This window comes from Pectobacterium sp. CHL-2024, from assembly GCF_044751765.1.
Lineage (GTDB): Bacteria > Pseudomonadota > Gammaproteobacteria > Enterobacterales > Enterobacteriaceae > Pectobacterium > Pectobacterium brasiliense.
Genome location: NZ_JBIXKO010000015.1, coordinates 1 through 57,671, shown reverse-complemented (window position 1 = coordinate 57,671; position 57,671 = coordinate 1). Strand labels below are relative to the sequence as shown.

The following is a 57,671-nucleotide window of genomic DNA, read 5'->3' as shown; positions in this document are numbered from 1 at the left end:
TTTTTCCGGCATAAATGGCCGGCACTTCGACATTCCCCAGCGCGCTGAGGTCGCCGAGCAGGTGATAGCGCTGGAAAATAAAGCCGAAATGCTCGCGGCGCAGTTCTGCGAGCTGGTCGTTATCCAGTTCGCCAACGGCGCGTCCTGCCACCTGATAATCACCAGAGGACGGTTTATCCAGACAGCCGAGAATATTCATCAGCGTCGATTTTCCTGACCCGGATGCCCCGACGATCGCCACCATTTCTCCCTGATTGATGGTCAGGTTGATGTCTTTGAGGACGGTGACGTCCTGTTCGCCGTTGGAAAAGCGGCGGGTAATACCGGTCAGCTTAAGTAAGGATGTGGACATACGTTACATCCCCATCGGTGGGCCAGGATGCGTAGACGCGACATCGCCGGACGATGGGCTAACAACGACCTGTTCCCCCACGCTGAGCCCCGAACGAATCTGGGTGCGCACGTTATCGTTAAGGCCAAGCGTCACCAGACGCGATTCAACCTTCTTGTTCGCATTCACGACCTGCACGTACCACATGCCGTCACGCGAGGTTAATGCTGTCGCGGGAACGACAATGGCGTTTTTCACTGAAGACAGCAGAATATACACCTGCGCCGTCATGGAAATGCGCAAGACGCCGTCAGGGTTTTTCACATCAAACAGGCCGTTGTAATAGATCGCAGTGCTGGATGATGAACTGGAACTGCTGCTCGAACTGGATGAGGTTGTGGTCGAGTCCGTGTTGATGGAGTCTGGCGCGGGTTCAATCGAGCTCAGCGTGGCTTCGTAACGGTTATTCGGTTCGCCCAGAATACTGAACCACACGGGCATGCCGGTTTTCACCTTGACGACGTCGGCCTCTGAGATTTTCACTTTGATGGTCATGGTGTCCAGATTGGCGACTTTGGCGATGGTCGGTGTCGTCTGAATCGCGTTGACCGTTTGCCCCGCTTCAACCGGGATGGCCACCACGGTACCGTCCATCGGCGAACGAATTTGGGTGTATCCCAGATTAACCTTGGCGGTGTTGACGGTAATCTGTGCCTGAATGATTTGGGCGTCCAGCGCGTCGATATTGGCTCTGGTAGCATCCAACGTTGCTTTTGCGCTGTCGTAGTCGGCCTGTGCCCCAACGCCACGTTTCATCAACATTTGCTGACGCTGCCAGCTTAATTCGTTATTACGCAATTCCGCCAGTTTGGCCGCTCGCTGTGCCTGAATGTTTTTTAACGCGGCCTCACCGTTTTTTAGCGTGTCCTGCTGAGTGAGGTCATCAATCTCGGCGATCAATTGCCCCTTTTTCACCTTATCGCCCAGTTCGACGTGCAGCGCTTTGATTTGCCCCGAGGCCTGTGCACCGACGCTGACCTGCTTCTGTGCCTCAATTTTACCGTCAGCGAGCACGGTCTGTTCGAGATCCGCAATCTCGGCGGCGGTGGTAAGCGCATTGGGCGCTGGCGATGGCTTGTTGAAAAACAGATGAAGAACTACAGCAGCAGCGATAAGGCCAAGCGCGATCGTCGTACGGCGTCGTGTAAAAAATCGTGATTGCATCAGGGGGAGTCGTCCTTAATGAATGCATCTGTATCCGTCATACTTCAAGTTGCATGTGCGTTGGCTGCGCTTAGTCACCCGAATCACTTACCTGAGTAAGCTCATCGGGATGAAATGAGAGACATCCTGTCTCTCACCGAAGGCCAGCCGTTGGCTGGTCAAATTCGTTCCCGACGAATTTGTCCCTCGCTTGCCGCCTGCCTGAAACTCGAATTATTTAGGGTATCAACGGGAATAAATAACGCAGGTGAGTAATTTACCCCGAGTCCGTAAAGGTAGCGGTAATCTTTGCTGAAAGAAATGGTAAGGATTAAGTAAATCTGGCTGCGAATATTCACGCCAGGCCTGAGAATACATCATCTATACCCATCATACTTCAAGCTGCTTGTGCGTTTCCTTCCCGCAACTCGAATACGTAGGGTATACCCGATTAATGAGGACAGGATATGAATATTTTACTGGTCGATGACGACGTAGAGCTGGGCGATATGCTCTGTGAGTATCTGAATGCGGAAGGGTTTTCAACCTCGCGGGTGCTGACGGGCAAAGAGGGCGTCGATGGCGCGATATCAGGGGATTACACCGCGATGATTCTGGATGTCATGCTGCCTGATATGAGCGGGATTGACGTGCTGCGCCAGATCAGAAAAACCCAGCAGTTGCCCGTCATTATGCTGACGGCGAGAGGCGACAACATCGACAGAGTTATCGGTCTGGAAATGGGGGCGGATGACTATATGCCTAAACCTTGTTACCCGCGCGAGCTGGTGGCGAGACTACGGGCAGTACTACGTCGATATGACGATCAGCCGAGCACAAAGCGCGACGAGAGCCTGGCCGCCAGCGGCGATCTGGTGTTGAACCCTGCCACGCGCATCAGCGAATGGCGTGGGAAGCCGTTTGATCTGACGGCGTCAGAGTTTAATTTGCTGGAGCTGCTGTTGCGTTCCCCGGAGCGGGTGGTGTCAAAAGATGAGTTATCCGAAAAATGCCTGGGCCGTCGCCGTGAAGCGTATGACCGCAGCGTGGACGTGCACATCAGCAATATTCGTCAAAAGCTCGGTGCCTTGCCGGGCAACACCATGACGATTGAAACCGTGCGCAGCGTGGGATACCGGATTCGCTGATGATGATTCGTGGACGACTTTTCTGGAAGATACTGCTCGGGTTCTGGCTGACGTTCCTCGTCATGTCTCAGCTGCTGTGGCTGGCTTTTTCTTTTTACGGCGAGCGACATAAGCCGTTGGAAGAAATCGTGGTGTCGCGCATTGCGACGATGCAAACGGAGATGGTGGCGGCGGCGCTGCAACATGGCGGCTTGGGTGAACTGAACGATGTGATGTCGCTGCTGCCGCAGCAAGAGCAGCAATACATTTCCGTCACGGAATCGCCACTGCCGCTGTCCGATCAGGAGTTGGTTTCTGGCTCGCAGAACGCGTTGCTCGATGAGGCTTTTGCGCCGGATAAACGTGGCATGCCGCGTGCCACGCACATTATCAAGCAGGTCAACGGCCCAGCCGGAAAGTGGTATCAGATTCGTTATGACGCCGAGCTGCTGCGCAGTGAATTTCGTCCCCCTCGGCCAGTCGAATTTCTCAACGTGCCCGTGCCGTTTATCATCATTGCGGGGTTTGGTGGCCTGTTGTTCAGCTCGGTGTTGGCATGGAGCCTGGCTCGTCCGCTAAGTCAGATTCGTGCGGGGTTTGATCAGGTTGCGCAGGGCGATCTGAACGTGCGTCTGCTACCGGTGATGCATAAACGTCATGATGAAATCAGCGATGTCGCGCGTGATTTTGATTCGATGGTTGAACGACTGGACAGTCTGGCCAGCGCGCGTGAACAGCTGCTCCATGATGTCTCCCATGAACTACGCTCCCCGCTGGCGCGTTTGCAGCTTGCTATCGGGTTGATACGACAGAATCCCGACAATATAGAGAGTTCCTTGCAGCGTATTGAGCGTGAAGCTTTGCTAATGGATAAGATGATTGGCGAGCTGCTGACGCTATCGCGCACGGAGCATTCTGGTATTGAGGAAGCCTATTTCGATTTACTGGGGCTGGTGACGGCCGTGGTCAACGATGCGCGCTACGAAGCGCAAGTCACCGGTGTTGAAATCCTGCTGTCGGCCGATGAGGACGAAGACTACACGATTAAAGGCAATGCGGAGCTGATGCGCAGGGCGGTCGACAATGTGATGCGCAACGCGCTACGTTTTTCTGCTCCCACGCAGCAGCTTTCCGTGTCGCTCATTGGCAATGAACATGAGTGGACGATTCAGGTCGCCGATCAGGGACCCGGCGTGGAGAAAAGTAAGCTCTCCAGCATCTTCGATCCTTTCATTCGTGTTGATTCGCCGCTGTCTGGTAAAGGCTATGGGCTGGGGCTAGCGATTACCCGTAAAGTCGTACTGGCGCACGGCGGGCATATTGAGGCGGATAATGGTGAGCAGTGCGGGTTAGTGATTCGCCTGTGCGTGCCGCGCTGGAAAGCCTGAAACGAAAACGGCACCATCCGGGTGCCGTCTCGTGCAAACGTAGTAAACCATCCGTAGAAGGCGGCTTACTTTTTGATACGGATAACCGGCGTTTCGCCGACAACAACCGTACCACTCAGTTTGGTCAATTCCTTGATTTCATCCATGTTGGAAATAACCACTGGTGTCAGAGTAGACTTCGCTTTTTCTTCCAGCAGAGCCAGGTCAAACTCGATAACGAGATCGCCTTTCTTCACGCGCTGGCCTTCTTCAGCGATGCGCTTGAAGCCTTCGCCTTTCAATTCAACGGTATCAATACCAAAGTGCACAAACAGCTCAATGCCGCTGTCAGACTCGATGGAAAACGCATGGTTGGTTTCAAAAATCTTACCGATGGTGCCGTCTACCGGTGCGACAATCTTGTTGCCAGTTGGTTTGATGGCAATACCGTCACCGACGATTTTCTCTGCAAATACGACATCAGGAACGTCTTCAATATTGACGATTTCACCGGACAGCGGGGCAATGATTTCGATGCTGCCAGTGTCTTTTTTGTCGTCAGAAACCAGAGACTTCAATTTATCGAACAAACCCATGATTCTCTCCTAAGCATTAATATTGGGCCAGCGTATACCCTAATCTTTCAAGTTGGTGTGGCATTGGTTTTCTTCGCTACCCCGACTACGACTCTATCGCCTGTCGGGGTGCTGATTGCCACCTTGAAACCTATTAGGTAAAGCAGAATCAGCAGAGCGTTTTTTCTTTAATAAAGCGGCTCACCAGATTGCTTAACTCTTGTGCTGTCGGTTGAGCGAGTGCTTGTTCCGCCAGCGCCTTCGCATCTTCGTAATTCGCATTACGGATGATTTTCTTGATGCTCGGGATAGAGATCGCACTCATGCTGAATTCGTCCAGACCCATTCCCAATAACAGTAGTGTAGCACGTTCGTCACCGGCGAGCTCACCACACATCCCTGTCCACTTGCCTTCGGCATGAGACGCGTCGATGACCTGTTTGATCAGAGTCAGGACAGCAGGGGACATCGGGTTATAGAGATGAGAAATCAGCTCATTACCGCGATCAACTGCCAGAGTATACTGGGTTAAGTCATTTGTCCCAATACTAAAGAAGTCGACTTCTTTGGCTAAATGTGGCGCGATAGCGGCGGCGGCAGGTGTTTCAACCATCACGCCGACTTCAATGCTTTCGTCGAAGGCTTTACCTTCTTCTCTCAGCTGTGCTTTCAGCATCTCCAGTTCGGCTTTCAGCTCACGTACTTCCTCTACGGAAATAATCATCGGGAACATGATACGCAGCTTGCCAAATTTTGATGCGCGCAGAATGGCACGCAGCTGAGCATGCAGGATTTCTTTACGATCCAGACAGATACGGATAGCACGCCAGCCAAGGAACGGGTTCTCTTCCTTCGGCAGGTTCATGTATGGCAGATCTTTGTCGCCACCGATATCCATGGTACGGACGATAACGGCCTGAGCGCCAACGGCTTCGGCAACCGCCTTATACGCCTGGAACTGCTCTTCTTCGGTAGGCAGCGAGTCACGATCCATGAACAGGAATTCGGTACGATACAGGCCGACACCTTCTGCGCCGTTACGCTCAGCACCCGCGACATCACGCACGGTACCGATGTTGGCACAGACTTCAACCTGATGACCGTCCAGCGTGATGGCCGGCAGATCTTTCAGCTTAGCCAGCTCATACTTTTCAGCGTGATATTGCTGCTGAACCGCTTTTAATTCTTCAATTTTATCCGCAGTCGGATTTTGATAGATCTGGTTGTTTACGGCATCCAGGATCAGATAGTCGCCGTTTTTAACCTGCTGGGTCACGTTGGTCGTACCGACGATCGCAGGCAGTTCCAGCGAACGGGCCATAATGGACGTGTGAGACGTGCGGCCACCGAGGTCGGTGATGAAGCCCAGCACTTTGTCCAGATTCAACTGCGCGGTTTCTGACGGTGTCAGGTCCGTTGCAACCAGAATGACTTCATCCTGAATATCGCCCAGATCGACGATAGGCATATTGAGAATATTTCTGAGCAAACGCTTCCCGATATCACGCATGTCTGCGGCGCGTTCTTTCAGATATTCATCATCAAGCTCTTCCAGTGCTTTAGCCTGGTTTTCGATGACGGAAAACGCAGCGGCGTCGGCGGAAGCATGTTCATCTTTAATCAGGGCTATGATTTCCTGCTCGAACTCTTCATCTTCCAGCAACATGATGTGGCCTTCGAAGATGGCTTCTTTCTCTGCGCCCAGCGTCTCGCCCGCTTTCTTCTTGATAGCTTCCAACTGTGCGGATGCTTTGGAACGGCCAGTCAGAAAACGTTCAATTTCCTGCTCTACCTGATCCGCAGAGATTTTTTTCCGGTTGATGAGAATTTCATCTTCTTTCAGTAACAGTGCCTTACCAAAAGCAATACCCGGTGATACTAATATGCCTGAAATCATAACCCTACCTTACTCGATTCTGGTGTTCACTAAAAAACTCGTCGGTTACTCGAGCTCAGCCATCAGCTTGACCAGGTGTTCAACCGCTTTTTGTTCGTCTTCGCCTTCCGCAGCGATAGTAACCACAGTTCCTTGTGTTAAGCCGAGTGTTTGTAATTTGAACAGGCTCTTGGCGCTAGCGCTCTTGCCGTTGGACGTCACGGTGATTTCTGAGGTGAAGCCTTTAGCTTCTTTGACGAACTGAGCAGCAGGACGAGTGTGCAGGCCATTTGGTGCGGTGATAGTCACTTCTTGCTGGAACATGCTTTTTTCCCCAACTTATGGATTAGATTAATGTTGTGGAACTAAAGTCTAGTTGATTCACTGAACTTTAGCCTGTTTGGTTAGCTCCTGATTTATGTTACAGGGGCGGGCCACGATGCGACAAGAAAACCGTCAAACGTATTTCCTGAATAAAATACCATCAAACACCGCAGCTTCCGCTACCCATTATCTTAACCTCAGTCGCAAAACGGCGATGTGGGCTATCGTGCGCAGGGGAAAAGCATGTGACGGGGCGTGGTATTTGTCGGATATTAATTTCACGCATCAAAATAATTGTTCGGTTAAATACTAAACCTGATGTAGAAAAGCAATCCACATGTGGTAGAAAGTTTGAACTGTGCCACAAAAAAGCACCTAAATAGGTGCTTTTTTAACACATTGGTCACTTGTTGTTCGAGTGTGACCGGGAGGTTATTGTTGCAGTTCCTGCTCGGTGAACAGGTCGGCAAAGAGTGCTGTGCTGAGGTAGCGTTCGCCGGAAGAAGGCAGAATAACGACGATAGTTTTATCTTCAAATTCTTTTTCTTTGAGCAAGTTCAGCGCTGCGGCAACGGCGGCACCGGAAGAAATACCCGCCAGAATGCCTTCTTCTTCCATCAAACGGCGCGCGGTGCTGATCGCTTCTTCGTTCGTCACTTTCTCTACGCGGTCAATCAGTTTCAGATCCAGGTTACCCGGAATGAAACCCGCGCCGATGCCCTGAATCTTGTGCGGGCCTGGCTTCAGTTCTTCGCCTGCCAGCGCCTGAGTGATGACGGGTGAATCGGTAGGTTCAACCGCCACGCTGGTGATGGCTTTGCCTTTGGTGTTCTTAATGTAGCGGCTGACACCGGTCAGCGTACCGCCCGTACCGACGCCAGAGATAAAGACATCAACCTGACCATCGGTATCTTCCCAGATTTCAGGGCCGGTGGTTTTCTCGTGAATTTCCGGGTTAGCAGGGTTGCTGAACTGCTGTAGCAGCAGATAACGCTGCGGATCGCTGGCAACAATCTCTTCTGCCTTGGCGATGGCACCTTTCATGCCTTTCGCGCCTTCGGTCAGCACCAGGTTAGCACCCAGCGCTTTCAGCAGCTTGCGGCGCTCGATGCTCATGGTTTCCGGCATGGTGAGCGTGAGTTTGTAACCGCGAGCTGCGGCGACATAGGCCAGGGCAATCCCTGTGTTTCCGCTGGTCGGTTCAACCAGCTCAACACTTGGTTTGAGAACGCCGCGTTTTTCTGCATCCCAAATCAGGTTGGAGCCGATACGGCATTTTACGCTGAAGCTGGGGTTGCGGGATTCCACTTTAGCCAGAATGCGTCCGTTGCCGATACGGTTCAGGCGAACCAGCGGCGTATGGCCGATTGTGAAAGAATTGTCTTCGTAGATCTTGCTCATAGCCTGTCCTTATAACTGTATGAAATTTTTGCGAACGTAGAGAGAATACTCGTTCACACTTTTCAGTGAAGTAAAGAATTGCTATATCGTTATGTTCTTAAGAAATATCTTTTCATTACAATAGAAAGCACTGGCCGTTATCAGCCAGTGCTTGCTGTCTTTTTATGGCGCTTTTTTCGGCAGGGTTGCTGATAGGGAGCGATAGCGATCCACCCACAGCTGCGTTGCACCGCATACCGCAACGGGCATGATGACCAGATTCAAAAAAGGCACCAGCGTAAACAGGCTGACCAGGGCGCCAAACTGCATATTGGCGACTTTATGGCGACGTAATGCCTGACGCATCGTGGCAAAGCCCACTTTGTGGTTATCAAAAGGATAATCGCAGTATTGAATCGCCAGCATCCACGCGCTGAACAGGAACCACAGTATCGGCGCGACAGTTTGTCCAATGCCGGGGATGAAATAGAGCAGCAGTAGCACAATCGCGCGTGGCAGGTAATACGCCAGTTTTTGGACTTCACGCTTCATGATGCGTGGGACGTCTTTGGCGATGCCGAGTATGCCGCTGTCTGGCAACACTTGGCCGGTGAGTTTTGCTTCCAACTGCTCCGCCAATAAGCCGTTAAACGGTGCGGCGATAAAATTGGCGATCGTGCTGAATAGGTAGCTGAATACCAGCAAAATGGAGAGCACGGCAAGTGGCCAAATGAGGTAGCTGAGCCATTGTAGCCAGCTTGGAATGTGGCTCATGATCTGCGGAATCCAGTCATTCAACTGGGTGAAAAGCCACCAGAAAGCCCCGCCCATCAGTACGGTGTTCATCAGTAAGGGCAGAATAACGAAACGTCGGATGCCCGGCAGTGAGATCAGGCGCCATCCGGCAAGAAAATAGTGTATGCCGCTACGAACCTGGCCGGTGGTGTTACCGTAAGGCGATTTTTCGGAGGATGATGATTTTTCTGGAAACATGGTGCCGATAGACTCAGTCATTTGTTTGTTGAGGCATCATATCGGGATGATCTTATGCTGACTAGCCCGCATTTGGATGAAAAAACAGCAAAAAAGTGCGTTGTGTCTATCTTTATTGTCATAAAGTACCGTGCAGGCTTGCACTTGTGTACTCAGGCAAATAGAGTTAGTAGTATAGGTATTTGCCGTGGTGGCAATGTTTTGTTGGAACAATTGGGATAGCAATGATGCAGGACTTGCGTCTGATATTAATCGTTGTTGGCGCGATCGCTATAATAGCGCTTTTACTGCACGGCTTGTGGACTAGCCGTAAAGAACGCTCGTCCCTTTTTCGTGACCGCCCAGCTAAACGTGTAAAGAAAGCGCGTGATGAAACGCCGCTTGACGATCTGGATGAAGGCGTTGGCGAAGTTCGCGTGAAGGGTGCCCGCCCGCAGCAGAGTGAGCCTTCATTTGGCAGCGCTTCACTTGATAACTCATCATTTGATAACGCGTCATTTGATAATCCTCCATTTAATAACCCTTCACTTAATAACAACAGTGCACGTGAAGACGTTAGTTCAGAGGCGAAATCGCCGTTCGAGCATTTGTCTCCTGTGTCCTCTTACGATCCTCTGCTGGATGAAGCTACGCCGGTAGATTCTCCACGTGCGCAGGTACGTGGCGATACTCACCCGCAGGTTGTCGCCCCTAGAGAAACCCCGATTTCTGAACCGAACGGTAACGCTCAGCGTGAGTCGTTTGCGTATGATGCATCAGCATCGGCTCCACAGCAGCCTGTTGCACATTCGCTGCATGAAAAAGTTCAGCCCGCGCCTGCACAGCCTCAGCAACCTGTTGAGCCAGTTGAACCCGCAGCGGCAAAAGAAGCGGTTCTGGTGTTGCACGTTGTGGCGCATCAGGGCGGTGTCATTGGCGGCGAACTGCTGCTGCAAAGCCTGCTTCAGGCCGGTTTCCAGTTTGGTGAAATGAACATTTTCCATCGCCATGTGAATCCTGCTGGCGCAGGGCCGGTGTTGTTCAGTCTGGCCAATATGGTTAAGCCCGGTTCGTTTAATGTCGATGCCATGTCCGAGTTCTCGACGCCCGGCGTGTCCATTTTCATGATGGTGCCGTCTTATGGCGATGCCAGCCAAAACTTTAAACTGATGTTACAGTCTGCACAGCGCATTGCTGACGATGTTGGCGGTGTGGTGCAGGATGATGAACGTCGTATGATGACGCCGCAGAAGGTTGAATCCTACAAAGCCCGCATTCGCGATGTGCTGAAAGCTAACGCGTGAAAGCATAACGTGTGTGAATGCAGTGGGTGAGAAAGAAGCCTCCGTTAAGGGAGGCTTTTTTTATTCTTCGATCGTGGCGTGGTGTAGAAAGGCAAGAAAAGGGTGAAATGCTGTGAGTGAAGCAAAAGGATTAAAACAAGAGCTTGGGCTGATTCAGGGCGTGGGGTTGCTGTCTACTTCTCTGCTGGGGACTGGGGTGTTTGCGGTTCCCGCGCTGGTCGCACAGTTGGCACAGCAAGACAGCCTATGGGCGTGGCCGATCTTGATCCTGCTTGTTTTTCCTATCGCCATTGGCTTTGCCGCGCTGGGGCAACATTTTCCTAACGCGGGCGGGGCCGCGCACTTTGTTAACCTCGCTTTTGGGCCACGTATGGCACGGGTGACCGGCTGGCTATTCTTGTCCGTTATTCCGCTGGGGTTGCCTGCTGCCTTGCAGATTGCTGCCGGATTCTGGCAGGCGGCATTTGGCTGGAGCGATCTGGGGCTGCTCTGCGTACAGCTGCTGACACTGGGCGGTATCTGGCTGCTTGGCTTGCGCAGTGCGGGATCCAGCGCCAATATTCAGATCGTCATTGCAATGCTGGTGGTGGGGTTGGTTGCCGCAATCTGGTGGCAGGGCGATATCACGCCTGCGCATATTCCCTGGCCGTCGGTGAGCGAGCTGTCATGGTCTAACACCTTCGGCGCATTGGCTGTAATGTTCTGGTGCTTCGTTGGCCTTGAGGCTTTTGCCCATATGGCGACGGAATTTCGGGCACCGGAGCGCGATTTTCCACGGGCTTTACTGATCGGCATGCTGGTCGCGGGTGCGGTTTATTGGGGATGCACGGTGGCCGTGCTGCATTTTAAGGCTTACGGTGAAGGGATTGCCGCAACCGCCTCACTGCCGGGTATTGTCGTGCAGCTGTTTGGCGAACACGCGCTGTGGATTGCCTGCTTTGTTGGGTATCTGGCCTGCTTTGCCAGTGTGAATATCTACACGCAAGGCTTCGCCCGTTTAGTCTGGTCGCAGGCATCGAAAGGCAGTGCATTAGCGAAGCTGTCTGCAGGGCAGGCACCGGTGAATGCCCTGTCGGTTGTGGTGGCCTGCTGTCTGGTGTGTTGTCTGTTGATTTACTGGCTCAGGCTGCCGCTGGATATGCTGATTGTGTATGCGAACGGCATCTTTGTGCTGATTTATCTGCTGTGTATGCTGGCCGGATGGCGTTTGCTGAAAGGACGCGCCAAAGTGATGGCGGCAATCGGGGGCCTGCTCTGCTGTGCGCTGTTGCTGATGATTGGCTGGAAATCGCTGTATGCGCTAATCATGCTGGCCGTACTGTGGCTGTTCCTGCCGCGTAAACAGGTCGAACTGATTTCCCACTGAGTCGTTTATTCTGAATTCCGTGACGTGAAATCTGGGTTTCGGGTAGATGGGATAGGAAATTGAGCAACGCCCTGATGAGGGCGCTGCATCGCGATGATGACGGGGGGATTAGTCGTTTTCCGGCGCTGCGGCAGGCTTTTCTTCCGCAGACAGTTTCGCTTCCAGCTCGGTCATGCGCTGTTCCAGACGGGCAATCTTCTCGCGCGTGCGGAGCAGAACCTGCGTCTGAATATCGAACTCTTCACGGTTCACCAAATCCAATCGGGTCAGCTGTGCCTGCAAGACCTGACGAATCTTTTTCTCCACATCATCACCCAATTCCCGGATACCTTTTGGCATAGATTCATGCACTTGACGGGCGATTTGCTCAATCTTCTTTGGGTCAATCATGTCGCTTTCCTGATTAGGTTATGTAAGTTATTACTATAGCAAGTGTAATGGGTATAAATAAAATCTGACATCTGCTTTGCACATATTCAGCATGGTTTTACTGTAATTCAGAATAGTTTTACTGTAATCCAGCATACGTTTTGCCCTATTTCCTGTGGCGGATCAATTGCCCTATCGAGGTATTAGCGTTATAGTAAACCCGCTTATTCTCAGGGCGGGGTGTAATTCCCCACCGGCGGTAAACCAGTACACACACTGGAAGCCCGCGAGCGCTCTCGCTGTTTTCTCTGATATTAATTATCGATTTTGCAGCGTGGGGTCAGCAGATCCGGTGTAATTCCGGGGCCGACGGTTAAAGTCCGGATGGGAGAGAGTAACGGTATCTGTCGGGCTATATGCCTGCTCGCGTTATTTTTGTTAACTATTGCTATGCAACCAGTAGTAGTGGTTACTCCTCAAGCTCGCCCTGATTCTGGTAATCCATAATAACATTGAGGTTTTTTACCATGAATCAGACATTACTTTCTGAATTTGGCAATCCTACCGAACGCGTAGAACGCGCACTTGATGCATTGCGTCATGGCCGCGGCGTGCTGGTGTTGGATGATGAAGATCGTGAAAACGAAGGTGACATGATCTTTTCCGCTGAAAATATGACTGTTGAACAAATGGCGCTGACGATTCGTCACGGCAGTGGCATTGTGTGCCTGTGCCTGACGGAAGAGCGTCGCCAGCAGCTGGAATTGCCGATGATGGTGGAAAAGAACTCCAGCCATTACCAAACGGCATTCACCGTGACGATCGAAGCCGCCGAAGGCGTGACGACGGGCGTTTCGGCTGCCGACCGCCTGACCACCATTCGTGCCGCGATTGCGGATAACGCCAAGCCGAGCGATCTGAATCGCCCTGGTCACGTATTCCCGCTGCGCGCCCAACCGGGTGGCGTGTTAACGCGCGGTGGTCACACTGAAGCGACGGTTGACCTGATGACGCTGGCGGGCCTGAAGCCGTCTGGTGTTCTGTGTGAACTGACGAACGATGATGGTTCAATGGCGCATGCGCCGGAAGTGATCGCGTTTGCCAAACAGCACGATATGCCGGTACTGACGATTGAAGATCTGGTGGCTTACCGCATCGCGGCAGAGCGCAAAGCCAGCTGATTCACGCAGCGCATAGAGAAATAAGAAGGGCCGAGTAATCGGCCCTTTTGTATTTTATGGGGTTAGGTTTTTTAACGGCTAGCTGGTGCTTACGGCTTTCTTGCCAGCAGCGTGGCGAAGCGCAGCTTGATGCGATTACCCTGCGCATCGGTCTTGTGTAGCTCACCCATATCCTCGTTGTATTTGAGGATCTCCCAATCGGCGTAATAGTTCTTCAGCTCGTTTTCTTTAAAGGTGAACGAGAAAGGCATCGGGCATGGACAATCTTCCGTCGACATCGCGGCGATAATCAGGTTATAGCCGCCGTTAACGGTGCTGTCCTGCATATTGCTGATGATGTGCGGAATACGATCGCGTTCCAGAAACATCAGCACGACGGTCGACAGAATAAAGTCGTACTGCTCTTTGATTTCCGCCAGGTTGATGTTGTAAACGCCCGCCCGGATGTTTTCCAGTGCTTCACTCTTGATGATGTTATTCAGTGAATCAATGCTTTGCTCATGCTTATCGCAGGCCGTGACGTCAAACCCGCGCAGGTTCAGGTACAGCGAGTTACGCCCGCCGCCGCAGCCTAAATCCAGCGTTTTGCCCGGTTTGATATGCTGCACGGCGTTGATCACTTCGGAATGGGTACGCGTCAGACCGTATTTTTTATGATAGAAATCTTCCGCCGAGCAGAAAAAGCTGAGCTGACATTCGAGATCGTCAGAGAACGAGACGATGCGGTGCCACGCCTGTGGTTCAACAAACGGCGGCTGGTTCTGTTCGGAGAACTGGAACGTCTCCAGCGTCTCGCCGTCTTCGGTCAGCATGGAGAAGGTCATTTCCCCTTTCAACACGGTCAGTTTTGCCCAGGTGCCTTCCTGCGTGTTGTGCTTTTCCTGAAACGCGGCAGGCAGCGTCTGGCTGTTCCACTGCGGCATCTTCTTATAACAAATGAGATCTTGCATCGTTACCTCGGTCTGTAAATTCTAAAAGCGATAGCCGTATTCTATTAATCCGCACGCAGGCTGACCAGAAAATATGTATTTTAAATGCATTATTTATTTTGCTGTCTCAGGCCGTAGTTTAACTCACCGTGGAAAGCTGTCGCAGCAGTGGAAATGCTTCTTTCATCCGCTCACCACCGACCACAAAGGCACGTAGCACCTGCTGACCATCCAGCGCTTTCGCCACCATCCCCTGTTCATTCCATTCCTGCTGCCAGTGCAAATCACCGCTGGTAGTATCGCCTGCCATCTGTAAGGGAAATAGCGGCGTCTTGATTTTAACCAGCATCGGCGGCAGCGTTAGCATCTCGTTGGCACCCAGCAGGTTTTTCGCCAGCGTAATCGCGCTGAGCTGAATCGGCTGCAGGAAGGGCAGGAGCTTACCGCCAATCTCTGCGCAGTCTCCCAACGCATAAATCAGTGGATCGGTGGTTTGTAACTGCGCATTGGTCTGGATACCTTTCTGCACCGTTAACCCCACGGCTTTTGCCAGTTGCGTGTTGGCCTGCAAACCGATAGCGGAGAGAACCTCATCTACTTCGACAGCCCGGCCATCGGTAAATGTGGCCTGTACGCCGGTTTCGGTTTTTTCCAACTGTTGCAGGGTTGTGTTCAGCAGCAGAGAAACGCCCTGCTGCGTCAGCGTGAATTGCAGGCGCGCGCTGACTTCGGGCGGCATCAACGCGGGCAGAATGCTGCTGGCGCAGTCAACCAGCGTGACCCGTTTTCCGGCGCGACCCAAATCCATCGCCAGCTCAGTACCGATGAGTCCGGCGCCGAGCACCAGTACGCGTTCAGCCTGCCAGAGCCGGCTTTCGTGGGTGCGATATTCCTGCTGACTATTGAGCGTCAACATATGTTCGCGTCCCGGAATCGGCGGCACCATCGCGCTGGCACCGGTCGCGAACACCAGCTTGTGGTAATCATAGCGGTCCGCGCCGCAGATGACCTGTTGCGCATGGCGATCAATGGCGGTGACGCGCGTATTGGCCAGCAGCGCAATACGGTTTTCTTCAGCAAACGCGGTTGCCGACATCTTGGTCAGATCGTCGGCGTGCTGTTGCAGGCTCATCACATGGCTCAGATCCGGCTTGTTATACTCATCGCCGCTGTCGGCAGTAATCAGGCGGATAGGGCAGTGTGCATCCAGCTTGCGTAGCTGTCGGATGAGCTGGCGGGCGGCAAAGCCCGCGCCAATAATCACGATATCTTTCATCATCCTCTCCTTAGCGAATCGGATTGAAAACGTCTTTGCCCAACCCACATTCCGGGCAGAGGAAGCTGTCTGGTACGTCCGACCACATAGTGCCAGGGGTGACATCCTGCATCGGCTCGCCAAGTGCCGGATCGTAGATCCACTGACAGACGCTGCATTGCATACAGCCGTTTTCTGACTGTGCCGCCGGCTGTGTGGTTGACTGTGGCGCGGTGACTTCATTGCATCCGCAGGCGCTTTCGGCTGGGGCGCTCACATTCTGCGGGGCGGTGGTGGCTTGCGGTGCCGCAGCGGTCTGTTTCACGGGCGAGATGACGCGACGGGCAGGCGTGTCATCCAGCGGATGCAGTGCCCACTGACGCGCGATTTCGCGACCGTGTTCGCGACAAATCTCCAGCGCGGAACCGTCAGGACGCCATTTGGTTTTCAGCGCCAGCGTGGTTTCAAAACCGGCATCCATCAGACGGGTTTGAACGCGGTCTACCGCGCCGCCGTTCCAGCCGTAGCTGCCGAACGCCGAGGCTTTCTTGTTTTGGAAACGCAGACCGGTGATCTCTTCCAGCATGGCTGCGACCTTCGGCATCATCACGTTATTCATGGTGGATGAACCGACTAACACGCCTTTCGAGCGGAAGACCTGTGTCAGGATCTCGTTCTTGTCGTGACGGGCGACGTTGTAAATTTTTACCGCTACGCCGGGATCGACATCGTTGATACCTTGCGCAATGGCGTCGGCCATCATGCGGGTGTTATTGGACATGGTGTCGTAAAACAGCGTGATGCGATCTTCCTGATAGCTGTCTGCCCACTTCAGATACAGGTGAATGATCTGGGCAGGATCGTCGCGCCATACCACGCCGTGCGAGGTTGCAACCATCGACAGTGGCAGGTTGAAGCCCAGCACTTCGTGGATCTTGGCGGTCACCAAGCGGCTGAACGGCGTCAGAATATTGGCGAAATAGCGTTGGCACTGCTCGAACAGTTCAGTCTGATCCACTTCATCATTGAACAGGTGCTCATCGCAATAGTGCTGACCGAACGCATCGTTACTGAACAGCACGGCGTCCTCGGTCATGTAGGTCATCATACTGTCCGGCCAGTGCAGCATCGGCGTTTCGATAAAGATCAGCTGCTTACCGTTGCCGATATCCAGCGTGTCGCCGGTTTTGACCGTGTGGAAATTCCACTCAGGATGGTGATGGTGACCGGTAATGGAATCGATCGCATTGTGGGTGCAGTAAATTGGCGTGTTGGGAATACGCGCCATCAGTTCGCTCAGCGCCCCGGCGTGATCCTCCTCGGCGTGGTTGATCACGATGTAGTCAATTGTGTTCAGATCCACTTCCGCCATCAGGTTTTGCACAAACTCACGGCTGAATTTGTGATCGACGGTATCGATCAGCACGGTTTTTTCTTCACGGATCAGGTAGCTGTTGTAGCTGCTGCCTTGCAGCGTCTTGTATTCAGTGCCGTGAAAATCACGGACTTCCCAGTCGCGTTGTCCAACCCAGTGGATATTGTTCTTTACGTGAATCGTCATGTTCTGAAACCTCAATAGTCGTATACGGGAATATGCTGTAGAGATTGCAGGAAGCGTGCCAATTTTTAATATATTGATTTATAAGGTTTTAATGAATAATGATTGTCAAAATGACATACTTTATCTATTGTCTTAATGACACAGGTTCTGTCATTAGGACACACTATGACGCTCTCTATTAACGCCCTTGCCCGTATCGCTATCGAACTGCAAATGGGGCTATCGAATCAGGATCGTTTCCAGCGCTTAATCAACAGCCTGCGCCAGCTGCTGCGCTGTGATGCCTCGGCGCTGTTGCGTTACGAGAATCAGCTATTCCGTCCGCTGGCGATCGACGGTCTGGCACCGGACGTATTGGGGCGACGCTTTCGCCTGTCCGATCACCCCCGTCTGGAGGCGATTGCCCGCGCGGGCGACGTGGTGCGTTTTCCGGCGGATAGCCAGCTTCCCGATCCCTATGACGGCCTGATCCCCAGTCAGGAGGATCTTAAGGTGCATGCCTGCGTCGGCCTGCCGCTGTTTGCCAATCAGAACCTGATCGGGGCACTGACCGTGGACGGCATGGATCCCTGTCAGTTCGATCATTTTAGCGATGAAGAACTGCGGCTGGTGGGGGCGATGGCGGCGGCGGCGCTGAGTAACGCGCTGCTGATGGAGCGTCTTGAGCGGCAGTTGCCCGCGCCGGTCCGTGCTGAAAGCCCGGCGGCGGAAAGCGTCGAAGAAATGGTTGGGCTGTCGGAACCGATGCAGCGGTTGAAGAAAGAAGTCGATATCGTCGCGGGCTCCGATCTGAACGTGCTGATTATGGGGGAAACCGGTGTCGGCAAAGAACTGGTGGCGCGAGCGATTCATCGTGGTTCCAGCCGGGCAAGCCATCCTCTGGTATACCTGAACTGTGCCGCGCTGCCGGAGTCGGTCGCGGAGAGCGAGCTGTTTGGGCATGTGAAGGGCGCGTTTACCGGTGCGATCCACCATCGCACTGGCAAGTTTGAGATGGCGGATAACGGCACGCTGTTTCTGGATGAGATTGGCGAACTGTCGCTGACGCTACAGGCGAAGCTGCTGCGCGTATTGCAGTATGGCGATCTCCAGCGCGTGGGTGACGACAGCAGCCTGAAAGTGAACGTGCGCGTGCTGGCGGCGACCAACCGCGATCTGCGGCAGGCGGTACTGGATGGCGCTTTCCGGGCTGATTTGTTCCACCGCCTGAGCGTGTTCCCGCTGTCTGTACCACCGCTGCGTGAGCGCAGTCAGGATGTGGCGCTGCTGGCGGGATTCTTCTGCGAGCGCAGCCGCGTGCAACTGGGGCTGGCACGGCTGGCGTTGACGGCAGATGCGGGCACGCTACTGGAACAATACGACTGGCCGGGGAATGTGCGCGAGCTGGAACACGCTATTTATCGTGCCACTGTGCTGGCAAGAGCAGGGCAGGAATCGGGCGAGGTGCTGTTAGGCCCTGAACATTTCAATCTCGAACTTCCCTCCCAGCCTGTTCAGGCTGCCGCAGGGGCGTCGAGCGCTATTGACACGGCACCCGCGTATTTCATCAGCGGCGGCCTGCGGGAGGCAACGGACGACTATCAGCGCCTTATCATCCAACAAACGCTGGCACGCCATGAGGGCAACTGGTCATCTTGCGCAAGAGAACTAGAAATGGACAGCGGCAACCTGCACCGCCTAGCGAAGCGGCTAAAAATTAAAAAAGATGTTTTTTAATTCGACTGCTATCACTTTTAGATAAAAAAGATCGCTGATTTTTAGCGGCGTAAAAGGGGCTGAACCGAAAGAGGCTTTCCGGATGAGCCGCATGGAGGCGGCGAAAACCAGTGCCGCGTCGGACAAAAACGTCAGAGACGTTTTTGAACAGCACATGTGCTGGCCCGAAGGGCGAGTCTCATTCATGAGACGAGTCATCGCGTCACTGGTGGTCCGGTAAGAAGCCTCTGGCGGTGAAGGCATCGCGTAGCGACCCCGTTCCGCCAAAAAGCCTGAGGTCAAGGAGCAGCGGCGATTGGCTGCTCCTTGTCGGGTGCGTGCAGAGAATCTGCATGAAAATACCGATTGTTATCGCACACGAAATATTCCCTAACCCCCCTAATTACAACAGGACTTGGTTAACCGCATTTCACGCACTTGGCGCTCTGAATCACCTGGAAGAAATCGTTGCCTTTATCATCGACCAGAATAAAGGCTGGGAAATCTTCGACTTCGATTTTCCAGATGGCTTCCATTCCCAGCTCCGGGTATTCCACGCAGGTCAGGCTCTTGATGCTGTTCTGCGCCAGAATCGCTGCCGGGCCGCCGATGCTGCCGAGGTAGAAGCCGCCGTGTTTATGGCACGCGTCGGTCACCTGCTGGCTGCGGTTGCCTTTTGCCAGCATGATCATGCTGCCGCCGTTGGCCTGCAGTAAATCGACGTAGGAATCCATACGGCCAGCGGTCGTTGGGCCTAACGAGCCGGATGGGTAGCCCTCTGGCGTTTTCGCCGGGCCCGCGTAGTAGATCGGGTGATCTTTGATGTACTGCGGCAGGCCTTCGCCGTTATCCAGACGTTCTTTCAGCTTGGCGTGAGCAATATCACGACCCACGATGATGGTGCCGGTCAGGGAAAGACGGGTGGATACCGGATACTGCGACAGCGTTTTCAGGATCTCGGCCATCGGACGGTTCAGGTCGATTTTAACCGCATCGCCTTCGCCCGTTTCACGCAGATGTTCAGGAATGTATTTGCCCGGATTCTGCTCTAACTGCTCCAGCCAGACGCCCTTGCGGTTGATCTTGCCTTTGATGTTACGGTCAGCGGAACAGGACACGCCCATACCGACTGGGCAAGATGCGCCGTGGCGCGGCAGGCGGATAATCCGCACGTCGTGCGCAAAATATTTCCCGCCGAACTGCGCGCCCAGACCCAGATCGCGCGCGGCTTCCAGAATTTCCTGTTCCAGCGCAACGTCGCGGAATGCCTGACCGTGCTCGTTGCCTTCGGTCGGCAGTTCGTCGTAGTACTTGGTCGACGCCAGTTTAACGGTTTTCAGCGTGGTTTCTGCCGAGGTACCGCCAATCACAAACGCGATGTGGTACGGCGGACAGGCCGCGGTGCCCAGCGAGCGCATTTTCTCGATCAGGAAGCTTTTCAGTTTACCCGGCGTCAGCAACGCTTTGGTTTCCTGATACAGATAAGTCTTGTTGGCAGAACCGCCGCCTTTGGTGACGAACAGGAATTTATAGTCTTCGCCTTCGGTACTGTAGAGGTCAATCTGTGCGGGCAGGTTGGTGCCGGTGTTAACCTCTTTGTACATATCCAGCGCGGCGTTCTGCGAGTAGCGCAGGTTGTCTTCAACGAACGTGTTGTACACGCCCTGAGACAGCGCTTCGGCATCATTACCGCCAGTCCAGACGTTCTGGCCTTTTTTACCGACGATGATCGCCGTACCGGTATCCTGACAGGTCGGCAGAATACCCTTGGCGGAAATTTCGGAATTGCGCAGGAATTGCAGGGCAACGTATTTATCGTTTTCGCTGGCTTCCGGATCGCTAAGAATATCGGCAACTTGCTGCTGGTGAGCGGGGCGGAGCATGAAAGAGGCATCGTGGAAGGCTTGCTGGGCCAGAAGGGTCAACGCGGCTGGCTCGATCTTCAGGATGTCCTGACCTTCAAACTGTGCGACAGAGACAAAGTCGCTGCTCAGCAGGCGATATTCGGTGTCATCTTTACTGAGTGGAAACGGATCTTGGTAATAGAAGGGTTTATTCGACATTTTTTTCTCACTTGCAATTGCATCAATTAGTAAATTTTCACCTTATAGGATTCAGCATCTTATTATTAAGGCGTATTACCGCAGCACTACAGGGATGTCTCGAATACAAAAGTAGTAATCGCCATAATAGTATGGTTTTTTGTCGGGAAGTACCACTTTGGTACATCACAATAATAATGATGTGCGTGTTATTTTTTACCCGTAGCAGACACGCGGAACGGCGACGCTGCATAGCTTTCCTGTATGCGGATGCCACGGGAAACGGCACGCGATTTAACGTGAAAATATTCCTCTTTTAATTGGCTTAATTAAGTAAAGTAAACGGTGGGATTAAAAATAATAACCACTTCATCTTTAATGTTATTCGTTGGCGATATAAAGAAACCGTTATTGGCTTTTTATCGCTTCATGAAAAAACAGACCGATCACAAAAGCCACGGTGCGGTGGCCGATGTGATGACAGATGTAATGTTGCCAATCCAGTAACGGAGTTATGGCGGCGTAGTCTCTTGTTGGGCAAGGAGATTGTCGATCATCCACAGTCCTGCCGGGCCGGGGGGATGAGGTTTGGACCAGACAACGTCCACGTCAATCCACTGCGGCCAGCCCGCCACAGGCAGCTCGACCAGTTTCTGCTGGTCGTATTGCGCCACCAGCCAGCGTGGCAGAATGCTCCAGCCGTGCCCCTGCTGTGCCATTTCCAGTAGCATCAGGTAGGACGGGGCAGACCAGACGATCCCTTCCGGTTGCAGCCGATCGCTGCGTTTATAGGTATTGAGATAGAGCTGGCGGACGGTCGCCAGCTGGCTGCGCGTCACGGTTTTTTCCGTTGTCAGCGGATGTGCTGCCGACACGAAGATGGCCATGTCGGTCTTAATCTGCAAACGCGCGGCGGCAATATCGGGCGGGTAATCTGTCTGGGCGCGCACTAGCCCGACATGCGCACGGTTCATTTGCAGCAGATCGATCACGTCATCACCTTCCGCAATCAGGCATTCAAATTCAATATCAGGAAAATGCTGGGCGAAACGTTGAAGCACGAGTTCGTAGTGAGGCGCTTGCCAGATATCGGACAGCACAAACGTCAGACGGGGTTCAATATGGTCGGCCAGACGGATCGCCAGCCCATCCAGCTCTTCGCTGGCGGATAAGATCGCCTGTACGTGAGAAAGCACTTTTCTGCCCGCCAGCGTGAGCACCGGCTGGTGACCGGAGCGATCAAATAATGTCAGCCCCAGATCGGCTTCCAGATTGGCGATGGCCGCGCTGATGGTGGACTGGCTTTTATGCAATCGCCGTGCGGCGGCGGAAAACGAGCCCGCATCAACGGTAGTAACAAAAGCCAGCAGGGATTCCGGTGAATATCGCATCTTTATCTATACCCTAAATAATTCGAGTTTCAGGAAGGCGGCGACGCAGTGAATCCCCAGGAGCTTACATCAGTAAGTGACTGGGGTGAGCGAGGAAAGCCAACGCACATGCAACTTGAAGTATGACGAGTATATCGTTTTTATCGATGGAATCTAACTGTACTCTACCACCTTATGCGATGAAAATAAGGCCGTAATACGATGCCATCCATGGTCATGGCGAAAATTGACCAGCAACGTGCAATAAATAAAAGTGAATGTGTTATGCAGAACAAAATCAGCAAAACCTTACGTGAACGTGTATACCATGCGGTGGGCTTTGAACTGATCGCGTTGACGATCTGTGCGCCAGCGGGCGCCTGGCTGCTGAATAAGCCGCTCTTCGATATGGGGGCACTGGCCATCATGCTGTCCAGCGTCGCGATGATCTGGAACATGATCTATAACTCGATATTCGATCGCCTGTGGCCTGCGGACCGTGTTAAGCGTCGGCTGCCAATTCGTATCGCTCACGCGCTGGGGTTTGAAGGCGGCTTTATCCTGATTGGTCTGCCGCTGGCGGCGTGGATGCTGAACGTCACGCTGTGGCAGGCGCTGATGGTGGAGATCGGCTTCTTCCTGTTCTTCCTGCCGTACACCGTGGTGTATAACTGGGCCTACGATACGCTGCGGGAGCGCATTATGAATCGCCGTCGTCACGTTCAGCAGGTATCGACCAGTTCTCGCCTGCGCTAACTCGCCTGCGGTAATGCTGCGCGTTACCGGTGTGTCAGCTTAAAGCTCTGATACGCCGGTAGCTCAAGCGCTCGCCATAAATACCAGGATGCCACCGTGCGATAAGGCGACAGCGCAGGCTCAGTGCCTGCAAATCGCGCGGTTTCGGCATGTCTTGCAAATCATAAACATAGCGTAACCCCTGCCGGATACCGAGATCGTCGAGCGGCATGATGTCGGTGCGTTCCAGCGAATAAATCAAAAACATTTCGACCGTCCAGCGTCCGATCCCCTTGAGCGATGTCAACTGCTGAATGAGCGTGTCGTCATCCCTCTCTGCGGCCTGTTCGAGGCTGGGCACCAGGCCGCTCAGCGCACCCTGTGCGATGTCGTGCAGCGTATCCGCCTTGCGGGCGGAAAAACCGCACTGCCGTAGCGTGTCGGTGGAGCAGGCCAGTATCTGTTCCGGGGTGGGAAAGACATCGCCATGTACCCGCAGGAGTTTTGCGACCATCGCATCTCCGGCACGCGTCGTTAGCTGCTGATAGGCAACGGCACGCATCAGTGCCTCATAAGGTTCCCGATGTGGCGCGGTCTGATGGCGACAGTCGCCAATCTGTTCGATCAGGCTGGCCCAGCGCGCATTGATGGCGCTGAGATGGGTTTTGGCCTGCTGCGTGAAATCCAACGGCGGATGGGATGGCATAAACGGCTTCCGTGATGAGAATGCAAAGGGCAGAAAACGAGCATAGGAGATTGCCGCATGGCGCGCCATGTGGAAAGGGCTATTCGGATGAAAAAGCAAGACGTGGCGAGGGGATTACACACTATCGTGGGATCTGCCAGAACGGAGATTTCAGCGGCAGGTTATGCCGCTGTTACGCGTTAATAATACTCGCCGTGGCGATAGTCCCAGGTGGTGAAGGTATCAGACAGTAGCGACATCACCTTGTCCACATCCAGCCCTTTGCGTATCAGCGCCGGGCACGGATATACGCTCCGTCTTCCTTTCTGTTCCGGTATTAGCTGACCGTCCGTATCCACCATCGACACCATCACGCCTTGCTCATAGCGTGTGTCATGGGACTTATTCGGCTGGATAGATTTCACGTAATCGTCGGCTTCGATAATCAGATCGGCAAAGGCACTGATCCGTTCACCGATACCTTCTACCTCGCCTCGGTTTCCTTTGCCTGATGGATTGGCTGAACTGGCAAAGGTTAATTTGCCGTACTTTTCCCACAGCTCCCGCGTGAGGATTTCGCTCGGTGTACCGAACTTAATCACGAAACAGCTGGTTTTGCGATCGTCCATCATCAGCGCTTTCGAGCCGTCTTTGGGGATGCGCACTAATGCGCTGTCGTGCCAGGGAAGGATGCAGCCCAGCAGTACGTCGGCATCCCAATGGCGTTGATATAACTGCTCGATTTCTGGGTTTAGCTGCGCCAGCGCTTTTAACTGCGCGATGGATCCGCACAGTACGACGCCCGGCTTGCTTCGGTTGCGCTGTTTGGCATCAAATTTTCGTTCCAGCCCGGCCTTATCTGAAGCCATGATGATGTAACCCACTTTGGTTGGCGAAACGATGATTCCCCCGCCGCGTGACATAATCTGCACCGCATCGTCATGCAAACCGCCATTCCAGTGAACTTTACTGCCGCTCATATCGCCCCCTGATTGCAGAAAAAAACTGAGTCTCACCGTGTACCATTTATTTGCATCACAGATTTGTTCAAAAAGTAACCGGTGGTGTCGGCAGAAATATCAACATCGGGGCGATCTGAATGAAAAAGCAAGAGTGGGACGTGTGCGTAAGGTCGCTTCGGTTTAGCGTTAGCGCATGGCATGACTTTCAGTAATAGTAAGATTGGCAGTAATGCCGAGATTGGAGTGAGGTGTACAAATGCGTAACGATACGATGCTGAGTGATACGCCGTTTCAGGATGCCGATTCGCGCTGGCAGGCGGTAGTGACGCGCAATCAAGCGGCTGACGGTTGCTTTATCTATGCGGTGAAAACCACGGGGATTTACTGTACGCCCTCCTGTGCATCACGCCAGCCCAGGCGTGAAAATGTGGTGTTCTTCGCGACGGCCGACGAGGCACAGGCAGCGGGTTTCCGCCCCTGTAAACGCTGCCGTCAGGGAACACTTTCGCGGCAGGAACAGCAGGCGCAGCAGATTGCCCACGCGTGCCGGATGATTGAGCAATCGGATCATCAGCCGACGCTGGCGGTGCTGGCTCAGGCCGTGGGGATAAGCGCATTCCATTTTCATCGCGTGTTCAAAGCCATAACCGGTCTGACGCCAAAACAGTATGCCAGCACCCATCGCCATCGGCAGCTGCGTGAACAGTTGGCTGATAGCGGCACGGTGACCGCTGCGATTGCCGCAGCGGGCTATGATGCCAGCGGGCGCTTTTATGCCGAAGCGGGCGCACATTTAGGAATGACGCCGACGGCGTTTCAGAATCGGGGAAAAGGGATGACGATCCGCTTTGCCGTTGGCCGCTGTTCACTCGGTGAGGTGCTGGTGGCGGAAAGCGAGAAAGGGATCTGCGCGATCCTGCTGGGGGACGATCCTGAGTCTCTGCTCAACTCGCTTCAGGAGATGTTTGCTAACGCACTGCTGATCGGCGGCGATGCGGCGTTTGAACAACGCATGGCGCAGGTCGTCGGGTTTGTTGACGATCCTGCAATTGGGCTGACGCTGCCGCTGGATATTCGCGGCACGGTATTCCAGCAGCGAGTCTGGCAGGCGCTACGGGCGATTCCGGCTGGGGAAACGCTGAGCTACCGTGACGTCGCTGAGCGCATTGGATCGCCAGTCGCCGTGCGCGCTGTCGCGGGGGCCTGTGCGGCGAACCGACTGGCGGTCGCGATTCCCTGTCATCGCGTGGTTCGGCATGACGGCGCACTATCTGGCTATCGCTGGGGCGTCGTGCGTAAACGCGCTCTGTTGGAGAAAGAATTGGTGGAGAAAGAATTAGCTACGGATCAACAAGGGGAATCGCCATCGTGAATTTTGATTTATTTGCCGATGAAGCACCGCGTCGCTGGACGGAAACGCTGGCTCCAGGCGCACTCGTCCTGCGTGGTCGCGCCTATGACGATGCTCCGGCGTTGCTTGCGGCACTGAAAGCCGTCACCGCGCGTGCGCCGCTGCGGAATATGGTGACGCCGGGCGGCTTTGTGATGTCGGTGGCGATGAGCAACTGCGGGCCGCTCGGTTGGGTGACGGATGAACGCGGCTATCGCTATACCGCACAGGATCCGCTGAGCGGAGAGGCGTGGCCCGCCATGCCAGAAGTTTTTTCCCGGCTGGCGAAGCAGGCGGCGAGCGAAGCGGGTTTTTCTGATTTTGAACCGGATGCCTGTCTGATCAACTGCTATGACGTCGGCACGCGCATGTCTCTGCATCAGGATAAAAACGAACGGGATTTTCATCAGCCAATCGTGTCCGTCTCGCTGGGGCTCAGCGCGACGTTCCTGTTTGGCGGCATGGCGCGCAGTGATAAAACGCAGCGTGTTGCGCTGACGCATGGCGATGTGGTGGTCTGGGGCGGTGAATCGCGGCTCTATTTTCACGGCATTCTGCCGTTGAAAAGCGGCAGAATGCCGGAAGGAATGTCCGACGAATGCCGTTTTAACCTGACGTTTCGTAAAGCTGGATAGGGGAACCACAGGGATGCTTCCCCGGTGGTCGCCCCGTGTATCTCAATGCTCAAACGATCGGCATCAGGCTTAAGCGCTGGCGCTTATTTCTTGCTGAACTTCATATAATCGAGGGCGCTTTCTGCTGCGATACGACCGGAGTTGAGCGCAAAGCCAAACGTGCCGCCGCCTAACAGCAGGTCATAGGTGTCACCATACATGCCAGCAGCATCATTACCCGTGACGTACAGGCCCGGAATAACCTCGCCGGATTTATCGATTGCCTGCATTTTCTCGTCAATCTTCACGCCGCCGAGTGTGCCCAGCGCGGCAGGCTGCATTCTCACCGCATAGAATGGGCCGGTTTTGACCGGACGCAGGTAATCCATGTTTTTGTTAAACACGTCGTCCCGCTTTTGCGTCGCAAACTTGTTGTTTTCTTCCAGCGTATGCTTCAGCACGCCCGCATCAACGCCCATCTCTTTCGCCAGCCCGTCGATGGTGGCGGATTTGAAGACGAAGCCGCGATTTTTCTGACTTTCCTTCGTAAATTCGCTATCAAATTTCGTCAGCTTGGTATTGGCGATCACCCATTCACCAATCGGCACGTCAATGCCGTCTTCGACGTAATGCTTACGGGAGGTTTCATCGAAAATGGAGTACATGATGCCGCCCGCTTTTGACAACGCGTTGCCGGAGTGCGGCCAGATGATGACGTTGGATTCATCGGTAAAGCGGCGGCCGTGTTGGTCAACCCACAGATAGGGCTGACGCGCGGCGGCTAGCAGGTGAGAGTTCGGGGCGTAGTCTGGCAGGCCGGGGCGATAGGCTTGCAGCAGGCCCAGGCCGTCCGGTTTGGCTCCGGCTTTCCAGGCCATATTAATTCCGTCGCCGTCTTTACCGACGTTGCCGACCATGATGGTGTCAGGGAAGGCGGCGTATTTTTGCAGCATCTCTTTATTGTTGGCATAGCCGCCGGTCGCGATGATGACGGCCTTGGCGTCTATCTGAACGGTGTTGCCGTCGCTATCCTGTGCGATAACGCCCGTGACTTTACCGTCTTTCACGACCAGATCTTTGCCCGCCGTTTTCACCAGCGTGGTGACATCCATGCTTTTAAACTGCTCGTGGAATGTCTTGATCAGGTGGCGGCCATGGCCGGGGCCGTCGATCACATGCCAGGTCAGCATGCCGCCAGGGCCGCCGGGGCCGATGTATTCAAACTTGATGCCTTTCGATTTCACCCATTCAATCGTGTCCGCCGAGCGGTTGACGAAAGCGCGCACCACGAAGGGGTTAGCCATCCAGTGGCTGTAATCCATGATGGTCTTAAAGGCCATATCGGGCGTGACCACAATCCCCTGACGTTTCTGCAAGCTGCTGTTGGCGGCGAAGATGCCTTCGGCAAAGTTACCCGTGCCGCCAACGATGGGTTGTTTTTCCAGTAAGACGATTTTCGCTCCTTTCTCTGCGGCGGCCATCGTTGCCGACGTGCCCGCCGCACCCGCGCCGATAATAACGATATCCGCGCTTTTTGGGATTTCCGGTTTCGCCGCGTCCGCCGCCTGTGCAGCAGACCAGCCCATCATTGAGAGACAGAGCGTCGCGAGTACACTTTTTCTGAAGCGTTTCATGATGTTTTCCTTAATGTCATTCGTATTCTTACAATGCAGTCGTGCTGCGTGTGGAGAACCAACGGGATTAATTCGCTTTAGCCTGTGAGTACGCGTCTTCCGCCGCTTCTTTCACTGCACCGCTAGTCATCGTGGCGCCGGACACGCCATCAACCTGAATGCTTTGCTTTTCGGTCATGGTTTTGGCGAGTTCGATGGCGGCTTCCCCGCCGACTTCCGGCGTTTCTTCCGGGGCATCAATCGTCGATTTAAGGACTTTCCCCTGCGCATCGATATCGAGCGTAACGGTGACGTCCCCGCCGATACCCTGTCTCGCGGCGGAATAGGTGCCAGCTTTAAAATTCCCCTCTTGCGCAACTGCGGTTCCGATTGCGAATAACAGGCAGAGTGGAAGGATTCCTGAGCAGATTTTCATATCAATAGTTCCAGTAGTTTTTGAATGAATACGGTGAGTAACCAATTTATCTCCCATAAATAACGCTATCTCCCATGAATAAAGTGATAACCGTCGTCGTTATTGAGGGGCTTGAATATCAGGCAGCAAAGGGGTAAGCCAATGCCGAGTAATAAAAACAACAGGCTGAAATGATTAAGGTTGAAGAGGATTTCAAACTGAGAAAGAAAACGTAATACCGGAAACGTCAGCGTCATACTGAGCATGACGGAAAGTAATTGGCTAATGGTCAGCAGGTTATTACCGCTGTGATACGTGCTGTTATTCAGGTTGCTAAAGGCCAACGTGCTTTCTGCTGAATATAAGGTCGAAATCAGCACGCCTAACAGCATGGCGATGATGCCGATAAGCGGCATCGATTTCTCTTGCACGGCAACGCTCAGAGCGAGGATACACAGCGACGTGATGCTGGTTGTCAGCATTAACAGCCGACGGTAGCCAATACGCTTTACCAGCGGTTCGAACAGCAGTTTTGACAGCAGTGCACCGCTGGAAAAGAGCAGCAGAATCAGGCTGGTCTCCACGGGTTTACAGGCCAGCGTCGTTTGCAGCATTAACGACAATACGACAGGAATTGATGCCAGTAATGTGCGCGTCACAATGCCGCCAATAACGCCGACAGAAAAGGTTCTGATGCCAAACAGGGCGCGAGGGAATAATGCCGTCTCTGCAATGAGGTGCTGCCGATAGTAAATAAATACCAAGCCCAGCGTGCTGCAAGACAGGAATAGCATGACGAACGTTGGCAATATATTTTTCGTGGCAGTGGTTAACATGAAGGCCACGAGAAATAACATCAAAATGGGAAAGGCGACTTCATAGGCACCCGTGCGGGCTGTCTCTTTTATGGTAGCAACAGGAATATATCGGGTTGCCAGAAAAAAGCAGAGTAAAGCCAGCGGAATATTAACGAGGAAAATAGCCTGCCACGAGAGAAAGCTAACCAGAATATTGCCGAAAACGGGGCCGATCAGGGTGCCGAGTAATCCCAATAAGGTTACCCGATTCAGGAAGCGTAATTTCAGCTCCTGCGGTGTGGTGCGCAATATCACGGTTCTGATGATGGGCAGCATGAGCGCACCGCCGATGCCCTGAATAAAGCGGAAAACGCTTAAGCTGCCGAGTGTGGTTGCCGTCATGCACAGCAGCGAACCGAGCGTGAAAATGGCAATCGCGATCTGGTAGGTTTTCCGTTCCCCTAGCCGTTCCGCCAGCCAGCTATTGGCCGGCGTAAACGCGACGACCGTGACAATGTAGGCGATCACGATCGTTTCCATATGCAACACCGGTTGGTGTAGCGACTGCGCAATGGCGGGGATGGCGACATACACCATGGTGGTATCCAGGGATTGCATGAAAAAGGTGGCCGAGGCAATCCAGAATAAGACCCATGACGTATTCATTCAGGCCACCGTCATTTGTCCGGCATAAAGCACGAACAGTCGTAGCAGGAACACGCCGAACAGGCTCATGGCGGCTAACGTAATCAGCTGGCCTTTGCCGGAATGGGCGGAAGGCTTGCGCACCTGATTGGCAATGAATGGGATCACAATGCCGATGCCGATAATGCCAATCCAGAATACGCCGCCCCAGAAACCCGACAGCGCGGTCTGCGCGGCGACAACCTTTTGCCCGCCGCCAAGCAGCAGCCCGATAAAGAACGCGAACAGCAGGAACAATTCGGCATACACCGCTGGCGTTTCTACGCGGTGGATGAAGTGCCGAGAGCGTGAATGCCCCGAGGTCGAGCTCCCCCACGCACTGGCCAGCAGCATGACGGCAATGCCGGAGGTGGTGCCGGATACCAGAAACAGGACGGGCAGAACGGGGTTATTCAAGAGCGGGAACGATTTCAGCGCGGATAGCAGAAAGCCGGTATAGCAGCCGAGCAGGATCGCCAGTACCAGCAGCAGGTTTTCAATTATAGCGGCCTTGTTGACGATCATCGCCGCCAGCTTACGCGCTTTCGCCGCCAGCGCAGGCCGGTGCCAGACGGCCTCAAGCTGCGTCAGCCATCCATCATGATAAAGCGTGATGATCCATAACAGCATCACGACGAAATACACCTGAAACAGCATCACACCCAGCGACATGATGGAGGTCGGGTTGTAAAAGACCATCAAATACCAAAAGGTCAGTGGGCGAGTCAGGTGAAAAATCAGAATCACCAGCCCGAGGATCACGGCGAGTGGCGCCACGATGGCTGTGGCTTTGATGATGCGATTACTGCCGTGATACTCGCTGGGAACGTAGTGCCTGAGGAGCATTGAGAGCGACACCATTCCCGCTGAAATGCCGACCAGAAGAAGATAAACGGCGATGGGCCAATCCCATACCAGCGTGTCGAACGTGAAGGCATTATGCATTGTCGATTGCTCCTCGTTTCCCCGGCATACGGTAGAGCTGGGGTTCTGTGCCCAAATAGACCTTGGAGCGGTAGGTCGCGTTGCTCGCGATCATCTTGGCAATGTTGCTTTCAGGATCGTTGAGATCGCCAAATACCAAGGCTTTGGTGGGGCAGATTTCGACGCAGGCGGGTTGCTTTCCGGCGGCCAGATTGGTTTCCCGACAAAAGTTACATTTGTCTGCCGTTTTCGTGACCGGGTTGATGAAACGCACATGGTAAGGACACGCGGCAATGCAGTAGCGGCAGCCCACGCAGCGTTTATCGTTGACGTCGACAATACCGGTGAGCGCGTCTTTGAAGGAGGCTCCCGTTGGGCAGACTGCAACGCAGGGCGGGTTCTCACAATGCTGACAGGATTTACGGAAAAATTGCTTAATGGCGCGAGTCTTCTCGACGGCAGGAATATCGACGGTTTGCAGTATATCCAGCCGAGTTACGCCATCGGGCACGTTATTGGTCTCTTTACAGGCCTTGATACAGGCTTTGCAGCCAATACAGCGCATTTCGTTATGCAATAAGCCATATTTAACCGCTAATTTACCCTGCGTTTTTTCGGGTTCATTTTGCGCTTGTGCGAGACCGATATGCCCACTAATGGCAATCGTTCCCCCCATATAAGCAATAAAACGACGGCGAGATAATTCTTCCATATTATAAATCTTCACATTGGGGTGATAGCCGCGCGAACGCTAGATATGATTAATCCAGCAATAGCATTAATATTTCGCAGTGTGGCGCTAATAGGGAATAACGCTCCGTTATTACGATGAAAATAATCAGTAGGCCACGTTGTTATTGTGGTTTTATTGGAGCATGGGAATTAACGGTTAAGTGTGCGGTTGGTCACGTTTATTTTTTTGTAGATCCGTATATAACAAATGTCGATTTGTTATAAATGCATTGTTATTTCTCTCGTTCGTTTAAGAAATTGTGTTTCTATTATGTGGATGCAAATTGCTGTTTTTATTTTTGTGATAAAAACGAATAATTGATGTGTGTCAGATTATCTTTTTTTATGTGAGTAATAAATGGGGGTAAAATGGATAATGACTTTTTTTGTAACAAATAAAAAACGTTAGTGCATATTTGGCACTAACGTTTGTTTAACAAAATAATAAAGGGATATACTAAAAACCGTAAACGGGTATTAAGGTTTTAGGTGTTTATCAAGAAAGCCAACGGTAATTTTCATGATTTCAGGCTGTAGCCAATGTGGCCCGCCGTGCTCGGCACCTTTAACGCTGTAGTAGGTGGATTCGATATTTTTCGCCGTCAGAGCCTGGTGCAGCCTTTCAGTCTGGCGTGGAGAAACCACCGTATCGTTCGTGCCGTGCATGATTAGAAATGGAGGTGTGGCATTGCTGATAAAGTTAATCGGGTTAGCCGCTGCTGCTTTATCGGGATAGCGGGTAATCGCGCCCCCTTCATTAAATACTGCGGTGCCGTTGACCCAGATAGCTTCTGTCGCGGAAGGTGATGCGTGTTTCTGAACGACATCGTCAGGGAAACCTTCACCGACAAGCGTCAGGTCGGATAAGCCATAGAAATCAATGACGGCCTGGACATCACTGCTTTGGTCGAGGTTATCGCCTTTATCGTAGGCTTTTGAGCCATTTGTCGTCCCAGCAAAGGCGGCCAGATAGCCCCCAGCAGAGGCACCGAAAACCGCAGCATGCTGGCCGTCGATACCAAATTTTTTCGCATTAGCGCGCAGATAGCGAATAGCGGATTTTACATCTTCCAGCGGCGCGGGGAAAAGGACGGTAGGGGCGACACGGTATTCCATACTGGCAACCACATAACCGGCTTCGGCAATGCTAAGGCGCTGTTGCAGATAATTATCTTTATTGGCGTTAATGAAGCCGCCGCCGGTAATGAATAATACGACCGGAAGCGCGGTTTTCGCTTCAGGCTGAAGGATATCCATTTTTAATGCGACGTTAGGGTAGCCACGCATCGATACCTGAGAATAAACGACGTCAGAGATTAACTTCACCGAGGTGGTTTCCTGCTTTACGGTGATTTCATGTTGATTCTGTGCCGCATTGATTGCGGTAGTACTCATCATTGCCAAGGTTGCTAATCCTATTTTTGCTGTTTTCGAATAATCCATATCTTAAGTCCTTTTGTTAGAGAGATGTAAATTATTTGTCTTGTGATGAACGATGTTTTGTTTGTAAAAATAATATTAAATAATCTTTATTAAAATGAGTTTATCATGCTTGGTGGGATTAATTATTTCCTCCTTGATAATAAGTTGACTATATCTGCTATTAACGCTATTTCTCATGAATTAAATGTGCATCTAATCACATTTGATTATTTACAAATCCCTATAATTGTCATTATGGGTGGTTATAAACGAGACAGTTGATGCGTAATATAAAACAATGTTCAGTATAAAGCGTGTGATTTATTATCAGGAACTCATCCGGGTCGGGAGTTTCACTAAAGCGGCGAAGGCGCTGAATATCTCTCAGGCTTTCTTGTCGCAGGAGATCGCGCGGCTGGAACTTGAAACGGAAAGAAAACTGATTAACCGAACCACCCGGCAGTTTTCTCTGACGCCATTCGGGAAGATCTTTGCTGACAAAATTCAGGGGATGATTAAGGAACATTATGAGCTGGAACAGTTCGTCAGCAGCTATGAGGAAAGCACGGATGGTGCGCTGTTGGTTGGCGTGATTCCGATTTTTAACCGTCTGGCTCACTACAATATGTTTAACCTGTTTCAGAAAGCCTATCCCAATATCGATATCTCTTTCATTGACGGCGTCAGCACCGATTTACTGGAAAGGGTGCGCAATGGTGAGATCCACCTGTCTTTCTCGACGCCTTTTGATGAATACCTGAACGATCCGTTGTTTCACCACACCATTTGTCAGATCGATGACATTGTTGCGGTGATGGCAAGGTCGCACCCGCTTGCCGACAGTAAGATGCTCAGCTTGCCGCAGATGGTAAAAGAAAAGCTGATCGTGCCGCAGAAAGGGACGGGGGAACACGCCGCTGTTTCTGAATCTTTCACTCGGCAGGGCATCAATCCCAGCTACTTTCGTGAATGCAGCAACATGGACATCATTATGGATCTGGTGATCAACCTGTCCGGCGTGGTCTTCCTCTGTTCGTCTGTCGCGAAAAGCCTGACCGCTTACGACGTCGCGGTTATTCCGCTGGAAGAGCAACTGAAAAGGACTTTCGCCATTAGCTATCTAAAGCGCAGCACGAACATTCCCATGGTGCGTCTGTTTCTGGATTTCCTGCAAGACTACAACAGCGAGTCCGTCCGGTAGGGCGCTTCCTTGTTCAAAAGGCGCGGATATCCAGCGCGTGCAACGCAACGGAGAACATGCTCCGTGTGCGCCCAATCCCTAATGCATTGACCGCCTGAACCGCCACCTATCCTTTATCTCGCTACGTTTTCCTCCCTCGGCGCACCTCGGTTTCTCTTCCCGACCTTCATGGGTTTTAGATAAATGTTGCAAATGTGAATAAATGTGAGGTGATTCAAATTATCTCGATTAATATACTTGTATGGTAGTCAGCATAAACGAATGGCTACATGCACAGAAGGATAAGTAACGTGAAGATTGTCAGCGCTGAAGTGTTTGTCACCTGCCCGGGACGGAACTTTGTCACCCTGAAAATTACGACAGATAGCGGATTAACCGGCCTCGGCGATGCGACGCTCAACGGGCGTGAGCTGCCGGTCGCCTCTTACCTCAAAGATCATGTGTGTCCGCAGCTGATTGGCCGCGATGCACACCAGATCGAAGATATTTGGCAGTATTTCTACAAAGGCGCGTACTGGCGTCGTGGCCCGGTGACGATGTCTGCCATTTCGGCAGTCGATACCGCGCTGTGGGACATCAAAGCCAAAGCCGCCAACATGCCGCTCTACCAACTGCTGGGCGGTGCATCGCGCACGGGCGTCATGGTGTATTGCCACACCACGGGCCACTCGATTGATGAAGTGCTGGACGATTACGCCAAGCATCGCGATGAGGGCTTCAAGGCGATTCGCGTACAGTGCGGCGTGCCGGGTATGAAAACCACCTACGGCATGGCGAAAGGCAAAGGGCTGGCGTATGAGCCGGCGACGAAAGGCAACTTGCCGGAAGAGCAACTGTGGTCGACGGAAAAATACCTCGATTTCACGCCTAAGCTGTTTGAAGCGGTGCGTGACAAGTTTGGCTTCAACGAGCACATGCTGCACGACATGCACCACCGCCTGACGCCGATTGAAGCGGCGCGCTTTGGTAAAAGCATTGAAGACTATCGTCTGTTCTGGATGGAAGACCCAACGCCTGCGGAAAATCAGGAGTGCTTCCGTTTAATCCGTCAGCACACGGTTACGCCGATTGCGGTGGGTGAAGTCTTTAACAGCATCTGGGATTGCAAACAGCTGATCGAAGAACAGCTGATCGACTACATCCGCACCACGATTACCCACGCGGGCGGGATTACCGGCATGCGTCGCATCGCCGACTTTGCCTCGCTTTATCAGGTGCGCACCGGTTCACACGGGCCGTCGGATCTGTCGCCTATTTGCATGGCGGCGGCGCTGCATTTTGACCTCTGGGTGCCAAACTTCGGCGTACAGGAATATATGGGTTATTCGGAGCAAATGCTGGAAGTGTTCCCGCATAACTGGACATTCGATAACGGCTACATGCACCCAGGCGAAAAACCGGGTCTAGGCATTGAGTTTGATGAAAAGCTGGCGGCCAAATACCCCTATGACCCCGCTTATCTGCCGGTTGCCCGTCTGGAAGACGGCACGTTGTGGAACTGGTAAGAGTGGAATAGGTAATCAGAGGCCAAAATATGAAAAGCATTGTGATACAGCAGCCGAATTCGCTGGTGATTGAAGAGCGTCCTATTCCACAGCCAGCGGCAGGTGAAGTTCGGGTAAAGGTAAAGCTGGCCGGTATCTGTGGCTCGGACAGCCACATCTATCGCGGGCATAACCCTTTTGCCAAATATCCGCGCGTGATCGGGCATGAATTTTTCGGCGTGATTGAGGCAGTGGGTGAGGGCGTGGAAGCATCCCGCCTGGGCGAACGCGTCTCGGTCGACCCGGTAGTGAGCTGTGGCCACTGCTACCCTTGCTCAATCGGCAAGCCGAACGTCTGTACTTCGCTGGTGGTGTTGGGTGTGCATCGTGACGGCGGGTTCAGCGAGTACGCTGCCGTACCGGCGAAGAACGCGCACATCATCCCGGATGAGATTCCTGATGAGTTTGCCGTGATGGTCGAGCCCTTCACGATTTCCGCCAACGTGACCGCACAGGTGAAGCCGACGGAGCAGGATGTCGCGCTGATTTATGGTGCGGGACCGATGGGGTTGACCTCGGTTCAGGTACTGAAAGGCGTGTTCAACGTGAAGGAAGTCATCGTCGTCGATCGCATTTCTGAACGTCTGGATATGGCATTACGCAGCGGCGCGGACAGGGTCATTAACAACGCATCGCTGTCATTAAAAGACGAGCTGGAAGCGCTGAATATCAAGCCTACGCTGATTATTGACGCTGCCTGCCATCCGTCTATTTTGCAGGAAGCGATTACGATTGCTTCTCCTGCGGCACGCATCGCCATCATGGGCTTTTCCAGCGAGCCTTGTCAGGTCAGCCAACAGGGAATAACCAGCAAAGAGATTTCCATTTTCTCATCGCGCTTGAATGCCAACAAATTCCCAATCGTGATTGAGTGGCTGAAAGCAAAACGCATCGATCCGGCAAAACTGATTACCCACCGGTTTGATTATCAGGAGGTTGTACAGGCAATTGAAGTTTTTGAAAAAGATCAAAAACGCTGCTGCAAAGTCCTGCTGACATTTAATGATGCATGACACGTTATTGGCAACAGGGGATGTATAAAAGGAAAAACTATATCGGCTACATAATAATATAATGATTCCTTTGAAGTAATTATTTCTCTCTTAATCACTCCAGACCATTAATAACGGGCTGGAGTGGATTGCGACACCATGATGAACGGTAATTTTACTTACTGTGCTCTACCATAATTACAAATCGTCGAGAGTATATATATGAATACGCAAATAGCATCTGGACAAGATAAGCCTGTAAGAAGTACCTCGGATTTAGTCAAGGCGGCGGTGTCCGGCTGGCTGGGCACTGCATTAGAATTCATGGATTTCCAATTGTATTCGCTCGGTGCGGCATTGGTCTTCCATGAAATATTCTTCCCTGAACAATCAGCGGCAATGGCGCTTATCCTGGCAATGGGAACCTACGGTGCTGGTTATGTCGCACGTATCGTCGGTGCCTTTATTTTCGGCCGTATGGGGGACTCCATCGGTAGAAAGAAAGTACTCTTTATCACCATTACCATGATGGGGATCTGTACCACGTTAATTGGCGTACTACCGACCTACGCACAGATTGGTATTTTCGCGCCCATCTTGCTGGTGACCTTGCGTATCGTGCAGGGGTTAGGGGCGGGTGCCGAGATTTCCGGTGCCGGTACCATGCTGGCTGAATACGCGCCGAAAGGGAAACGTGGGATTATTTCCTCACTGGTTGCAATGGGTACCAACTGTGGCACGCTCAGTGCTACGGCTATCTGGGCCGTCATGTTTTTTGCCCTCTCAAGAGAAGAGTTGCTGGCGTGGGGCTGGCGTGTACCGTTCCTGGCCAGCGTAGTCGTGATGATCTTCGCGATCTGGCTGCGTATGAACCTGAAAGAAAGCCCGGTTTTCGAAAAAGTGAGTAATGATGTCTCGGGTACTGAAGAGCCGTCACCTGCTCTGGTGGTTGAGCAAAGCGAACAAAAATCAGTACTGTCCATGTTCAAAAGCAAGGCGTTTTGGCTGGCAACAGGATTACGCTTCGGACAGGCGGGAAATTCAGGATTAATTCAGACCTTCCTCGCGGGATATTTAGTCCAAACGCTCTTGTTCAATAAATCTATTCCGACCGATGCATTGATGATCAGCTCCATTATTGGTTTCATCACCATTCCATTATTAGGATGGCTCTCGGATAAAATTGGTCGCCGCGTACCATATATTATTCTGAATATCTCGGCGATATTGTTAGCCTACCCAATGCTGTCTCTTATCGTTGATAAAGAGAATAGCGTTAACGTGATTGTCGTCAGCATTATCATTATTCATAACTTCGCGGTACTGGGATTATTTGCGCTGGAAAACATCACCATGGCGGAAATATTCGGTGGACGCAGCCGCTTTACGCAAATGGCGATTGCCAAAGAAACCGGTGGTCTTGTTGCCGTTGGTTTTGGTCCGGTGTTAGCGGGTATTTTCTGCAACATGACCGGTTCCTGGTGGCCGATTGTCGCGATGATGATTGCTTATTCTGTGATCGGTTTATTTGCAGCTATCTGTATGCCGGAAGTGAAAGACCGTGACTTGGATGCATTAGAAGACGCGGCGTAACGTTCAGATTGTCATTGTTCGAGTTGCAGATGAGTTGACCTGTCTGCAACTCGAATCATTTAGGGCACAGACATATTTTTTGAATCACCTATCAGGGATAACGATGAGTATCAGTGAATTTTCTACTCTTAAACCGCAGGTTGTGGTGCCGCGTTACGACCGCAGTCAGCTAAAAACACGTATTGCGCATATTGGCTTTGGCGCATTCCACCGGGCGCATCAGGCGGTCTGTGCCGATAAGCTGGCAGCGGAACACGGTAGCAACTGGGGCTATTGCGAAATTAACCTGATTGGCGGCGAGCAGCAGATTGAAGCCATTCGCCAGCAGGATTTGCTGTGGTCGGTTTCCGAAATGGCGGACAGCGGCTGGAATAGCCGGGTCATCGGCGTGGCAACCCGCGCGTTGCACGCGGAAGTCGAAGGTATCGAGGCGGTGCTGGAGGCGCTGAGCGCGCCGGATATCGCCATTGTGTCGATTACCGTCACGGAGAAAGGCTATTGCCACCATCCGGCGACGGGGCAGTTAAATAGTGAACATCCGCTGATTTGCCACGATCTGGGGTTACCCGCAGAACCACGCTCCCTGCCCGGTGTGATTCTGGCTGCGATCAAACGCAGACGGGAACGCCAGCTACCGGCATTCAGCGTGATGTCCTGCGACAATATGCCGGAAAACGGGCACGTCACGCGCAACGTGATCGTGCAACTGGCCGAGCTGCAGGATATCGAACTGGCGCGCTGGATTGAACAGCACGTCACCTTTCCGTCCACGATGGTAGACAGAATTGTTCCGGCTATCACCGAAGAAACGCTGGAGACAATTCAGGGACAGTTGGGCGTCGTCGATCCCGCTGGCATTGCCTGTGAACCGTTCTTCCAGTGGGTGGTTGAAGATAACTTCGTCAACGGTCGTCCCGCGTGGGAAAAAGCCGGTGCGGAGCTGGTACAGGATGTGCTGCCGTTTGAGGAAATGAAGCTGCGTATGCTGAACGGCAGCCACTCGTTTCTGGCGTATCTGGGCTACCTTGCTGGCTACCAGCATATCAGCGAGTGCATGCAGGACAGCGACCTGGTCGCGGCGGCGCATCATCTGATGCTGCGTGAACAGGCTCCGACGCTGCGTACACAGGGTGTCGATCTCGCCGCCTATGCGGATGCGCTGTTGGATCGCTATCGCAACCGTGCGTTAAAACACCGCACCTGGCAAATTGCGATGGACGGCTCGCAAAAACTGCCACAGCGGATGCTGGATTCGATCCGCTGGCATCTGGCACGCGGCAGCCGTTTTGATGCGCTGGCGCTCGGCGTGGCAGGGTGGATGCGCTATGTGGGCGGCGTGGATGAGCAAGGAAAACCGATTGAAATTAGCGATCCACTGAAAGATTTGATCGCTGAAACGGTGCAACGCAGCCCGGAAGGCGAAAGCCGAGTTGCGGCGCTGCTGACGCTGACGGCGATTTTTGGTGAAGACTTACCGAAGAACCCTGTCTTTGTTGATGCGGTGACGCAGCACTACCTGTCGCTATTAGCGAAAGGCGTGAAGGAAACATTGCAGGATACCAACTGGTGATATGAAAGCGCGACGGCGGTAGCCGTCGCGTAACTGCATAAGATAGCTGTGAATCATAAAACAACACAGGATGAGGCGAGTGCCGACGATGCCTTGCCCTGTGTCCCCGATCTCACCACGACAGGCGTTGTAACACTGACACTCACCGCGCTAAGCGTGTATCATAAGCGGTAAATTTCTCGGGTAAGCACAGCGGCATGGACACCTCTTTTCAGATCAACAACAACGAACCAGTAAACCAGCAAATTTATCGCGTACTGCGCAAAGACATTGTGGAATGCAATATTCCGCCGGGTAAACTGCTGTCTGAAAAAGAAATTTCTGTGCGTTTTGACGTTTCCCGCCAGCCGGTCAGAGAGGCTTTTATCAAGCTGGCAGAGGCTGGACTGGTGCAGATCATGCCGCAGCGCGGCACGTTTGTGATGAAGATATCCGAACAGCGCGTGGCGGATGCCCGCTTTATCCGTCAAGCTCTGGAGTGTGCGATTGTGCGTCGGGCGGCAGAAATGGTGACGGAAGAACAGCTGCTTACGCTGGAGCACAACTTACGCCGTCAGGAACTGGCCGCGCAGAATGATCAGGTACGCGAATTTCTCAGCCTTGACGACAGCTTCCATCAGCTTCTGACGCAGATTGCCAACTGTCCGCTGGCGTGGGAAACCATCGAATCGATTAAAGCGACGATGGACCGCGTACGTTTTCTCAGCCTGAGCCAGGTTTCACCACCGCCTAGCCTGATCCAACAGCACTACCTGATTTTTAGCGCCCTGAAAGCGCGCGATCCTGATGCTGCCGAAAAAGCGATTCGTGAACATTTGCAGGAAATGATCTATTCGATCACGCCGATTGCGCAACAGAATAGCGACTGGTTCGAGCACGCCTGAACGCGTTGACCTGAGGGTGTTGAACAGTGGCTTCCCTGTCTCCGGTGGAAGCCATTTCACAGAAGACTACCTGATCGGCTGTGGCAGGGTGATCACCCACAGTTCGTTATCGGCTTCTGGCTTCTCCAACGGTTTGATGGCTAACGTCGTCTCGACCGCCTTGCCGTCCCGCGTCAGTTTGCCATCGGCAGTAACCTGATAGTCGTCCGCCTTATCTTTCGCTTTCACCGGGGATTGCAGCACGGATTGCAGGCCAAAATCGTTGTCGTTAATAACGGCCAGCCTTTGCTTATCGACCAGCGCCAGACCTTCCACTTTCTCCTGCTGCCAGCCGAGCTTACGCAGATCCACCAGCTCCTGCTTGCTCGCCAGCGTAATGCCGCGTTTTTCCAACTGGGCGAGATCGTCAAACTCCGGCGATTTACCGTCAGCATCGAACGGTGTCAGGTCGCTTGCCTTGCTGAGATCGACCAGATAGATGCGGTTCTGCATTTGCTTGTCTTTATCCGCACCTTGCTCGACCAGCAGAATACGCTGATTATCCAGCGCGACGATATCGCCAATCTTGGCATCCTTCGCTTTCTTATAGCTGTCGATGTTGATGGGGTAGCCCACCATGCGGCTGGTTTTGGTTTCCGGGTTAAACATCACCAGACGCGTAAACTGCGCTTTGTTTTTGCTTTTGCCGTCGATATCCAGCGTGCTTTGCACGGCCATGACGATCGTGCCGTCCGGCAGGCGGGTCAGCCCTTCAAAACCTCGATTCGGCTGACGCCACTTGATGATATTTGGTAAACCGCTGGCGACCGAATGCTCGCTGCCCGCAGGCGTCGGCCCGAATTTTTGCAGGATCTTCCCGCTGGCATCAACGTGGATCAGGAACGGACCGTATTCGTCACACAGCCAGAAGCCGCCTTTGCCGTCCGGCGTAATCCCTTCGGTGTCCAGCCCGCGCTGGCTGGTGCTGAGCGGTTGCAGCGCATCGTTCAGCGCCACTTCGTTGGTGGTACCGATAACATCCGCGGGCAGCGGCAGGCCGGTGATATTGCCCTCGGCATCGTGCAGCGGGCGCGGATTGATCGCCTCGGCGGCTTTTGCGCTGACCCGAATATCCATCATCAGCGGTGCGTAATCAGGGCTGGCGAAGATCTTGGCTTCTTTCTCACCGACCAGCGGTGCATCGGCATTCGGGCCGCGATCGGTGACGGTGGTGAACATCAGATCGTCGCCCTGTTTACCGGTGAAATAGAGGCCGGAGCCAATACCGACAGGCAGACCGTTGGGGAAGTTCTGGGCGAATTTGCCCTGATACGCAACGCGTTCGCTGGCTGGGAAGGTGACGACATAGCGCGTCACTTTCTCACCTTCGGCCTGAACGCTGAACGGCAAAAATCCGGCAACCAGCAGTGCTAACAACGTGTGTTTCATGGGATTAGCTCTTTGATATGGGGCGATTTGACAGAAGTATTGTCGGAGCATAGGGAATCGTCATGTCAGTTTTGTGACCGCATGCTTCATTTTGCAATGAAGCATGCAGTTTTCACGAAATATCCGTCGCTGGCCGGATCGTTATCCCTTTCCGCGTGGTTTCCTGAAAGCGAAAAAGAGTTGTAGCGTATTGCACAGCACCAGAACGGCGGTGATGACGAAAACCCAGCGGAAGCCCATCAGGGCGGACACGCCGGAACCCACCAGCGGCCCCAGTACGTTGCCCAGATACATGAATGACTGGTTATAGCCGAAGATGCGCCCTGTCACTTGCTGGCTGCTGTATTTGACCAACAGCGCCTGCACGGTTGGCATCAGTGCGCCGTCGGCAAAGCCCAGCAGAAAGCGCAGGATGCCGAGCTGTGTAGGGCTTTGTACCATCGCCATGACGAGGAACAGCAGTACGCTGATCGCCAATGCGGCGATCAGGACGCGATGTGCGCCGATCCGGTCGCCTAAACGGCCAAGTCGCGGGGCGGATAGCAGGGCGGACACGCCGGGAATCGCGGCAATCACGCCGCTGATAAAGGCAATATTGTCGGTGCCGGGAGCCAGATCGCGGATGAACAGGGTCAGGATGGGGCTGATGGAGCCGTTCGCCATCTGGATCATCATTGTCGTAATGAACAGACAGATGATGAGCGCCGGATACGGCAGCGACGCGAAGACGGCTTTTCCGCTGAGCCGATTCTCTTTGGTGACTTTAACCACGCTCTCTTTAATCGCGAAAAGCGTAATCAGGAAGCTGGTAAACAGCATGCCACCGGTGATGAAAAAGACGATGCGCAGCCCGATGTAGTCGGCCATAAAGCCGCCGAATAGGGGGCCGAGAATGACGCCTGCGATCTGTCCGGTCGATAGCATGCCCAGCGCCCAGCCGCTTTTTTCACGCGGAACCTGTGAGGCAATCAGCGCCATCGCATTGGGAATGTACCCAGAGGTCAGCCCCATGAGCGTGCGCAGGATGAACAGGTGCCATACGTTGGTTGCCAACCCTTGCAACGACATCACGATCGCCATGCCGAGTGCGGCGCGCAGCAGCATGAGCTTTCGTCCTTTACGGTCGGCGAGGCTTCCCCACAGTGGCGCAACGGCGGCTGAGACGAGGAAAGACGAACTGAAGATCAAACCGGACCACAGGCTTAGCGACTCGTGCGAGTGAACGCCAAGCTGCTCAATGTACAGCGGCAAGAAGGGTAATATCTGGCTCATGGCCAGCCCGGTGAAAAAACATCCCAGCCAGGCAGAGAAGAGGTTAAGTTTCCAGGTTTCCATGGGGGTCGGAACGGGCCTTCATCAGCGAATAACCAATGGCGAAACCGTGGTGACTGTGCGCGAAAAAGTGTGCTAACCGACAGTGAATGGCGCTCAATTGATAACGGACAGTGACTAAAATTTCGTCTTTCATCATGAGCATAGCATAGCCAGCGGCGTATTGGTCACTGATGGTAATGCTTCGCAACAAAAGAAAATCAGCGTGGGTATAGGGTGGATTGGGGGAGGGGGCAGATGAATTTTATTGTGTGACTTGCGTCACAAAAAAATGTGCTTTTACTCAACAAGGGTGTACAATTCATCACCATAAAGCGGGGCACTGCCATTAAGACAAGTCATCGCTAAAAAGTCATTCCATCGCGTCATTAAAATAACGAATTAAGTCAAACCAAGGTGAAAAAAGTGCGTAACTTCTTTAAAAAAATGCTGGCGGCTTACCTGAATACTTATAAAGACGTGCCGCCCGGCGCACTGTTCTAAGAGTCTGTGCTATGCAAACAGGCCGCCATCATGGCGGCCTGTGTATTTATGGGGATCCGAGAATCAACGTAACGTGGTTCTCGGATCCCTTTTTTGTGGTGAGATTACTTCGTGCTGTAGACCGGAACGGCCGTCACTTCTGGCACGGCTTCGGTCAGGTAAGCACCGGCTGCGCTGCTTCTGACTTCATTTTCATCAATAAAGCCATAGAACACGCCCTGCGACGCAGAAGTTCCGCGAATTTCCGCATCTCCACGCATCTGCGCATTGCCTGACAGCACAATGCCGCGCTCAAACGCTCCCGGCCCCATGAAGACCGTATGCAGCCGCGCGTTATCGCGTACCACGGTATTGCCCTGTAGCACCGTCAGGCCGCCTACAACGGCGCGTCCTTCCACCGTTCCGCTCAGAATCGTCGCACGATCTTCAATTCTGGCGTTATCCCTCACCGTCCCGCCGATGACGCGAGCGTAAGGCCCGACGTACGCGGTAGGGGCGACATTGGCTGCGTTGGATACCCAGCCGCCGCCGTTGGCGTGACGAGAACCGTTAGCGGTTGGGTTCGGTGCGCCAGGCTGGCTGCCTTCCGGCCAGACGCCGGTGAAATCAGCCATCCACGGATAGCGGTAAAGGGAATAATAAGCCTGATCCCACTTGATCTTCTGCATTTGCGACGGCGTGCCCATGACTACCATGTAAATGCCGCGATCGTCCTGACGAATCGTGAAGTTTTTCACCGTGGCAGACGCGCCGCGCTGCAATTCACTGTAGCGAGAAACGCCGTCCGAACCGACAGCGACAATCCCCCAGCGCCAGTCGGAATTAGGCTGCGGCATGGTGGCCGGATCGTTTTTCAGCCCAGGGAAGCGGGTAATGGCCGATTTACTCTGCACCATGCCACGGAATTTGACGGTGATTTTCGTCGCGCCACTTTCCGGGATCAGCCGGACGATGTTGTAGCCCAACTGCTGCGGAGCCTGATCGAATGGTACGGAGAAGCGACGGAGGCTGGCGCTGGCACCAACAACCGGCTCAAGCGTCGTGGTTCTCAGCAAACGGTCGGCGTTATTCTGGTTGGGTTGTACCGCACCATAGCCGCCGTAGGTTGAACGATAGAAACGGCCACGATCGAAACCGTCTGGATCGACGTAATCCCAGTTGACGTTGTGCATCGCCCAGTCGCCGAAGACGTCGTTGAATTCAGACTGGCTCCAGCCCATGTTGGTACGCAAAACGGACAGCGGATCGGCGGTAGACTGGCCGCTTTCGCCCCATTTCGGCGCTTTTGCCCACATATCGTTGATGGCGCCATAGCCAAAGCGATTCTTCAGGTATTCCATAAACTGCCAGTTGCAGTAACGGTTACGCGTTGAACCCAGATAAATATGCGAGTAGTTGACCTGCATTTCCGAACAGTGTGCCGACGTACCGCGGAATTCATCCATCTGGTGCGTCATCCAGTTCGCGTGGGATTCCCAAATCCAGCCAACGTAGTTATCGCCTGAACTCTGGAAGCCGCCGGTTTGCCCTTGCAGTGCATGGGTAAATTCGTGCGCCAGCCCCCAGTTATCCTTGAGTGACGCTGGGCCAATCCACATCCCCATGCTGCCACCGCCCGCAATACCTCCGCTGAGCCCAAAGGTCGGGTCGATGTGAATATTGGCTTTATATTTCACGGTCTGTTTGCAATAAGGCTCGGGGAACTCAATTTGTTTAATAAACTTATCCCAAATTTGTTCCAGCTTCTGCCCTGCGGCAACCGCATCATTACGGTTAACGTCGTTATTATTCCAGCGGAAGGCAAAGTGCTCAGTCTGGTATTTCACGGAAGGCATATCGGTGATGGAATTATCCACCTGCCAGTTGCCCGCGACACAAGCCTCAGCGGCGTTTGCCGTATTGACCATCAATGCGCCACTTAAAACGAGTAGACAGTTTAGCGGCGTGAGAAGTGTTTTTATTTTTGGCATAAATCCTTTTCCTAGCATGACTATTGCTAATCAGCCTTATTATTTCACGAGAGAGAATTCCTCGTTGATATATAAGACCCCATCCCAAGGCCATCATGGCCTATTTTGCTTAAGTAAAAAACATATCGGCCTCTGTAAGAAGAGGCCGACTGGATTATAGATTAAATTTATCTTGTTACCTATTTCATTTTAAATTTTGGTTATGTCCGAGTTTCCTAAAATAAATATGGTTATTGGTGTAATGCTTTATTAACCAATAAAGCAGGCTGGCGGCCAGTAGCGAATTAAATGCGGGCACGCCCCACTCAAAGGCTAATCCGACGATAGCACCGGCAATGCTGGCAATAATAGCAGGCCAGCCAATCAGCGGCGTTTGCGCACTGTCGGGTAATAGGCCTTCGGCACGACTGGTTTCGAGCAATACTTTGTGGGTGCGCAAAATATAATAATCAACCAGCATCACCCCAATAATCGGTGGGAACAGTACGCCTAATAGCGTCAGGAAATCGATAAAGCGTTCAAGAATACCGGCAACGGAAAGCAGTGTGCCGATGAGTCCAATTACCAGCGTGATCGAGACATAGCGTAGTTTCTTCCCCGTGACGCCCTCTATTGCATTGGCGATTCCCAAAGAGGAGGAATAAAGGTTGATATCGTTCACACGCAGTGTCGAAAATATCACGGCAATCAGCCCGATGCCGCCAGTTGCCTGAGACATGATCGTCACAACGTCTGCGGTATTGAGCGCGCGGGCAATAATGATGGCGAGGCCGTTTACGATAAACTCCCCGACGATAATCGACAGCATCGTCATCCAGAAAACGTGTTTCCCTTTTTGGGAATAGCGCGTCATATCGGGAGTAATCAAACTGGCGACGATACAGCCGCCCACAACCATTGTTGCGCCAGCGCTAATGGAAATGGCCTCACCATTAGGTGCAGAAGCGATCAGTTCAGCAATGTTGTGGCCCGAGAGCGCCATGATCGAAATATAGCCGACGACGATAACAAACATCGGCACAGCAATTTTGGCCGTGAAGCGCAACGCCCTGAAACCAAAGGCAACCAGTAGCGTCAGCGCCATGCCGGACAGCGCAGCAGACCAGCCAAAGCCGAGCTTATCCGCCATCGCAAAGTTAAGCGCTTTGGCGAATACGGCATTCTGGACGCCGAACCAGCCAATGAGGCTAATGGCGATCACCAGCCCAATCAGGACGGAACCAATACGGCCAAAGCCGCACCAGCGTGCGAGCAGGCTGCCTGACATCCCTTCTTTCATTCCCGCATAGCCCAGTCCCACGGTCACTACGCCAAAAATGGCGCTGCCAATAAAGATGGCGAGAAATGCCTGGCCTAACGTCATGGAATGGCCGAGTACCGCGCCTAACATAAATTGGTCTAGCGCGGTTAACATGCCGATGTGCACTAATGCCACATTGAAAAAAGGCAGCCGGACACTCAGCGGAACGCGGCTGACCGGGTAGTCATCTATTTTTTCCATAGGGATATATGTGCTTATATAAATTGAATGCCTTTCGTGATGAGTGAACGGGGAATATAACCGTCTACACCAAGGTTCCGGCAAAATGCTTCAAACTGAGGTAGAGAGTGCGTGTCGGTTTTTTGGTACATGTTATAGACTCTGTTCTCTATTGTTTTCGGCGAGACATTCATTTTTCGGGCAATTTCCTTATTTGAAAAACGCTGCAATAGCAGAAATATAATGTCGAGTTCTGCCGGTGTAAAAACATCGGTAGCGATTTCCGTGTGTAATACGGTGGGTTTTTGCTGATTGATATAGATCAAGGGAGAGCGCGAATCTAACTGTCTGGCACTCCACATGGTTCCAATACAGATCTTGTTTCTATCAAAAATAGGAATCTTCTCGCTAACACAAGGAGTGAGTGTTTTTTTGCCATACCAGTAATGTGTTTCGATCACTGTCACCCGTTTCTCACTATTCTCTGTCAGTCTGTCGTGTTCTTTTAAATCATCGGAGAGTTCTGCCCAGCTGGCAGGGAATTCATCATCAAAGCGCCCCTCGATATCAAATCTTTCCGGTGTGCTTGTATAAAAATAGGCTGCTTTGTTCATGTAAATATGCCGTGATGATAAATCCTTAATACCCCATGGCTCGCTTAAGGACTCGATCATCGTAATCAAATTATGAATGTAGTCAGTCATGTGTTCCGCTGATGGTGACATTCCGCCCTCCTTGAGGGTGTATTAAATAAATATTAATATTTATCTTTGGTTAATAGTCTGTCGATCATTATTATCTTGCTAATTTATTAAATTTCGAGCGATTTCCTATCATGATTATTTTTGTCAGGCAAGGGTGATTTTTACCTTTTATGGCTTTCTATTCTTGTGCTATAATTTTGCGCCACGACGTTTTACGCTAATTATATGTCGATAGCGTCACAAAATTAAGCCAATATTCGCCGCACCAGGGAAATAATACCGAATCCTGTAAGGGATGGTATTTGGTCTTACATCAAAAAATAAAAAATACATTATTTACACGTTACTCACTGACTCTTCAGCATTTTTATATCGTTAATTCCTCTGTGTCCACATCAAGATGCAGAGTCTCGCCCGGTTTATGCCAGCGAAATGCCTTACCGTTTCGCTGGCATCCTTCTCCCGTTCATCCCCTCTGCCTACGTATGTTGCAACCTATGCAAAAAGGCGACATTGTTACTGCCTATCATGGCATGGCTCCAGTCTCTTATGACGTTGTTCTGACGGACTGCTCGCTAGCGCGCCATGTTGGCATTCACGTTTTGCTATTCATTTTTTCTATTCACATATAGAGGCCGGGGAGCGGGTTGCATGTCGTTAAAAGCCTTACGCACGTTAGTCGCGATTGCTCAGTATGGATCGTTTGCCCGCGCGGCTGAAGCCGTGTGTCTGACGCAATCTGCCGTCAGCCTGCATGTCCGCAGCCTGGAAGAAGACTTCAAGGTGTCGCTTTTCGATCGCTCACGCCGCATTCCGGTACTCACGGAAGCCGGACATCGCGCGGTGGAGCAGGCGCGGGACATTCTTGCGCAGTATGACGGTATTGCTGCCGAGTTAGGCGAGGGCGGGGAGTTGGCCGGACGCCTGCGAATTGGCGCGATCCAGACTGCGCTGGCTGGTGTTTTGCCCGCCGCGCTGGCCGCATTGCGTCGTGCTCATCCACGCCTGCGTGTTCTGGTGAATTCGGGGATGTCGGCAGAGCTGGCAATTCGCATTGATGCTGGTGAACTGGATGGCGCCGTGACTACCGAGCCGGTAAAACCTTACCCAACCGGCTTGGTGAGTACGCCGCTCTATCAGGAAGGATTCTGGATTATTGCGCCACCGACGCTGGCGTCTCTGGATGCCAGACAGCTTCTGCAAGATCATCCTTTCATCCGTTTCGATCGTCGCGCCTGGGCTGGGCGAACCATCGATCGCGAGCTGCGTCGCCAGCGGCTGCGGGTGCAAACTGATATGGAGCTGGACAGTCAGGACGCGATTATGCAGATGGTCATCAGCGGGCTTGGCGTGGCGGTGATTCCGCTGTCTGAACGGGAGATGAGTCGTTTGGATAATCTGGTATGTATCCCCTTTGGCGAGCCTCAACAGCAGCGGCGCGTTGTGCTGCTGGAGCGTGAAGATCGTCCGGCAGCGCGCCTCGCTGCGGCGCTGGCGGAAGCGATCCGAACGCAGACTAGTGACGATGCCATTCATGATAAATAATTGAGCTAACGTCGAGTTAATCTCGTTTTTTTCTCATCAGAAGTCCCGCTATGGTAGTGCCAGTTTCTTCAATTCAGGAACTGAACCATGGTGTCCAACCCGCAAACCTTCCCGCTTTCACCTTCTGCGCCGTGGCGTGTCAGATTATGATCGTCTCGCTCCTGCTGGCGCTGTTGCCTATCGCGCTACTGATCGTGCTGGGATCGTGGTTACGCCAGCGATCTTTTTTGGCTGCGACATTTTGGCCACAGGCTGAAAGGCTGGGTTATTACATTCTACTTCCCGCACTATTTCTGCATGGGCTGGCGACGGCGCGTCTGGATGGCGTGCCGGTCGCGGCAATGATCCTGACGCTGGTGTGTTCAACGTTGGCTGTCTCTGTCGGGTTGCTCGCAGTACGCCGCTTATTGCCCGTTGATGATGCGGCGTTCACCTCGGTATTTCAGGGCGGCGTCCGTTTTAATAACTACGTTGGCGTGTCTGCCGCCGCTGGGCTGTTTGGCGCACACGGCGTCGCGCTCGCGGCCGTCGCGAACGCGGCGATTGTGCCGACGGTCAATATTCTCTGTGTCTTGATCTTTGCCCGCTACGGCAATGCCGGGACGCCGTCATTCAAGAATATCGTGCGACTGCTGGCGCTGAATCCGTTGGTGGTGGCCTGCGCTATTGGTATTACTTTGCAGATTACCGGATTAGGTTTGCCGCCGGGGATTGAGCCGGTAATGAAATCATTGGGACAGGCGTCGCTGCCGCTGGGGCTGCTGTGCGTGGGCGCAGCGCTGGATTTCTCTGCCGCGCGTAGCTGGCTGCGGCCTGTTGTGATGGCATCATGCGCGAAATTTGTTGCGATGCCGCTGGTGACGATTGCTGCCTGTCACCTCTTTGGTCTGTCTGGCTCAGTCGCGATTGCCGCACTGCTGTTTCAGGCGCTGCCGACGGCATCGTCGTCTTACATCATGGCTCGTCAGTTGGGTGGTGATGCACCGTTGATGGCGGGCATCATTGCGGTTCAAACACTGGTAGCAGGCGTCGCGCTGCCGCTTGCCGTCCTTGGGCTGAGCGGACTGTTATAAATTCCTCGTATGTTCTTTTTGTAACAATGCCTTGTTAACGGCATGGTGATTTGTTCTTTTCTATCTATTTGTATTTTAAGTAAATTAATCCTTACGTTGAAATGACAATAATAATGCGTATAGTTATCATTTACCTTTCTGTGCAAATGTTGACAAGAAACGCCTCAGCATCTCGCCAAAATCACCATCAGTTAACCGAGGATATACCATGTCTTTTAGAGTTACTCGCGCCGGAAAAACGCGCGTTTGTGATTCTTCGCTGGCCGGAGTAAAACCATTCGGAGTCTCTCTTCTTGCCCTGTTGATTTCAGCCTCTTTCCTGCCTGCTCAGGCCGTTGCTGAAGAAAATCCCGCTTCAGGCGATACGCTCGTTGTCAGTGCGAACGCCAATGCTAACGCCGAGGCCAGCGACCCGCAGGATTACAGCGTGAAAGTCACTAACGCGGGAACGAAGATGACGCTGACGCCGCGTGATATCCCGCAGTCGGTGAGTGTTATCAGCCAGCAGCGTATCGAAGATCAGGGCCTGCAAACGATTGGCGAGGTCATGGCGAACACGACCGGTGTGTCCTCTAAAATTATCGACTCCGAACGTGTGACGTATTTCGCTCGTGGTTTTCGTATCACTAACTACCTGTTCGACGGTATTCCGACGGTCGTTAACGAAATCTGGGATTTTGGTGATTCAGGCTCAGACACGGCGATCTACGATCGTATCGAAGTAGTGCGCGGGGCGACCGGGTTGATGACCGGAACGGGTAACCCTTCTGCCGCGGTAAACATGGTGCGTAAGCATGCGGACAGCCGCGAGTTCAAAGGCGCAGTATCCGGCAGCTACGGCTCGTGGGATAAACAACGGATGGTGGCCGATCTGTCTGCGCCGCTGACGGAGTCCGGTAATGTGCGTGGACGCGTCATTGCGGGCTATCAGGATAACGACACCTGGCTCGATCGTTATCATAATCGCAAAAAATTCCTCTACGGCGTGATCGATGCTGATGTCACAGATTCCACCACGTTGTCGCTTGGTTATGATTATCAGGAAGCCAATACCGATAGCCCAACGTGGGGCGGATTGCCGACGTGGTTCACTGACGGTAGCCGTACACATTTCAGTCGTAGTTTTAACTCCGCACCGAACTGGAGCTACTCCGATAAAACATCGAGAAAAGTCTTTGCCGATCTGACCCAACGTTTTGATAACGGCTGGCAGGTGCGGATGAACGGGACGCATGGTGAAACCAACTTCGATTCCAAGCTGATGTATGCCAATGGTGTCCCAGATAAAGATACCGGGCTACTTGTTGATCCGTATGGTAATAATGTCGGTGCTTACGGTGGCTGGAATAAAGGAACCCGTAAGGTTGATGCGATTGACACTTACGCCTCTGGCCCGTTCGAGCTACTGGGGCGCCAGCATGAGCTGGTGTTAGGCGGCAGCTACAATCGACAACGCAGTCAGTTCTATAACACGCAATCCACGATCAGCTCGGCAGACATGGGTAATTACTATAACTGGAATGGCAACATTGCCGATCCAGCCTGGGGCCCTTGGGCGGACTATGAGCACTCAACCACGCGCCAAAAATCGCTCTATACCTCAGCGCGTTTCTCTTTAGCCGATCCGCTGCATCTGATTGCGGGGGCGCGCTATACCGACTGGAGCATTATCGGTTCGACGGGGGATACCAGCAATAATCGCGTCACGCCTTATGTGGGTCTGGTGTATGACATCAATGATACCTGGTCGGCGTATGCCAGCTATACCGATATCTTCCAGCCGCAAACGCAGAAAGATATTAATAAAAAATATCTGTCTCCGACGACAGGTAAAAACTACGAAACCGGTGTTAAAGGGGACTGGTATAACAGCCGCCTGACGGCATCGGTATCCGTTTTCCGCATTGAACAGGATAACGTAGGGCAATCAACGGGAATCGCAATTCCGGGTGGTGGTGGAGAATTTGCCTATCGTTCAGTTGATGGTGTCGTTAGCAAAGGGATCGAATTTGAAGTGAACGGCGCGGTGACGGATAACCTGCAAATGACGTTTGGCGGTACGCGCTATGTCGTTGACGATCAGGACGGTAAGTCGGTCAATCCAGATCAGCCGCGCACGTCGTTCAAGCTGTTTACCCGCTACCAGTTGCCAACGCTGCCGGATTTGACCGTTGGCGGCGGCGTGAACTGGCAAAATGGTATCTGGCAGGAAGGCTCTGGCCCGCAAAACACCACGCTGCGCGCCGAGCAGGGCAGCTACGCGCTGGTTAATCTGTTTGGCCGCTATCAGGTGACCAAACAGTTGGCGGTACAGGCGAATGTCAACAACCTGTTTGATAAAGAGTATAGCGACTATCTTGCGCCTTATGCCGTGTATGGCACGCCGCGTAGCGTCTCAATGACCGTCAACTATGCTTTTTGACGATCGGCGCTTTCTGATGATCGATAATGTTGTCTAAATCTTAAGTAAAACATCATCCCCCGCCGACAACATCGGCGGGGGATGTCATCAACGAACCAGCGATGGCCGTTTGGCGTTAAACGACCAGTTGGGGATTAAAAACTGCATACCGAGCGCGTCGTTACGGTTTTTATCCGGTAGTGATTGATAAAGCCGGTGCGCCTCCTCCACCCGTTTCCTGTTCAGCGTAATCCCTAATCCCGGCCCTTCCGGCAAGTGCAAATGGCCTTTTTCAATTCGCGGGGCTTCATGCGTGAGCTGCTGTCCATCCTGCCATATCCAGTGGGTATCAAACGGCGTGATGCGTTCGCCCGGTGCGGCCGCACCCAGATGCGCGACCATGGCGAGCGAGATATCGAAATGGTTGTTGGAATGGCAGCCCGTAATCAATCCCCATTCCTGGCACAGCTGCGCCACGGTGTTGGCATGGCGCATGGTCCAGAAGTGCGGGTCGGCCAGCGGAATATCGATAGCGTTCAACTGGAGCGCGTGGTTAAGCTGACGCCAGTCGTTAGCGATCATATTGGTTGCCACGGGAATATTGGTGGCGCGTCGGAATTCGGCGAGGGTTTCCCGGCCGGAATAGCCGTTCTCCGCGCCGCACGGGTCTTCCAGATACGGTATTTGCCCCTGTAGCTCCCGCCCCAAACGTATCGATTCATCCAGAGACCAGCTGGCGTTGGGATCTACGGTAACCCGCGAGCCGGGGAAGTGACGCAGCAGCGCTTTTACCGTCTCGACCTCTTTTTCGCCATGATGCACGCCGCCCTTGAGTTTGAAATCGTTAAAGCCGTAGAGATCGCTGGCGGCTTCCGCCAGACGGATCACGCCGTCGCTGTCCATAGCTGCCTGATGGCGCAGATAAAACCAGTCATGTTTTCCGGTTTCGCCGGGTAAGTAATTCATGTCGGTTTTCGTGCGGTCGGCGATGTAAAAGAGGTATCCGAGAATCGGAATCGACTCGCGCTGCTTACCGCTGGCCAGCAGTTCCGCGACCTGAAGGTTTAAGAACTGTCCGGTCAGATCCAGTAGGGCGGCTTCCGTCGCGGCTACCGCGTTATAAAATTTCTCCGGGTTCATCTGTGGAATGTGAATGGCGGTGTTATCGCTCTGCCCGCTACTCAGGTTGCGCTTATCACTTTTAAACAACGTGCTCAGCGTCGTGTTCAACTTGAGTAATGAGGTTCCCTCCACCTGCGGAATAAAATCGTTGAGCACCGCGAGCGTGCTGGAATGGCAGGGGCATTCTCCTACGCCGGTATGGCCCGCGCTGTCTGTCAGCGTCACCAGAATGCGGGTGAAGTAGCAGTTGTGCGCACCGCCAATATTCAAAAGCATGCTGTCATATCCGGCGACCGGAATGACCTCCATTTTTTTAATGATAGGGCTGTCAGACATTTCGATGCTCCATAGGTTTGAATGAACTGGGCGGCGTGGTATGTGTGTTACGCAGCAATAAGAACAGACCGGTCACGACGGAAACCGCAGTCAGGGAATAGAGCCCGCCCGTTGTGCTGCCGGTTTTTAATTCCAGATAGCCAAAGACGGTAGGCGCGACGAAGCCCCCGAGGTTGCCGATGGAGTTGATCAAGGCGATCCCCGGTGCGACGATGGAGGCAGGCAGGTTGCCCTGCGGCATCGGCCAGAAGAAGGTGGCGCTGACCTTTGATCCAATGCAGGCAACGATCATGGCGAAGAAGCCGAACCACGGCGATCCGATCGTCGCCATAAACGTGCCGCAGGCCGCAATCAGCATGGCGACGCCCAGGGCTTTAGGTAAGTGCTGGCGATGTTTGTCACTGAATTTACCAACCAGATTGATGGCGATGATGGCGCACAGCCAGGGTATAGCGGTGAGCAGCCCGATACCGAAACTGCTGAATCCCTGAATGCGTTGGATAATCTGCGGGAGCCAGAACACTAGCGTGTAGCCCGTCATTGTCATGGTAAAGAAGATGGCACAGTAGAACAGTGTTCTGCGGTCCGTTAGTAAGCGCAGTTTTCCGGTGTTTTCCTGCTGTGCATCGCGCTCTATTTCTTCCTGCTGTAGCTGTTGCCCGAGCGCCTGCTTCTCTTCTGCGCTGAGCCAGCGGGCTTTATCAGGGCTGGATACCAGCACAAATGCTGCCAGAATCCCGACCAGAATCGACCCCGCGCCTTCTAAAAACATCACCCATTTCCAGCCTGCGATGCCGAGGAAATCGTGCATCATCAGAATGGCTCCCGTAATTGGGCCGGAGAAGAGAAATGCCCCCGCGCTGGCACTGAGGATCAGCGCTGTTGCACGACCACGCCAGGCGTTAGGCACCCAGAGCCGGAAGTAATACAGCACGCCGGGGAAGAAGCCCGCTTCGGCTACGCCAAGCAAAAAACGCAGGACATAAAACTGCATCGGGCTAGTGACAAAGCCTGTCGCGACCACGACGGCTCCCCAGGTAATCATGATGCGTGTCAGCCACACCCGCGCCCCGAATTTCTTCATCATCAGGTTGCTGGGGACTTCAAACAGCGCATAGCCGATAAAGAAAAGCCCTGCGCCAAGGCCAAATGCCGCCGCGCTGATACCGGCATCGGTCTGGAGTTCTGCTTTTATAAATCCGATATTTGACCTATCTATCTGATTAATAATCAACATAATGGCCAGCATCGGGATAATACGCTTAAAGAATTTGGCAATGGCTGAGGCGAGATACGCCTCTCTGGTGTGGTTAGATGATTCGGTTATTGTCGTTGTCATTTTTACACCTCGCGTAGGTAGGTTACGAAAGTGTTATAGAAAATGAGTGAAAGGAATAACCATGTGCAGATGCCCAGCATGCGTTGGGCTACTCCACAGTGGCGGCGAAAATGAAGGCGGCCAGCGCGATTAGGAAAAAGTGAGGAAATATCACGTCTGCGACGGCGGTCACAGCCTGACGGGGGAGGCGTATCAGGCATTGACGCTTTTTATTCGTTTGCTAAGGTAATGGAAAAAACACGCTATTCACTCACCATCATTACCCGTCAGGAAGACAGAGAATGATCTCAACGCAATACATCAGCAGAGTCGCACTGGTTCACGAAAAGGTGGATTCATTCGAGGCCTATCCGTTTTCTATTCCGTCGATTCGCTCGCTGGATAAACTGGAACTGCACCCGAAAGTCACTTTTTTTATCGGCGAAAATGGTGCGGGAAAATCCACGCTGTTGGAAGCCATTGCCGTTTCGATGGGGTTCAACCCGGAAGGCGGCACCCGCAATTTCAACTTCGGTACGCGTACCTCGCACTCCAGACTGTCGAATTTCCTGCGGGTGGCGAAAGGCATCAAGAAGCCTAAAAACGGTTTCTTCCTACGCGCGGAGAGCTTCTTCAATGTTGCGACGGAGATTGAACGGCTGGATAGCGAACCTGGTTTTGATCCGCCGGTGATTGACTCCTATGGCGGCCATTCGCTGCATGAGCAATCCCACGGCGAATCCTTTATGGCGCTGTTGCTCAATCGTTTTGGTAAAGAGGGGATTTATCTGCTCGACGAACCGGAAGCGGCGCTGTCGCCCAGCAGGCAATTAAGTGCGATCGCCCGCATGCACGATCTCATCCGTGAAGGATCGCAGTTTGTTATCGCGACCCACTCTCCGATTCTGATGGCGTATCCCGACGCGACTATCTTTCAGTTCGGTGAAGACGGCATACAGCAGGTCGCGTATGAGGACACGGAGCACTACCAGATCACGCGTGCCTTCCTGAATAACCCTGAGCGCATGCTGCGTGAACTGATGGCGGAATAGGGGTTAACATCACTTCGGGGATAAGCGACAATTAAGTGTGATATCAAGACGGGGAACTGTCTTTTTCTTTTGGAATCGACTTACAGGGATTTAAGAAATGAAGTGCCTAAATTGCGATAACGATGCGTGTAAAGAGTCCGGCCTGTGTTCAGCGTGTGAAGAAAAAGAACAACAGAAGATTAACGGTATTCTCTATCTCCCGGCGCTGGGGATTATTCTCTCTGTCATTATGACGCCGTTCTCGCTGTATGAGCTTATTAGTGTAGTGCTGACGAATTTCAAAAACACTGGATTTATTAGTTATTACAGTTTATTCGCTGTGTCTTGTTTAATTGTTTCACTAGGCATATCGATTTTCACTGCGCTAACGTTCTTCCGGCGCTGTGAGTTCAATGGGTCGATGCAACGCTATCCTTAATCAAGGGGGACGTTGCCATGAAACG

The 57,671-nt window shown here is 52.9% G+C and carries 48 protein-coding genes, 1 pseudogene and 1 riboswitch (1 of these 50 running past the window's edge); of the genes and pseudogenes, 21 read left to right on the top strand and 28 right to left on the bottom strand.

Annotation, left to right across the window (positions count from 1 at the left end):
• Together ACIPUG_RS17775 and ACIPUG_RS17770 are read right to left on the bottom strand one after the other, a co-directional pair.
• Nucleotides 1-352: the beginning of a MacB family efflux pump subunit gene (locus ACIPUG_RS17775; protein ID WP_268198349.1), read on the bottom strand. 1,601 nt of this gene lie to the left of the window's left edge; 352 of the gene's 1,953 nt are visible here — the first part of the coding sequence; its start codon is at nucleotides 350-352; its stop codon lies beyond the left edge, outside the window.
• A 3-nt stretch (nucleotides 353-355) separates the two neighbouring features.
• Nucleotides 356-1,555 carry an efflux RND transporter periplasmic adaptor subunit gene (locus tag ACIPUG_RS17770; protein ID WP_014914280.1) on the bottom strand — a complete coding sequence of 400 codons (1,200 nt, stop codon included), beginning with the start codon at nucleotides 1,553-1,555 and terminating at the stop codon, nucleotides 356-358.
• 446 nt (nucleotides 1,556-2,001) lie between these two features.
• On the opposite strand from ACIPUG_RS17770, the gene ACIPUG_RS17765 reads away from it, so the two are divergent.
• Nucleotides 2,002-2,682: a response regulator transcription factor gene (locus ACIPUG_RS17765; protein WP_010284362.1), complete on the top strand. Its 681-nt coding sequence runs from the start codon at nucleotides 2,002-2,004 to the stop codon at nucleotides 2,680-2,682.
• On the top strand, nucleotides 2,682-4,049 hold the full coding sequence (locus ACIPUG_RS17760; protein WP_400339525.1) for an ATP-binding protein: 1,368 nt from the start codon (nucleotides 2,682-2,684) through the stop codon (nucleotides 4,047-4,049). The genes ACIPUG_RS17765 and ACIPUG_RS17760 overlap by 1 nt, the downstream gene beginning before the upstream one ends.
• 65 nt (nucleotides 4,050-4,114) lie before the next feature.
• Here ACIPUG_RS17760 and crr read toward each other — a convergent pair whose 3' ends face one another.
• The 5 genes from crr to cysZ all read right to left on the bottom strand — a co-directional run bounded on the left by crr (nucleotide 4,115) and on the right by cysZ (nucleotide 9,197).
• A complete protein-coding gene (gene crr / locus ACIPUG_RS17755) occupies nucleotides 4,115-4,624 on the bottom strand; it encodes a PTS glucose transporter subunit IIA (protein ID WP_010284368.1) in 510 nt (169 codons plus the stop codon).
• Between the two features lie 148 nt (nucleotides 4,625-4,772).
• Entirely contained in the window at nucleotides 4,773-6,500 is a 1,728-nt protein-coding gene (gene ptsI, locus ACIPUG_RS17750; RefSeq protein WP_014914283.1) for a phosphoenolpyruvate-protein phosphotransferase PtsI, read from the bottom strand.
• Between the two features lie 45 nt (nucleotides 6,501-6,545).
• Nucleotides 6,546-6,803: a phosphocarrier protein Hpr gene (ptsH, locus tag ACIPUG_RS17745; protein WP_005971891.1), complete on the bottom strand. Its 258-nt coding sequence runs from the start codon at nucleotides 6,801-6,803 to the stop codon at nucleotides 6,546-6,548.
• 432 nt (nucleotides 6,804-7,235) lie between these two features.
• Nucleotides 7,236-8,204: a cysteine synthase A gene (gene cysK, locus ACIPUG_RS17740; protein WP_400339524.1), complete on the bottom strand. Its 969-nt coding sequence runs from the start codon at nucleotides 8,202-8,204 to the stop codon at nucleotides 7,236-7,238.
• A 162-nt stretch (nucleotides 8,205-8,366) separates the two neighbouring features.
• The gene (gene cysZ / locus ACIPUG_RS17735) at nucleotides 8,367-9,197 is read right to left on the bottom strand and encodes a sulfate transporter CysZ (RefSeq protein ID WP_400339521.1); all 831 of its coding nucleotides are present in this window, start codon (nucleotides 9,195-9,197) and stop codon (nucleotides 8,367-8,369) included.
• 203 nt (nucleotides 9,198-9,400) lie between these two features.
• On the opposite strand from cysZ, the gene zipA reads away from it, so the two are divergent.
• Together zipA and yjeH are read left to right on the top strand one after the other, a co-directional pair.
• Entirely contained in the window at nucleotides 9,401-10,459 is a 1,059-nt protein-coding gene (gene zipA / locus ACIPUG_RS17730) for a cell division protein ZipA (RefSeq protein WP_400339519.1), read from the top strand.
• A 112-nt stretch (nucleotides 10,460-10,571) separates the two neighbouring features.
• Entirely contained in the window at nucleotides 10,572-11,825 is a 1,254-nt protein-coding gene (gene yjeH / locus ACIPUG_RS17725; protein WP_039312612.1) for an L-methionine/branched-chain amino acid transporter, read from the top strand.
• Nucleotides 11,826-11,933: 108 nt separating this feature from the next.
• On the opposite strand, the gene ubiK is transcribed toward yjeH, so the two are convergent.
• Nucleotides 11,934-12,215 carry a ubiquinone biosynthesis accessory factor UbiK gene (gene ubiK, locus ACIPUG_RS17720; RefSeq protein ID WP_010284391.1) on the bottom strand — a complete coding sequence of 94 codons (282 nt, stop codon included), beginning with the start codon at nucleotides 12,213-12,215 and terminating at the stop codon, nucleotides 11,934-11,936.
• Nucleotides 12,216-12,416: 201 nt separating this feature from the next.
• Nucleotides 12,417-12,594: riboswitch (FMN riboswitch) on the top strand.
• Nucleotides 12,595-12,721: 127 nt separating this feature from the next.
• Between ubiK and ribB the strand changes: the two genes are divergently transcribed.
• Nucleotides 12,722-13,375 (top strand): 3,4-dihydroxy-2-butanone-4-phosphate synthase, encoded by a 654-nt coding sequence (gene ribB / locus ACIPUG_RS17715; protein WP_039516636.1) that lies wholly within the window; start codon nucleotides 12,722-12,724, stop codon nucleotides 13,373-13,375.
• An 89-nt stretch (nucleotides 13,376-13,464) separates the two neighbouring features.
• On the opposite strand, the gene tehB is transcribed toward ribB, so the two are convergent.
• From tehB to norV, 3 genes are all read right to left on the bottom strand, one after another.
• Nucleotides 13,465-14,325 (bottom strand): SAM-dependent methyltransferase TehB, encoded by an 861-nt coding sequence (tehB, locus tag ACIPUG_RS17710; RefSeq protein WP_039516637.1) that lies wholly within the window; start codon nucleotides 14,323-14,325, stop codon nucleotides 13,465-13,467.
• 118 nt (nucleotides 14,326-14,443) lie between these two features.
• Nucleotides 14,444-15,580 carry an NADH:flavorubredoxin reductase NorW gene (gene norW / locus ACIPUG_RS17705; RefSeq protein WP_400339516.1) on the bottom strand — a complete coding sequence of 379 codons (1,137 nt, stop codon included), beginning with the start codon at nucleotides 15,578-15,580 and terminating at the stop codon, nucleotides 14,444-14,446.
• Nucleotides 15,581-15,590: 10 nt separating this feature from the next.
• Nucleotides 15,591-17,120 (bottom strand): anaerobic nitric oxide reductase flavorubredoxin, encoded by a 1,530-nt coding sequence (gene norV / locus ACIPUG_RS17700; protein ID WP_320699534.1) that lies wholly within the window; start codon nucleotides 17,118-17,120, stop codon nucleotides 15,591-15,593.
• Between the two features lie 165 nt (nucleotides 17,121-17,285).
• Between norV and norR the strand changes: the two genes are divergently transcribed.
• A complete protein-coding gene (gene norR, locus ACIPUG_RS17695) occupies nucleotides 17,286-18,836 on the top strand; it encodes a nitric oxide reductase transcriptional regulator NorR (protein WP_400339513.1) in 1,551 nt (516 codons plus the stop codon).
• A gap of 398 nt (nucleotides 18,837-19,234) precedes the next feature.
• On the opposite strand, the gene fumA is transcribed toward norR, so the two are convergent.
• Nucleotides 19,235-20,878, bottom strand: coding sequence for a class I fumarate hydratase FumA (gene fumA, locus ACIPUG_RS17690; RefSeq protein WP_039272718.1), 1,644 nt, complete (start codon nucleotides 20,876-20,878; stop codon nucleotides 19,235-19,237).
• Between the two features lie 491 nt (nucleotides 20,879-21,369).
• Nucleotides 21,370-22,248: a LysR family transcriptional regulator gene (locus tag ACIPUG_RS17685; protein ID WP_039272720.1), complete on the bottom strand. Its 879-nt coding sequence runs from the start codon at nucleotides 22,246-22,248 to the stop codon at nucleotides 21,370-21,372.
• A 264-nt stretch (nucleotides 22,249-22,512) separates the two neighbouring features.
• On the opposite strand from ACIPUG_RS17685, the gene ACIPUG_RS17680 reads away from it, so the two are divergent.
• Complete coding sequence (locus ACIPUG_RS17680) at nucleotides 22,513-22,983, top strand: multidrug/biocide efflux PACE transporter (RefSeq protein WP_400339511.1); 471 nt, start codon at nucleotides 22,513-22,515, stop codon at nucleotides 22,981-22,983.
• A gap of 23 nt (nucleotides 22,984-23,006) precedes the next feature.
• On the opposite strand, the pseudogene ACIPUG_RS17675 reads toward ACIPUG_RS17680, so the two are convergent.
• Both ACIPUG_RS17675 and ACIPUG_RS17670 read right to left on the bottom strand, forming a co-directional pair.
• Nucleotides 23,007-23,668, bottom strand: a pseudogene (locus ACIPUG_RS17675) (DNA-3-methyladenine glycosylase family protein).
• Between the two features lie 179 nt (nucleotides 23,669-23,847).
• Entirely contained in the window at nucleotides 23,848-24,627 is a 780-nt protein-coding gene (locus tag ACIPUG_RS17670; RefSeq protein WP_400339509.1) for an L-threonylcarbamoyladenylate synthase, read from the bottom strand.
• 238 nt (nucleotides 24,628-24,865) lie between these two features.
• Here ACIPUG_RS17670 and ada point away from each other — a divergent pair, with 238 nt between their 5' ends.
• Together ada and alkB are read left to right on the top strand one after the other, a co-directional pair.
• Nucleotides 24,866-25,981 (top strand): bifunctional DNA-binding transcriptional regulator/O6-methylguanine-DNA methyltransferase Ada, encoded by a 1,116-nt coding sequence (ada, locus tag ACIPUG_RS17665; protein WP_400339507.1) that lies wholly within the window; start codon nucleotides 24,866-24,868, stop codon nucleotides 25,979-25,981.
• On the top strand, nucleotides 25,978-26,634 hold the full coding sequence (gene alkB / locus ACIPUG_RS17660) for a DNA oxidative demethylase AlkB (RefSeq protein ID WP_400339505.1): 657 nt from the start codon (nucleotides 25,978-25,980) through the stop codon (nucleotides 26,632-26,634). The genes ada and alkB overlap by 4 nt, the downstream gene beginning before the upstream one ends.
• Nucleotides 26,635-26,717: 83 nt before the next feature.
• Here the strand turns inward: alkB and ACIPUG_RS17655 are convergent, their stop codons facing one another.
• From ACIPUG_RS17655 to ACIPUG_RS17630, 6 genes are all read right to left on the bottom strand, one after another.
• On the bottom strand, nucleotides 26,718-28,247 hold the full coding sequence (locus tag ACIPUG_RS17655; protein WP_400339502.1) for an FAD-dependent oxidoreductase: 1,530 nt from the start codon (nucleotides 28,245-28,247) through the stop codon (nucleotides 26,718-26,720).
• A gap of 67 nt (nucleotides 28,248-28,314) precedes the next feature.
• Nucleotides 28,315-28,662, bottom strand: a complete 348-nt coding sequence (locus tag ACIPUG_RS17650) for an FMN-binding protein (RefSeq protein WP_039516646.1) — start codon at nucleotides 28,660-28,662, stop codon at nucleotides 28,315-28,317.
• A gap of 65 nt (nucleotides 28,663-28,727) precedes the next feature.
• Nucleotides 28,728-30,104, bottom strand: coding sequence for an MFS transporter (locus ACIPUG_RS17645; RefSeq protein WP_400339499.1), 1,377 nt, complete (start codon nucleotides 30,102-30,104; stop codon nucleotides 28,728-28,730).
• A complete protein-coding gene (nrfD, locus tag ACIPUG_RS17640) occupies nucleotides 30,105-31,067 on the bottom strand; it encodes a cytochrome c nitrite reductase subunit NrfD (protein WP_400339497.1) in 963 nt (320 codons plus the stop codon).
• On the bottom strand, nucleotides 31,060-31,758 hold the full coding sequence (locus tag ACIPUG_RS17635) for a 4Fe-4S dicluster domain-containing protein (protein WP_010285933.1): 699 nt from the start codon (nucleotides 31,756-31,758) through the stop codon (nucleotides 31,060-31,062). Before ACIPUG_RS17635 ends, nrfD begins: the two co-directional genes overlap by 8 nt.
• 497 nt (nucleotides 31,759-32,255) lie before the next feature.
• Nucleotides 32,256-33,221: an alpha/beta hydrolase fold domain-containing protein gene (locus tag ACIPUG_RS17630; protein WP_400339494.1), complete on the bottom strand. Its 966-nt coding sequence runs from the start codon at nucleotides 33,219-33,221 to the stop codon at nucleotides 32,256-32,258.
• 277 nt (nucleotides 33,222-33,498) lie between these two features.
• Between ACIPUG_RS17630 and ACIPUG_RS17625 the strand changes: the two genes are divergently transcribed.
• The 6 genes from ACIPUG_RS17625 to ACIPUG_RS17600 all read left to right on the top strand — a co-directional run bounded on the left by ACIPUG_RS17625 (nucleotide 33,499) and on the right by ACIPUG_RS17600 (nucleotide 40,984).
• Nucleotides 33,499-34,401, top strand: a complete 903-nt coding sequence (locus ACIPUG_RS17625) for a LysR family transcriptional regulator (RefSeq protein WP_400339491.1) — start codon at nucleotides 33,499-33,501, stop codon at nucleotides 34,399-34,401.
• Nucleotides 34,402-34,691: 290 nt separating this feature from the next.
• On the top strand, nucleotides 34,692-35,906 hold the full coding sequence (gene manD / locus ACIPUG_RS17620; protein ID WP_039283781.1) for a D-mannonate dehydratase ManD: 1,215 nt from the start codon (nucleotides 34,692-34,694) through the stop codon (nucleotides 35,904-35,906).
• 29 nt (nucleotides 35,907-35,935) lie between these two features.
• Nucleotides 35,936-36,958 carry a Zn-dependent oxidoreductase gene (locus tag ACIPUG_RS17615; RefSeq protein WP_039557028.1) on the top strand — a complete coding sequence of 341 codons (1,023 nt, stop codon included), beginning with the start codon at nucleotides 35,936-35,938 and terminating at the stop codon, nucleotides 36,956-36,958.
• A 201-nt stretch (nucleotides 36,959-37,159) separates the two neighbouring features.
• Complete coding sequence (locus ACIPUG_RS17610; protein WP_039461919.1) at nucleotides 37,160-38,530, top strand: MFS transporter; 1,371 nt, start codon at nucleotides 37,160-37,162, stop codon at nucleotides 38,528-38,530.
• Between the two features lie 103 nt (nucleotides 38,531-38,633).
• Complete coding sequence (locus ACIPUG_RS17605) at nucleotides 38,634-40,100, top strand: mannitol dehydrogenase family protein (protein ID WP_400339488.1); 1,467 nt, start codon at nucleotides 38,634-38,636, stop codon at nucleotides 40,098-40,100.
• A 197-nt stretch (nucleotides 40,101-40,297) separates the two neighbouring features.
• Nucleotides 40,298-40,984, top strand: coding sequence for a GntR family transcriptional regulator (locus tag ACIPUG_RS17600; RefSeq protein WP_039283786.1), 687 nt, complete (start codon nucleotides 40,298-40,300; stop codon nucleotides 40,982-40,984).
• A gap of 66 nt (nucleotides 40,985-41,050) precedes the next feature.
• Here ACIPUG_RS17600 and ACIPUG_RS17595 read toward each other — a convergent pair whose 3' ends face one another.
• Together ACIPUG_RS17595 and ACIPUG_RS17590 are read right to left on the bottom strand one after the other, a co-directional pair.
• A complete protein-coding gene (locus tag ACIPUG_RS17595) occupies nucleotides 41,051-42,412 on the bottom strand; it encodes an esterase-like activity of phytase family protein (protein WP_400339485.1) in 1,362 nt (453 codons plus the stop codon).
• A gap of 141 nt (nucleotides 42,413-42,553) precedes the next feature.
• Nucleotides 42,554-43,747, bottom strand: coding sequence for a multidrug efflux MFS transporter (locus tag ACIPUG_RS17590; RefSeq protein ID WP_039312555.1), 1,194 nt, complete (start codon nucleotides 43,745-43,747; stop codon nucleotides 42,554-42,556).
• A gap of 393 nt (nucleotides 43,748-44,140) precedes the next feature.
• Between ACIPUG_RS17590 and azuC the strand changes: the two genes are divergently transcribed.
• A complete protein-coding gene (gene azuC / locus ACIPUG_RS17585; RefSeq protein ID WP_085996941.1) occupies nucleotides 44,141-44,227 on the top strand; it encodes a stress response protein AzuC in 87 nt (28 codons plus the stop codon).
• Nucleotides 44,228-44,331: 104 nt separating this feature from the next.
• Here the strand turns inward: azuC and ACIPUG_RS17580 are convergent, their stop codons facing one another.
• The 3 genes from ACIPUG_RS17580 to ACIPUG_RS17570 all read right to left on the bottom strand — a co-directional run bounded on the left by ACIPUG_RS17580 (nucleotide 44,332) and on the right by ACIPUG_RS17570 (nucleotide 48,402).
• The gene (locus ACIPUG_RS17580; protein WP_039461905.1) at nucleotides 44,332-46,197 is read right to left on the bottom strand and encodes an Svx/AvrXca family virulence/avirulence protein; all 1,866 of its coding nucleotides are present in this window, start codon (nucleotides 46,195-46,197) and stop codon (nucleotides 44,332-44,334) included.
• 184 nt (nucleotides 46,198-46,381) lie between these two features.
• Nucleotides 46,382-47,698, bottom strand: a complete 1,317-nt coding sequence (locus ACIPUG_RS17575) for a purine-cytosine permease family protein (RefSeq protein WP_400339482.1) — start codon at nucleotides 47,696-47,698, stop codon at nucleotides 46,382-46,384.
• Nucleotides 47,699-47,712: 14 nt separating this feature from the next.
• Nucleotides 47,713-48,402: a PAS and helix-turn-helix domain-containing protein gene (locus tag ACIPUG_RS17570; RefSeq protein WP_039461896.1), complete on the bottom strand. Its 690-nt coding sequence runs from the start codon at nucleotides 48,400-48,402 to the stop codon at nucleotides 47,713-47,715.
• Nucleotides 48,403-49,032: 630 nt separating this feature from the next.
• Here ACIPUG_RS17570 and ACIPUG_RS17565 point away from each other — a divergent pair.
• The 3 genes from ACIPUG_RS17565 (at nucleotide 49,033) to fhuE (ending at nucleotide 53,421) form a co-directional block, all read left to right on the top strand.
• Entirely contained in the window at nucleotides 49,033-49,926 is an 894-nt protein-coding gene (locus ACIPUG_RS17565) for a LysR family transcriptional regulator (RefSeq protein ID WP_400339479.1), read from the top strand.
• A 50-nt stretch (nucleotides 49,927-49,976) separates the two neighbouring features.
• The gene (locus ACIPUG_RS17560; RefSeq protein WP_400339476.1) at nucleotides 49,977-50,999 is read left to right on the top strand and encodes an AEC family transporter; all 1,023 of its coding nucleotides are present in this window, start codon (nucleotides 49,977-49,979) and stop codon (nucleotides 50,997-50,999) included.
• A gap of 208 nt (nucleotides 51,000-51,207) precedes the next feature.
• Nucleotides 51,208-53,421, top strand: a complete 2,214-nt coding sequence (gene fhuE / locus ACIPUG_RS17555; RefSeq protein ID WP_400339473.1) for a ferric-rhodotorulic acid/ferric-coprogen receptor FhuE — start codon at nucleotides 51,208-51,210, stop codon at nucleotides 53,419-53,421.
• An 87-nt stretch (nucleotides 53,422-53,508) separates the two neighbouring features.
• On the opposite strand, the gene ACIPUG_RS17550 is transcribed toward fhuE, so the two are convergent.
• Together ACIPUG_RS17550 and ACIPUG_RS17545 are read right to left on the bottom strand one after the other, a co-directional pair.
• On the bottom strand, nucleotides 53,509-54,858 hold the full coding sequence (locus ACIPUG_RS17550; RefSeq protein WP_039283813.1) for an enolase C-terminal domain-like protein: 1,350 nt from the start codon (nucleotides 54,856-54,858) through the stop codon (nucleotides 53,509-53,511).
• Nucleotides 54,851-56,197: an MFS transporter gene (locus ACIPUG_RS17545; protein WP_039516662.1), complete on the bottom strand. Its 1,347-nt coding sequence runs from the start codon at nucleotides 56,195-56,197 to the stop codon at nucleotides 54,851-54,853. The genes ACIPUG_RS17550 and ACIPUG_RS17545 overlap by 8 nt, the downstream gene beginning before the upstream one ends.
• Before the next feature lie 281 nt (nucleotides 56,198-56,478).
• Here ACIPUG_RS17545 and ACIPUG_RS17540 point away from each other — a divergent pair, with 281 nt between their 5' ends.
• Nucleotides 56,479-57,228, top strand: coding sequence for an AAA family ATPase (locus tag ACIPUG_RS17540; protein ID WP_014914332.1), 750 nt, complete (start codon nucleotides 56,479-56,481; stop codon nucleotides 57,226-57,228).
• Nucleotides 57,229-57,325: 97 nt separating this feature from the next.
• The gene (locus ACIPUG_RS17535; RefSeq protein WP_400339471.1) at nucleotides 57,326-57,646 is read left to right on the top strand and encodes a DUF2569 family protein; all 321 of its coding nucleotides are present in this window, start codon (nucleotides 57,326-57,328) and stop codon (nucleotides 57,644-57,646) included.
• The last annotated feature ends 25 nt before the right edge of the window (nucleotides 57,647-57,671 follow it).

Bases quoted from the DNA above. Each gene is read 5' to 3' on its own strand.
- ACIPUG_RS17770 (WP_014914280.1), bottom strand. From the start codon at position 1,555: ATGCAATCACGATTTTTTACACGACGCCGTACGACGATCGCGCTTGGC.
- ACIPUG_RS17765 (WP_010284362.1), top strand. From the start codon at position 2,002: ATGAATATTTTACTGGTCGATGACGACGTAGAGCTGGGCGATATGCTC.
- ACIPUG_RS17760 (WP_400339525.1), top strand. From the start codon at position 2,682: ATGATGATTCGTGGACGACTTTTCTGGAAGATACTGCTCGGGTTCTGG.
- crr (WP_010284368.1), bottom strand. From the start codon at position 4,624: ATGGGTTTGTTCGATAAATTGAAGTCTCTGGTTTCTGACGACAAAAAA.
- ptsI (WP_014914283.1), bottom strand. From the start codon at position 6,500: ATGATTTCAGGCATATTAGTATCACCGGGTATTGCTTTTGGTAAGGCA.
- ptsH (WP_005971891.1), bottom strand. From the start codon at position 6,803: ATGTTCCAGCAAGAAGTGACTATCACCGCACCAAATGGCCTGCACACT.
- cysK (WP_400339524.1), bottom strand. From the start codon at position 8,204: ATGAGCAAGATCTACGAAGACAATTCTTTCACAATCGGCCATACGCCG.
- cysZ (WP_400339521.1), bottom strand. From the start codon at position 9,197: ATGACTGAGTCTATCGGCACCATGTTTCCAGAAAAATCATCATCCTCC.
- zipA (WP_400339519.1), top strand. From the start codon at position 9,401: ATGATGCAGGACTTGCGTCTGATATTAATCGTTGTTGGCGCGATCGCT.
- ubiK (WP_010284391.1), bottom strand. From the start codon at position 12,215: ATGATTGACCCAAAGAAGATTGAGCAAATCGCCCGTCAAGTGCATGAA.
- ribB (WP_039516636.1), top strand. From the start codon at position 12,722: ATGAATCAGACATTACTTTCTGAATTTGGCAATCCTACCGAACGCGTA.
- tehB (WP_039516637.1), bottom strand. From the start codon at position 14,325: ATGCAAGATCTCATTTGTTATAAGAAGATGCCGCAGTGGAACAGCCAG.
- norW (WP_400339516.1), bottom strand. From the start codon at position 15,580: ATGAAAGATATCGTGATTATTGGCGCGGGCTTTGCCGCCCGCCAGCTC.
- norV (WP_320699534.1), bottom strand. From the start codon at position 17,120: ATGACGATTCACGTAAAGAACAATATCCACTGGGTTGGACAACGCGAC.
- norR (WP_400339513.1), top strand. From the start codon at position 17,286: ATGACGCTCTCTATTAACGCCCTTGCCCGTATCGCTATCGAACTGCAA.
- fumA (WP_039272718.1), bottom strand. From the start codon at position 20,878: ATGTCGAATAAACCCTTCTATTACCAAGATCCGTTTCCACTCAGTAAA.
- ACIPUG_RS17685 (WP_039272720.1), bottom strand. From the start codon at position 22,248: ATGCGATATTCACCGGAATCCCTGCTGGCTTTTGTTACTACCGTTGAT.
- ACIPUG_RS17680 (WP_400339511.1), top strand. From the start codon at position 22,513: ATGCAGAACAAAATCAGCAAAACCTTACGTGAACGTGTATACCATGCG.
- ACIPUG_RS17670 (WP_400339509.1), bottom strand. From the start codon at position 24,627: ATGAGCGGCAGTAAAGTTCACTGGAATGGCGGTTTGCATGACGATGCG.
- ada (WP_400339507.1), top strand. From the start codon at position 24,866: ATGCGTAACGATACGATGCTGAGTGATACGCCGTTTCAGGATGCCGAT.
- ACIPUG_RS17655 (WP_400339502.1), bottom strand. From the start codon at position 28,247: ATGAAACGCTTCAGAAAAAGTGTACTCGCGACGCTCTGTCTCTCAATG.
- ACIPUG_RS17650 (WP_039516646.1), bottom strand. From the start codon at position 28,662: ATGAAAATCTGCTCAGGAATCCTTCCACTCTGCCTGTTATTCGCAATC.
- ACIPUG_RS17645 (WP_400339499.1), bottom strand. From the start codon at position 30,104: ATGAATACGTCATGGGTCTTATTCTGGATTGCCTCGGCCACCTTTTTC.
- nrfD (WP_400339497.1), bottom strand. From the start codon at position 31,067: ATGCATAATGCCTTCACGTTCGACACGCTGGTATGGGATTGGCCCATC.
- ACIPUG_RS17635 (WP_010285933.1), bottom strand. From the start codon at position 31,758: ATGGAAGAATTATCTCGCCGTCGTTTTATTGCTTATATGGGGGGAACG.
- ACIPUG_RS17630 (WP_400339494.1), bottom strand. From the start codon at position 33,221: ATGGATTATTCGAAAACAGCAAAAATAGGATTAGCAACCTTGGCAATG.
- ACIPUG_RS17625 (WP_400339491.1), top strand. From the start codon at position 33,499: ATGTTCAGTATAAAGCGTGTGATTTATTATCAGGAACTCATCCGGGTC.
- ACIPUG_RS17615 (WP_039557028.1), top strand. From the start codon at position 35,936: ATGAAAAGCATTGTGATACAGCAGCCGAATTCGCTGGTGATTGAAGAG.
- ACIPUG_RS17610 (WP_039461919.1), top strand. From the start codon at position 37,160: ATGAATACGCAAATAGCATCTGGACAAGATAAGCCTGTAAGAAGTACC.
- ACIPUG_RS17605 (WP_400339488.1), top strand. From the start codon at position 38,634: ATGAGTATCAGTGAATTTTCTACTCTTAAACCGCAGGTTGTGGTGCCG.
- ACIPUG_RS17600 (WP_039283786.1), top strand. From the start codon at position 40,298: ATGGACACCTCTTTTCAGATCAACAACAACGAACCAGTAAACCAGCAA.
- ACIPUG_RS17595 (WP_400339485.1), bottom strand. From the start codon at position 42,412: ATGAAACACACGTTGTTAGCACTGCTGGTTGCCGGATTTTTGCCGTTC.
- ACIPUG_RS17590 (WP_039312555.1), bottom strand. From the start codon at position 43,747: ATGGAAACCTGGAAACTTAACCTCTTCTCTGCCTGGCTGGGATGTTTT.
- ACIPUG_RS17580 (WP_039461905.1), bottom strand. From the start codon at position 46,197: ATGCCAAAAATAAAAACACTTCTCACGCCGCTAAACTGTCTACTCGTT.
- ACIPUG_RS17575 (WP_400339482.1), bottom strand. From the start codon at position 47,698: ATGGAAAAAATAGATGACTACCCGGTCAGCCGCGTTCCGCTGAGTGTC.
- ACIPUG_RS17570 (WP_039461896.1), bottom strand. From the start codon at position 48,402: ATGTCACCATCAGCGGAACACATGACTGACTACATTCATAATTTGATT.
- ACIPUG_RS17565 (WP_400339479.1), top strand. From the start codon at position 49,033: ATGTCGTTAAAAGCCTTACGCACGTTAGTCGCGATTGCTCAGTATGGA.
- ACIPUG_RS17560 (WP_400339476.1), top strand. From the start codon at position 49,977: ATGGTAGTGCCAGTTTCTTCAATTCAGGAACTGAACCATGGTGTCCAA.
- fhuE (WP_400339473.1), top strand. From the start codon at position 51,208: ATGTCTTTTAGAGTTACTCGCGCCGGAAAAACGCGCGTTTGTGATTCT.
- ACIPUG_RS17550 (WP_039283813.1), bottom strand. From the start codon at position 54,858: ATGTCTGACAGCCCTATCATTAAAAAAATGGAGGTCATTCCGGTCGCC.
- ACIPUG_RS17545 (WP_039516662.1), bottom strand. From the start codon at position 56,197: ATGACAACGACAATAACCGAATCATCTAACCACACCAGAGAGGCGTAT.
- ACIPUG_RS17540 (WP_014914332.1), top strand. From the start codon at position 56,479: ATGATCTCAACGCAATACATCAGCAGAGTCGCACTGGTTCACGAAAAG.
- ACIPUG_RS17535 (WP_400339471.1), top strand. From the start codon at position 57,326: ATGAAGTGCCTAAATTGCGATAACGATGCGTGTAAAGAGTCCGGCCTG.